The 56,133-nt window shown below is 72.9% G+C and carries 48 protein-coding genes, 2 tRNA genes and 1 pseudogene (2 of these 51 running past the window's edge); 26 read left to right on the top strand and 25 right to left on the bottom strand.

The window, feature by feature from the left end:
• Together manB and ACZ6EM_RS06230 are read right to left on the bottom strand one after the other, a co-directional pair.
• Nucleotides 1-1,056, bottom strand: a pseudogene (manB, locus tag ACZ6EM_RS06235) (mannose-1-phosphate guanylyltransferase) (its annotated part extends 9 nt beyond the left edge of the window); the annotation flags it as partial.
• Between the two features lie 340 nt (nt 1,057-1,396).
• Nucleotides 1,397-3,622 carry a (Fe-S)-binding protein gene (locus tag ACZ6EM_RS06230; protein WP_401048558.1) on the bottom strand — a complete coding sequence of 742 codons (2,226 nt, stop codon included), beginning with the start codon at nt 3,620-3,622 and terminating at the stop codon, nt 1,397-1,399.
• Between the two features lie 323 nt (nt 3,623-3,945).
• On the opposite strand from ACZ6EM_RS06230, the gene dnaK reads away from it, so the two are divergent.
• From dnaK to ACZ6EM_RS06205, 5 genes are all read left to right on the top strand, one after another.
• Nucleotides 3,946-5,787: a molecular chaperone DnaK gene (gene dnaK / locus ACZ6EM_RS06225; RefSeq protein WP_359897741.1), complete on the top strand. Its 1,842-nt coding sequence runs from the start codon at nt 3,946-3,948 to the stop codon at nt 5,785-5,787.
• On the top strand, nt 5,784-6,404 hold the full coding sequence (grpE, locus tag ACZ6EM_RS06220; RefSeq protein ID WP_359897740.1) for a nucleotide exchange factor GrpE: 621 nt from the start codon (nt 5,784-5,786) through the stop codon (nt 6,402-6,404). Before dnaK ends, grpE begins: the two co-directional genes overlap by 4 nt.
• Before the next feature lie 146 nt (nt 6,405-6,550).
• A complete protein-coding gene (dnaJ, locus tag ACZ6EM_RS06215) occupies nt 6,551-7,717 on the top strand; it encodes a molecular chaperone DnaJ (protein ID WP_401048555.1) in 1,167 nt (388 codons plus the stop codon).
• A 16-nt stretch (nt 7,718-7,733) separates the two neighbouring features.
• Nucleotides 7,734-8,264, top strand: a complete 531-nt coding sequence (locus ACZ6EM_RS06210; protein ID WP_465771924.1) for a heat shock protein transcriptional repressor HspR — start codon at nt 7,734-7,736, stop codon at nt 8,262-8,264.
• Between the two features lie 177 nt (nt 8,265-8,441).
• The gene (locus ACZ6EM_RS06205) at nt 8,442-9,431 is read left to right on the top strand and encodes a hypothetical protein (RefSeq protein WP_401052664.1); all 990 of its coding nucleotides are present in this window, start codon (nt 8,442-8,444) and stop codon (nt 9,429-9,431) included.
• An 84-nt stretch (nt 9,432-9,515) separates the two neighbouring features.
• Here the strand turns inward: ACZ6EM_RS06205 and ACZ6EM_RS06200 are convergent, their stop codons facing one another.
• A complete protein-coding gene (locus ACZ6EM_RS06200; protein ID WP_465771817.1) occupies nt 9,516-9,701 on the bottom strand; it encodes a hypothetical protein in 186 nt (61 codons plus the stop codon).
• A 307-nt stretch (nt 9,702-10,008) separates the two neighbouring features.
• On the opposite strand from ACZ6EM_RS06200, the gene ACZ6EM_RS06195 reads away from it, so the two are divergent.
• Nucleotides 10,009-10,626, top strand: a complete 618-nt coding sequence (locus ACZ6EM_RS06195; RefSeq protein ID WP_143204511.1) for a TIR domain-containing protein — start codon at nt 10,009-10,011, stop codon at nt 10,624-10,626.
• A 7-nt stretch (nt 10,627-10,633) separates the two neighbouring features.
• Here ACZ6EM_RS06195 and ACZ6EM_RS06190 read toward each other — a convergent pair whose 3' ends face one another.
• From ACZ6EM_RS06190 to ACZ6EM_RS06175, 4 genes are all read right to left on the bottom strand, one after another.
• Nucleotides 10,634-11,260, bottom strand: a complete 627-nt coding sequence (locus tag ACZ6EM_RS06190; RefSeq protein ID WP_465771816.1) for a hypothetical protein — start codon at nt 11,258-11,260, stop codon at nt 10,634-10,636.
• Nucleotides 11,253-12,248 (bottom strand): LuxR C-terminal-related transcriptional regulator, encoded by a 996-nt coding sequence (locus ACZ6EM_RS06185; protein ID WP_465771815.1) that lies wholly within the window; start codon nt 12,246-12,248, stop codon nt 11,253-11,255. Before ACZ6EM_RS06185 ends, ACZ6EM_RS06190 begins: the two co-directional genes overlap by 8 nt.
• The gene (locus tag ACZ6EM_RS06180; protein WP_465771814.1) at nt 12,238-13,227 is read right to left on the bottom strand and encodes a helix-turn-helix domain-containing protein; all 990 of its coding nucleotides are present in this window, start codon (nt 13,225-13,227) and stop codon (nt 12,238-12,240) included. Before ACZ6EM_RS06180 ends, ACZ6EM_RS06185 begins: the two co-directional genes overlap by 11 nt.
• A gap of 650 nt (nt 13,228-13,877) precedes the next feature.
• Nucleotides 13,878-14,987 carry a TDT family transporter gene (locus ACZ6EM_RS06175; RefSeq protein ID WP_401056117.1) on the bottom strand — a complete coding sequence of 370 codons (1,110 nt, stop codon included), beginning with the start codon at nt 14,985-14,987 and terminating at the stop codon, nt 13,878-13,880.
• 71 nt (nt 14,988-15,058) lie between these two features.
• Between ACZ6EM_RS06175 and ACZ6EM_RS06170 the strand changes: the two genes are divergently transcribed.
• Together ACZ6EM_RS06170 and clpB are read left to right on the top strand one after the other, a co-directional pair.
• On the top strand, nt 15,059-15,985 hold the full coding sequence (locus ACZ6EM_RS06170) for a LysR family transcriptional regulator (RefSeq protein WP_452178178.1): 927 nt from the start codon (nt 15,059-15,061) through the stop codon (nt 15,983-15,985).
• A 98-nt stretch (nt 15,986-16,083) separates the two neighbouring features.
• The gene (gene clpB, locus ACZ6EM_RS06165; RefSeq protein ID WP_401054330.1) at nt 16,084-18,690 is read left to right on the top strand and encodes an ATP-dependent chaperone ClpB; all 2,607 of its coding nucleotides are present in this window, start codon (nt 16,084-16,086) and stop codon (nt 18,688-18,690) included.
• 61 nt (nt 18,691-18,751) lie between these two features.
• Here the strand turns inward: clpB and ACZ6EM_RS06160 are convergent, their stop codons facing one another.
• On the bottom strand, nt 18,752-19,036 hold the full coding sequence (locus ACZ6EM_RS06160; protein WP_359897729.1) for a helix-turn-helix domain-containing protein: 285 nt from the start codon (nt 19,034-19,036) through the stop codon (nt 18,752-18,754).
• Nucleotides 19,037-19,440: 404 nt separating this feature from the next.
• Here ACZ6EM_RS06160 and ACZ6EM_RS06155 point away from each other — a divergent pair, with 404 nt between their 5' ends.
• From ACZ6EM_RS06155 to pyrE, 6 genes are all read left to right on the top strand, one after another.
• The gene (locus ACZ6EM_RS06155) at nt 19,441-19,998 is read left to right on the top strand and encodes a type III secretion system chaperone family protein (protein ID WP_452178179.1); all 558 of its coding nucleotides are present in this window, start codon (nt 19,441-19,443) and stop codon (nt 19,996-19,998) included.
• A 120-nt stretch (nt 19,999-20,118) separates the two neighbouring features.
• Nucleotides 20,119-21,279: a pyridoxal phosphate-dependent aminotransferase gene (locus tag ACZ6EM_RS06150; RefSeq protein WP_465771813.1), complete on the top strand. Its 1,161-nt coding sequence runs from the start codon at nt 20,119-20,121 to the stop codon at nt 21,277-21,279.
• Between the two features lie 501 nt (nt 21,280-21,780).
• Nucleotides 21,781-22,320, top strand: a complete 540-nt coding sequence (locus ACZ6EM_RS06145) for a DUF2617 family protein (protein ID WP_380541384.1) — start codon at nt 21,781-21,783, stop codon at nt 22,318-22,320.
• 154 nt (nt 22,321-22,474) lie between these two features.
• Nucleotides 22,475-24,121, top strand: coding sequence for a polyamine aminopropyltransferase (locus ACZ6EM_RS06140; RefSeq protein WP_452178180.1), 1,647 nt, complete (start codon nt 22,475-22,477; stop codon nt 24,119-24,121).
• Nucleotides 24,122-24,321: 200 nt separating this feature from the next.
• The gene (locus tag ACZ6EM_RS06135) at nt 24,322-25,350 is read left to right on the top strand and encodes an SRPBCC family protein (protein WP_465771812.1); all 1,029 of its coding nucleotides are present in this window, start codon (nt 24,322-24,324) and stop codon (nt 25,348-25,350) included.
• Nucleotides 25,351-25,394: 44 nt separating this feature from the next.
• Nucleotides 25,395-25,931, top strand: a complete 537-nt coding sequence (gene pyrE / locus ACZ6EM_RS06130) for an orotate phosphoribosyltransferase (protein WP_359897723.1) — start codon at nt 25,395-25,397, stop codon at nt 25,929-25,931.
• Nucleotides 25,932-26,018: 87 nt separating this feature from the next.
• On the opposite strand, the gene ACZ6EM_RS06125 is transcribed toward pyrE, so the two are convergent.
• On the bottom strand, nt 26,019-26,741 hold the full coding sequence (locus tag ACZ6EM_RS06125) for a DedA family protein (protein WP_359897722.1): 723 nt from the start codon (nt 26,739-26,741) through the stop codon (nt 26,019-26,021).
• Nucleotides 26,742-27,125: 384 nt separating this feature from the next.
• On the opposite strand from ACZ6EM_RS06125, the gene fbaA reads away from it, so the two are divergent.
• Nucleotides 27,126-28,148: a class II fructose-bisphosphate aldolase gene (fbaA, locus tag ACZ6EM_RS06120; RefSeq protein ID WP_401047082.1), complete on the top strand. Its 1,023-nt coding sequence runs from the start codon at nt 27,126-27,128 to the stop codon at nt 28,146-28,148.
• Nucleotides 28,149-28,263: 115 nt separating this feature from the next.
• Here the strand turns inward: fbaA and ACZ6EM_RS06115 are convergent, their stop codons facing one another.
• Nucleotides 28,264-28,683, bottom strand: a complete 420-nt coding sequence (locus tag ACZ6EM_RS06115; RefSeq protein ID WP_359897720.1) for a DUF3151 domain-containing protein — start codon at nt 28,681-28,683, stop codon at nt 28,264-28,266.
• Between the two features lie 219 nt (nt 28,684-28,902).
• Here ACZ6EM_RS06115 and ACZ6EM_RS06110 point away from each other — a divergent pair, with 219 nt between their 5' ends.
• Nucleotides 28,903-29,688 carry a DUF3152 domain-containing protein gene (locus tag ACZ6EM_RS06110; protein WP_401047079.1) on the top strand — a complete coding sequence of 262 codons (786 nt, stop codon included), beginning with the start codon at nt 28,903-28,905 and terminating at the stop codon, nt 29,686-29,688.
• Nucleotides 29,689-29,724: 36 nt separating this feature from the next.
• Here the strand turns inward: ACZ6EM_RS06110 and ACZ6EM_RS06105 are convergent, their stop codons facing one another.
• The 4 genes from ACZ6EM_RS06105 to purS form a co-directional block, all read right to left on the bottom strand.
• On the bottom strand, nt 29,725-30,540 hold the full coding sequence (locus tag ACZ6EM_RS06105) for a maleylpyruvate isomerase family mycothiol-dependent enzyme (RefSeq protein WP_401047078.1): 816 nt from the start codon (nt 30,538-30,540) through the stop codon (nt 29,725-29,727).
• A 67-nt stretch (nt 30,541-30,607) separates the two neighbouring features.
• A complete protein-coding gene (gene purL, locus ACZ6EM_RS06100; RefSeq protein ID WP_465771811.1) occupies nt 30,608-32,863 on the bottom strand; it encodes a phosphoribosylformylglycinamidine synthase subunit PurL in 2,256 nt (751 codons plus the stop codon).
• Nucleotides 32,863-33,540, bottom strand: a complete 678-nt coding sequence (purQ, locus tag ACZ6EM_RS06095; protein ID WP_359897716.1) for a phosphoribosylformylglycinamidine synthase subunit PurQ — start codon at nt 33,538-33,540, stop codon at nt 32,863-32,865. Before purQ ends, purL begins: the two co-directional genes overlap by 1 nt.
• Nucleotides 33,537-33,791: a phosphoribosylformylglycinamidine synthase subunit PurS gene (gene purS, locus ACZ6EM_RS06090; RefSeq protein ID WP_049654013.1), complete on the bottom strand. Its 255-nt coding sequence runs from the start codon at nt 33,789-33,791 to the stop codon at nt 33,537-33,539. The genes purQ and purS overlap by 4 nt, the downstream gene beginning before the upstream one ends.
• Nucleotides 33,792-34,256: 465 nt before the next feature.
• Here purS and ACZ6EM_RS06085 point away from each other — a divergent pair, with 465 nt between their 5' ends.
• The 7 genes from ACZ6EM_RS06085 to ACZ6EM_RS06055 all read left to right on the top strand — a co-directional run bounded on the left by ACZ6EM_RS06085 (nt 34,257) and on the right by ACZ6EM_RS06055 (nt 38,892).
• Nucleotides 34,257-34,574, top strand: a complete 318-nt coding sequence (locus tag ACZ6EM_RS06085) for a histone-like nucleoid-structuring protein Lsr2 (protein ID WP_359897715.1) — start codon at nt 34,257-34,259, stop codon at nt 34,572-34,574.
• Between the two features lie 143 nt (nt 34,575-34,717).
• Nucleotides 34,718-34,790 (top strand) — tRNA-Gly (locus ACZ6EM_RS06080).
• A gap of 39 nt (nt 34,791-34,829) precedes the next feature.
• Nucleotides 34,830-34,902: transfer RNA gene (locus tag ACZ6EM_RS06075), tRNA-Gly, on the top strand.
• Between the two features lie 187 nt (nt 34,903-35,089).
• Nucleotides 35,090-36,097: an ABC transporter ATP-binding protein gene (locus ACZ6EM_RS06070; protein ID WP_452178181.1), complete on the top strand. Its 1,008-nt coding sequence runs from the start codon at nt 35,090-35,092 to the stop codon at nt 36,095-36,097.
• A complete protein-coding gene (locus tag ACZ6EM_RS06065; RefSeq protein ID WP_465771810.1) occupies nt 36,094-36,924 on the top strand; it encodes an ABC transporter permease in 831 nt (276 codons plus the stop codon). Before ACZ6EM_RS06070 ends, ACZ6EM_RS06065 begins: the two co-directional genes overlap by 4 nt.
• Before the next feature lie 97 nt (nt 36,925-37,021).
• Entirely contained in the window at nt 37,022-38,251 is a 1,230-nt protein-coding gene (locus tag ACZ6EM_RS06060) for a sensor histidine kinase (protein WP_401052048.1), read from the top strand.
• A 17-nt stretch (nt 38,252-38,268) separates the two neighbouring features.
• Nucleotides 38,269-38,892, top strand: a complete 624-nt coding sequence (locus tag ACZ6EM_RS06055) for a response regulator (protein WP_401052050.1) — start codon at nt 38,269-38,271, stop codon at nt 38,890-38,892.
• A gap of 27 nt (nt 38,893-38,919) precedes the next feature.
• Here the strand turns inward: ACZ6EM_RS06055 and ACZ6EM_RS06050 are convergent, their stop codons facing one another.
• From ACZ6EM_RS06050 to purD, 4 genes are all read right to left on the bottom strand, one after another.
• Nucleotides 38,920-39,819 (bottom strand): phosphoribosylaminoimidazolesuccinocarboxamide synthase, encoded by a 900-nt coding sequence (locus ACZ6EM_RS06050; protein ID WP_401052053.1) that lies wholly within the window; start codon nt 39,817-39,819, stop codon nt 38,920-38,922.
• Nucleotides 39,820-39,971: 152 nt separating this feature from the next.
• On the bottom strand, nt 39,972-41,519 hold the full coding sequence (locus ACZ6EM_RS06045; protein WP_401052056.1) for a N,N-dimethylformamidase beta subunit family domain-containing protein: 1,548 nt from the start codon (nt 41,517-41,519) through the stop codon (nt 39,972-39,974).
• Between the two features lie 228 nt (nt 41,520-41,747).
• Nucleotides 41,748-43,331, bottom strand: a complete 1,584-nt coding sequence (locus tag ACZ6EM_RS06040) for a hypothetical protein (protein ID WP_401055255.1) — start codon at nt 43,329-43,331, stop codon at nt 41,748-41,750.
• 663 nt (nt 43,332-43,994) lie between these two features.
• On the bottom strand, nt 43,995-45,242 hold the full coding sequence (purD, locus tag ACZ6EM_RS06035; RefSeq protein ID WP_401054662.1) for a phosphoribosylamine--glycine ligase: 1,248 nt from the start codon (nt 45,240-45,242) through the stop codon (nt 43,995-43,997).
• Nucleotides 45,243-45,609: 367 nt separating this feature from the next.
• Here purD and ACZ6EM_RS06030 point away from each other — a divergent pair, with 367 nt between their 5' ends.
• Entirely contained in the window at nt 45,610-46,395 is a 786-nt protein-coding gene (locus ACZ6EM_RS06030; protein ID WP_359897705.1) for an SLATT domain-containing protein, read from the top strand.
• 17 nt (nt 46,396-46,412) lie between these two features.
• Here the strand turns inward: ACZ6EM_RS06030 and ACZ6EM_RS06025 are convergent, their stop codons facing one another.
• The 3 genes from ACZ6EM_RS06025 to ACZ6EM_RS06015 form a co-directional block, all read right to left on the bottom strand.
• On the bottom strand, nt 46,413-47,060 hold the full coding sequence (locus ACZ6EM_RS06025; RefSeq protein ID WP_359897704.1) for a hypothetical protein: 648 nt from the start codon (nt 47,058-47,060) through the stop codon (nt 46,413-46,415).
• Nucleotides 47,061-47,175: 115 nt separating this feature from the next.
• On the bottom strand, nt 47,176-48,195 hold the full coding sequence (locus ACZ6EM_RS06020) for a GntR family transcriptional regulator (protein ID WP_380541346.1): 1,020 nt from the start codon (nt 48,193-48,195) through the stop codon (nt 47,176-47,178).
• Between the two features lie 146 nt (nt 48,196-48,341).
• Nucleotides 48,342-49,139: a carbon-nitrogen family hydrolase gene (locus tag ACZ6EM_RS06015; protein ID WP_380541343.1), complete on the bottom strand. Its 798-nt coding sequence runs from the start codon at nt 49,137-49,139 to the stop codon at nt 48,342-48,344.
• Between the two features lie 174 nt (nt 49,140-49,313).
• Here ACZ6EM_RS06015 and ACZ6EM_RS06010 point away from each other — a divergent pair, with 174 nt between their 5' ends.
• A complete protein-coding gene (locus ACZ6EM_RS06010) occupies nt 49,314-50,135 on the top strand; it encodes a maleylpyruvate isomerase family mycothiol-dependent enzyme (RefSeq protein WP_359897700.1) in 822 nt (273 codons plus the stop codon).
• A gap of 48 nt (nt 50,136-50,183) precedes the next feature.
• Here the strand turns inward: ACZ6EM_RS06010 and ACZ6EM_RS06005 are convergent, their stop codons facing one another.
• Both ACZ6EM_RS06005 and ACZ6EM_RS06000 read right to left on the bottom strand, forming a co-directional pair.
• Nucleotides 50,184-51,476 (bottom strand): MFS transporter, encoded by a 1,293-nt coding sequence (locus ACZ6EM_RS06005; RefSeq protein WP_465771808.1) that lies wholly within the window; start codon nt 51,474-51,476, stop codon nt 50,184-50,186.
• 179 nt (nt 51,477-51,655) lie between these two features.
• Complete coding sequence (locus ACZ6EM_RS06000) at nt 51,656-52,888, bottom strand: M64 family metallopeptidase (RefSeq protein ID WP_465771807.1); 1,233 nt, start codon at nt 52,886-52,888, stop codon at nt 51,656-51,658.
• Nucleotides 52,889-53,252: 364 nt separating this feature from the next.
• Here ACZ6EM_RS06000 and ACZ6EM_RS05995 point away from each other — a divergent pair, with 364 nt between their 5' ends.
• Entirely contained in the window at nt 53,253-54,188 is a 936-nt protein-coding gene (locus ACZ6EM_RS05995) for an LPXTG cell wall anchor domain-containing protein (protein ID WP_452178186.1), read from the top strand.
• 107 nt (nt 54,189-54,295) lie between these two features.
• Here ACZ6EM_RS05995 and ACZ6EM_RS05990 read toward each other — a convergent pair whose 3' ends face one another.
• Together ACZ6EM_RS05990 and ACZ6EM_RS05985 are read right to left on the bottom strand one after the other, a co-directional pair.
• Nucleotides 54,296-55,741 (bottom strand): dihydrolipoamide acetyltransferase family protein, encoded by a 1,446-nt coding sequence (locus ACZ6EM_RS05990; protein WP_401053118.1) that lies wholly within the window; start codon nt 55,739-55,741, stop codon nt 54,296-54,298.
• A gap of 14 nt (nt 55,742-55,755) precedes the next feature.
• Nucleotides 55,756-56,133, bottom strand: the 3' end of a protein-coding gene (locus ACZ6EM_RS05985) for an alpha-ketoacid dehydrogenase subunit beta (protein WP_396300480.1). The gene runs 597 nt beyond the window's last position; 378 of the gene's 975 nt are visible here — the last part of the coding sequence; its start codon lies off the right edge, out of view — the gene reads right to left on this strand; it ends in the stop codon at nt 55,756-55,758.

Raw genomic sequence — 56,133 nt, 5'->3', positions numbered from 1 at the left:
GCCGACCGGCAGCAGGGTGCCGCAGGCGATCCGGATGCCGTTGGGCAGCTCGTTGTCCGACTCCACGATCGCGCCGTCGCCGATCACCGCGCCGTCCAGCGCCGAGCGGTCGCCGACGGTGGCGAAGGCGCCCACGATCGAGTCCTTGACCAGGGTGTCCGGGCCGATCACCGCGCCCGGCAGGATCACGCTGCCCTCGACGATCGCGCCGGCCTCGACCACCGCGTCCTCGGAGACCACGGTGCCGCCGCTGAGCACCGCGCCCGGGTGGACGGTGGCGCCGGGCAGCAGCAGGGCGTCGCCGGTCGGGCCGGGGACGGCCGGGGAGTCGACCTTGCCGAGCACCAGGTCGGCCGAGCCGCGGACGAAGGCCGCCGGGGTGCCCAGGTCCAGCCAGTACGAGGTGTCGACGACGCCGCGCAGCAGTGCGCCGGTGGCCAGCAGCTCGGGGAAGGTCTCGCGCTCGACGGACACCTCGCGGCCGGCCGGGATGCGGTCGATCACGGACCGGGTGAAGACGTAGCAGCCGGCGTTGATCTGGTCGGTGACGATCTGCTCGGGGGTCTCCGGCTTCTCCAGGAACTCCAGCACCCGCCCGTCCTCGTCGGTCGGGACGAGGCCGAAGGCGCGCGGGTCCTCGACCCGGGTCAGGTGCAGGGTGACGTCGGCCCCGGCGGCCACGTGGCCGTCGCGCAGGGCGGCGATGTCGACACCGGAGAGGATGTCGCCGTTGAAGACCAGGACCGGTTCGTCCGGGCCGCAGGTCAGCCCGGACGCGGCGTTGCGGATGGCCCCGCCGGTGCCCAGCGGCTCGCGCTCGGTCAGGTAGACCAGCTCGATGCCGTACGGGGTGCCGTCCTGGAAGTGGTCCTCGAACACCTCGGCCAGGTACGACGTGGCCAGCACGACGCGGGTGACGCCGGCGGCGGCCGCGCGGGCCAACTGGTGCGCGATGAACGGGACGCCTGCCACCGGCAGCATCGGCTTGGGGGTGTGGGTGGTCAGCGGACGCAGTCGCGTGCCCTTACCACCGACCAGCATGATCGCCTCGGTCATGGTCTGCGCTGTTCCCCTTGTGTCTCTGCGGCCCGGCCCGGCGGGCCGACACCTCGTCGTCGGTCTGGACCCGGCCGTCCGGCCGGCGCGGGTCGCCACCCGTCCGGGGCTTCCGTCCGGAACGGGTCGACCGGAACGAAGCCGGTCCGGGCCTACTGTATTTGCTTCCGACCGAATGCCCGTCCGGCGCCTGTGCGATTGCCGTCACTCCCCGTACGCCCGCCGTACCGGCGCGCGCCGTCGGGCCGCCCAAAAGCCCGGCCCGGCGGGCGCGTTCGAAGCGTCCACCGGGCCGGGCGGTTGTAGCAGAACTGTCGAACAGCGGGCTCTGCGACGGGCGTTACGCGTCCACCGTCGCGGGCTGCTCCTCGCTCCCGGCCGGCGGGAGGGCCTTCACCGAGTCGAGCAGCAGCTGGGCCACGTCGACCACCTTCAGGTGCTCCTTGGCCGCGCCCTCGTTCTTCTTGCCGTTGACCGAGTCGGAGAGCATCACCAGGCAGAACGGGCAGGCGGTGGAGACGATGTCGGGGTTGAGCGACAGCGCCTCGTCCACGCGCTCGGTGTTGATCCGCTTGCCGATGCGCTCCTCCATCCACATCCGGGCACCGCCGGCGCCGCAGCAGAAGCCGCGCTCCTTGTGCCGGTGCATCTCCTGCTGGCGCAGGCCGGGGACCTTGTCCATGATCTCGCGCGGCGGGCTGTAGACCTTGTTGTGGCGGCCCAGGTAGCAGGGGTCGTGGTAGGTGATCAGGCCCTCGACCGGGTTGACCGGGATCAGCTTGCCCTCGTCGATGAGGTGCTGGAGCAGCTGGGTGTGGTGGATGACCTCGAAGTGGCCGCCCAGCTGCGGGTACTCGTTGGCGATGGTGTTGAAGCAGTGCGGGCAGGTGGCGACGATCCGCTTGACCGGGGCGTCCTCCAGGGCCGCGTTCAGCGTCTCCACGTTCTGCGCGCCGAGCATCTGGAACAGGAACTCGTTGCCCAGGCGGCGGGCGGAGTCACCGGTGCAGGACTCCTCCTTGCCGAGGATCGCGAACTTCACGCCCGCGGTGTGCAGCAGCTCCGCGAAGGCCTTGGTGGTCTTCTTGGCGCGGTCCTCCAGGGCGCCGGCGCAGCCGACCCAGTAGAGGTACTCGACCTCGGCGGGGTCGATGTCCTCACCGATCACCGGCACCTCGATGCCGGTCTCCTTCTTGAGCTCCTTGACCCAGTCCAGGCGGGCCTTGGTGGCCATGCCCCACGGGTTGCCCTTGTTCTCCAGGTTCTTGAGCATCGTCCCGGCCTCGGTCGGGAACGAGGACTCGATCATCACCTGGTAGCGGCGCATGTCGACGATGTGGTCGATGTGCTCGATGTCCACCGGGCACTGCTCGACGCAGGCGCCGCAGGTGGTGCAGGACCACAGCACGTCCGGGTCGATGACGCCGTTCTCCTCGGCGGTGCCGATCAGCGGGCGCCCGGCCTCGGCCAGGGCGGCCGCCGGGACGTCCTTGAGCTGCTCGGAGGTGGCCTTCTCCTCGCCCTCCATGTCCTTGCCGCCGCCGGCCAGCAGGTACGGCGCCTTGCCGTAGGCGTGCTCGCGCAGGCTCATGATCAGCAACTTCGGCGAGAGCGGCTTGCCGGTGTTCCAGGCCGGGCACTGCGACTGGCAGCGGCCGCACTCGGTGCAGGTGGAGAAGTCGAGGATGCCCTTCCAGGAGAAGTGCTCGACCTGGGAGACGCCGAAGACGGCGTCCTCGGCCGGGTCCTCGAAGTCGATCGGCTGACCGTCGCTGGTCATCGGACGGAGGGCGCCGAGCGCGGTGCCGCCGTCCTCCTCGCGCTTGAAGTAGATGTTGAAGAAGCCGAGGAAGCGGTGCCAGGCCACGCCCATCGAGGGGTTGAGGCCGATGGTGGTCGCCCACGCGAACGAGATGGAGATCTTCAGCATCGCGAACAGGTAGATCAGGTTCTCCAGCGTGCCGTGCGACAGGCCGCTCAGCGCGGAGACCAGCGGGTACGAGACCAGGTGCTCCGGCCCGTACGAGTCGACGCCGTTGAGGGCGCCCTCCAGGCCGCGCAGCATCAGGATGCACAGGCCGATGCCGAGGATCGTGTACTCGACGTAGAAGGCCTGCCAGGCGATCGAGCCGGCGAACCGGGACTTGCGGCCCGACCGGGACGGCAGGCTCATCAGCCGGATCACGATCAGGACCAGGATGCCCAGGGTGGTCAGGGTGCCGACCAGCTCGACGAAGAGCTGCCAGATCATCCAGTGGCCGATGATCGGCAGCGCGAAGTCGGCGTCGAAGAGCTGGCCGAAGGCGTTGACGATGGTCAGCACCAGGCTGAAGAAGCCCACCGCGACGAACCAGTGGGCGATCCCGACGATCCCCCAGCGGTTCATCCTGGTGTGGCCGACGAACTCGGTCGCGACGGTCTTCACCCGCTGGGCGGGCTGCCCGAAGCGGGTGGGGTCCGGCGCGCCGGTGCGGACCACCTTGTAGATGTACAACGCCGCACGGGCGGCGAGCGCGGTGCCGATCACGAATGTGACCAGCGAGATGACGATCGCTGCTAGCTGCATCGGCTCTCCGTCTCCTGCGGCTTTGCGGTTGAGCAGGCTCTGCGGTTCCACGTTCTTCGGGAACCGAGTGTACTGGTCGGTAACTTGCCGGGCCGACGGCCCGGACATTACCGGTGGACAACGGTTCTCCAGAAGATTCCCAAGCTATGGCGGCAGTCACGTGGGCGCACCCCCGCCACGGCGCGGCGGGACACTCCGGCGGCGGGCGCCCACCGATCCGCTCAGCAAAGTTGAGCGAGCCGCACTCATACCTGTTGACGCCGCCCACCGAGTCATGCATCCTTGAGCCCGTAAAGCTCAACTCTTCCGTGGAGGTATCTACGATGGCACGCGCGGTCGGCATCGACCTCGGTACGACGAACTCGGTCGTCAGCGTTCTGGAGGGTGGCGAGCCCACCGTCATCACCAACGCCGAGGGTGCGCGGACCACGCCGTCCGTCGTCGCCTTCGCCAAGAACGGCGAGGTTCTGGTCGGCGAGGTGGCCAAGCGCCAGGCGGTCACCAACGTCGACCGCACCATCCGCTCGGTCAAGCGCCACATGGGCACCGGGTGGAAGATCAACATCGATGGCAAGGACTTCAACCCCCAGCAGATCTCGGCCTTCGTGCTGCAGAAGCTGAAGCGGGACGCCGAGGCGTACCTGGGCGAGACCGTCACCGACGCCGTCATCACCGTCCCGGCGTACTTCAACGACTCCGAGCGCCAGGCCACCAAGGAGGCCGGTGAGATCGCGGGCCTCAACGTCCTGCGCATCGTCAACGAGCCGACCGCGGCCGCCCTCGCGTACGGCCTGGACAAGGACGACCAGACCATCCTGGTCTTCGACCTCGGCGGCGGCACCTTCGACGTCTCCCTCCTGGAGATCGGCGACGGGGTCGTCGAGGTGAAGGCCACCAACGGTGACAACCACCTCGGTGGTGACGACTGGGACCAGCGCGTCGTCGACCACCTGGTCAAGGTCTTCCAGGCCGGCCACGGCGTCGACCTGTCCAAGGACAAGATGGCCCTGCAGCGTCTGCGCGAGGCCTCCGAGAAGGCGAAGATCGAGCTGTCCTCGTCCTCCGAGACCTCGATCAACCTGCCGTACATCACGGCCTCCGCCGAGGGCCCGCTGCACCTGGACGAGAAGCTCACCCGCGCCCAGTTCCAGCAGCTGACCGCGGACCTGCTGGAGCGCTGCAAGGTCCCGTTCCACAACGTCATCAAGGACGCCGGCATCTCGCTCTCCGAGATCGACCACGTCGTCCTCGTCGGCGGCTCGACCCGCATGCCGGCCGTCGCCGAGCTCGTCAAGGAGCTGACCGGCGGCCAGGACGCCAACAAGGGCGTCAACCCGGACGAGGTCGTCGCCATCGGCGCCGCGCTCCAGGCCGGTGTCCTCAAGGGCGAGGTCAAGGACGTCCTGCTGCTCGACGTCACCCCGCTGTCCCTCGGCATCGAGACCAAGGGCGGCATCATGACCAAGCTGATCGAGCGCAACACCACGATCCCGACCAAGCGCTCCGAGATCTTCACCACGGCCGAGGACAACCAGCCGTCCGTGCAGATCCAGGTCTACCAGGGCGAGCGCGAGATCGCCGCGTACAACAAGAAGCTCGGCATGTTCGAGCTGACCGGCCTGCCGCCGGCGCCGCGCGGCCTGCCGCAGATCGAGGTCACCTTCGACATCGACGCCAACGGCATCATGCACGTCGGCGCCAAGGACCTCGGCACCGGCAAGGAGCAGAAGATGACCGTCACCGGCGGCTCCTCGCTGCCGAAGGACGAGGTCGACCGCATGCGCCGCGAGGCCGAGCAGTACGCCGAGGACGACCACAAGCGCCGCGAGGCCGTGGAGACCCGCAACTCCGCCGAGCAGCTCGTCTACTCGACCGAGAAGTTCATCGCCGACAACGCCGACAAGCTGCCGGGCGACGTCAAGACCGAGGTCGAGACCGCCATCGGCGAGCTCAAGGAGGCCCTGAAGGGCGAGGACATCGCGAAGATCCGCGAGGCCTCGGAGAAGGTCTCCACCACCGCGCAGAAGCTCGGCCAGGCGCTGTACGCCAACGCCGACGCCGCTGCCGGTGCCGCCCCCTCCGGTGACTCCGCCCAGGCCAAGGACGACGACGTCGTCGACGCCGAGATCGTGGACGACGAGAAGCCCAAGGGCGGTGCGGCATGACGGACAAGCCGCAGGGCGGTAAGCCCGGCGACGACTCCGCCGCCGAAGAGGCCGTGATCAAGGCTGCCGAGGAGGCCGCCGCGGCCGGCACCGGGGAATCCGGGTCGGACGACCTCGCCACCGCCAAGCGCGAGCTCGCCGAGCGCACCGGTGACCTCCAGCGCCTCCAGGCCGAGTACCAGAACTACCGCAAGCGCGTCGAGCGCGACCGGCTGACCGTCCGCGAGATCGCCGTCTCCAACATCCTGGAGTCGCTGATCCCGGTCCTGGACGACATCGGCCGCGCCCGCGAGCACGGCGAGGTCACGGGCGGCTTCAAGTCCGTCGCCGAGTCGCTGGAGACGGTCGTCGCCAAGCTGGGCCTGCAGCAGTTCGGCAAGGAGGGCGAGCCCTTCGACCCGACCATGCACGAGGCGCTGATGCACAGCTACTCCTCGGACGTCACCGAGGACACCTGCGTGCAGATCCTCCAGCCCGGCTACCGCATCGGCGAGCGGATCATCCGCCCGGCGATGGTGGCCGTCGCGGAGCCCCAGCCCGGCAGCCAGGCGTCCTCCCCGGACGCCGAGCCGAAGTCCGCCGACGCGGACAAGTCCGACGGTGGCTCGGACAGCTGACAACCTGTGACAGCTGACAACCAGTGCGCTGCGGAGTCGTACGCCGGCCAGTACGGCGGCCGGCTCCGCAGCGCTCTGTCAGCAGCCGTTTGCTCACCGGCTGTTGACAGCACAGTGACGATGGACATCGGGAGGTGGCGGAAGCCATGAGTGGCAAGGACTTTGTCGAGAAGGACTACTACAAGGTCCTCGGCGTGCCCAAGGACGCCACCGCCACCGAGATCAAGAAGACCTACCGCAAGCTCGCGCGCGAGTTCCACCCCGACGCCAACAAGGGTGACTCCAAGGCCGAGGAGCGGTTCAAGGACATCTCCGAGGCGTACGACGTCCTCTCCGACGAGAAGCGCCGCAAGGAGTACGACGAGGCCCGCAGCCTCTTCGCCAACGGCGGCTTCCGGGCCGGCGGCGGCCCCGGCGGCAACGGCAGCTACAGCTTCGACTTCGGCGACCTCTTCAGCGGCAGCCAGGGCGGCGCCGGCCAGGCCGGCGGCGGCCTCGGCGACGTGTTCGGCGGCCTCTTCAACCGCGGCGGCACCCGGCAGGCCCAGCCCCGGCGCGGCGCCGACGTCGAGACCGAGGTGACGCTCTCCTTCGAGGAGGCGGTGGACGGCGCGACCGTCCCGCTGCGGATGACCAGCCAGGCCCCCTGCCGAGGGTGCAACGGCACCGGCGCCAAGTCCGGCACCACCCCGCGGGTCTGTCCGACCTGCGTCGGCGCGGGCACCGTCAGCCGCGGCCAGGGCGCCTTCGCCCTCTCCGAGCCGTGCAAGGACTGCCGCGGCCGGGGCATGATCGTCGACGACCCGTGCCCCGACTGCCACGGCAGCGGCCGGGCCAGCTCGGCCCGCACCATGCAGGTCCGGATCCCGGCCGGCGTCCAGGCCGACCAGCGCATCCGGCTCAAGGGCAAGGGCGCCCAGGGCGAGCGCGGCGGGCAGCCCGGCGACCTCTACGTGACCGTGCACGTCGACCCCCACCCGGTCTTCGGCCGCAAGGGCGACAACCTCACCGTCACCGTCCCGGTGGCCTTCCCCGAAGCCGCGCTCGGCGCCACCATCGAGGTGCCCACGCTGAACGGCCCGACCGTGAAGCTCAAGCTGCCCCCGGGCAGCGCCAACGGCCTCACCATGCGCGCCCGCGGCAAGGGCGCCACCCGCAAGGACGGCACCCGCGGCGACCTCCTCGTCACCGTCGAGGTCGTGGTGCCCCAGCACGTCACCGGCGACGCGCTGAACGCCCTTGAGCAGTACCGCGAGGCCACCGCCTCCGACGATCCGCGCGCCGCCCTGTTCCGGGCGGCGAAGGGAGCGTGACGACCAGATGTCCCCGATGTCCCCGATGAACCCGATCGACCCCGACACCCCGATCGGCCCCGGCCTCGGCGGGGGCCTGCCCGGTGCCGGCCCCCGCCGCACCCGCCGCGCCGCCGCGGCCCCGCCGACGTACGTCCTCACCGAGGACACTCCGGTGTACGTCATCTCCGTGGCCGCCGAACTGTCCGGTCTGCACCCGCAGACCCTGCGTCAGTACGACCGCCTCGGCCTGGTCTGCCCCGACCGCACCGCCGGCCGCGGCCGCCGCTACTCCGCGCGCGACATCCAGCAGCTGCGCGAGGTCCAGCGGCTCTCCCAGGACGAGGGCATCAACCTGGCGGGCATCAAGCGGATCATCGAGCTGGAGAACCAGGTCACCGCCCTGCGGTCCCGGGTCGCGGAACTGGTCGACTCCCTGGAGGGCGCCGCCACCGCCCTCCAGCAGCGCGAGGCCGCCGTCCACGCGTCCTACCGGCGCGACCTCGTCCCGTACCAGCCCCCCACCCCGCAGTCCAGCGCCCTCGTCGTCTGGCGCCCCAAGCGCTGACCGAAGCACCCACCGGCCGCCGGCCCCTCCTCTCGGGGGGTGCCGGCGGCTGCCGTGCGGTGAGAGAGTGCGGTCGTATTCCCTCTCCGGGGGACTCACCAGATCTGGCATGCTAAAACTCGTTCAGCACCAGCGCTGATGGGACGCAGGTAGCACGGTAACGGCAAGGAGTCGCGAATGAGTGGACGAGAGCAACCCCTTGCCGCCAGCTTGACCATCCTCTCGCCAGAAGCACGAGAGCTATATCTCGCCGTCATCCGAGGAGACGGCAAACTGCCGTTGGACTCCGATGTCGACCAGGATGATCCCGCGCGGGACGAGCTGGTGAGGATCGGCCTTCTCATACCCGACAGTGATGATCCGAATGTTTTCGTGGCCGCCGACCCCGCGCAGCTCTCGACAAGCCTCAGCCATTCGTGGCAACGTCAGGCACTGGAACTCCTGTCACGCGCCGTATCGCTCCCCTCCGAACTGCAGGATCTGGCCCGGGAATTCCACACCCCGAAGCGGTCCGGAGGATCCATAGAGCATGTACGGGGGAAGGCGCTCATTCGGCAGCGGCTGGAGCAGTTCAGGGGTTCCGGGTTCGAGGAGGCCCTGGCGCTCCAACCTGGCGGCCCCCGGCAGCCGGATCTTCTCGCCGGAATGATCGCATACGATCTTGAGACGCTCCGCAGTGGGACGAAGATGCGGACGATCTACCACGCCAGTACCCGATACCACCAGCCGACCAGGGATTACGTCGCCACACTCGCCCAAGCCGGCGGCCAGTACCGCACTCTTGACGAGCCCTATACGCGGCTCATAGTGATGGACCGGCGCGTGGCGGTGATCCCGATCGACGATGACATGAGCCTCGCGGCCTTCATCTACGACCCGGCCGTCGTCGACTATCTTGCCAATGAGGTCTTCGAGCAGTACTGGAGCCGGGCCCTGGAATTCGAGGGCGACCGCACAGTGCCGCAGCAGGTCGTGTCACGCCTGCGTCAGACGATCATTGACCAGATGCTCGAAGGAACCAATCACCGAGTTATCGCGCGACGCCTTGGAATTAGCGAGCGGACACTGGCCAGACATATAGCCGAAATGCGAGACGACTACAAGGTCGACTCGCTATTCCAACTCGGATATGTCCTCGGCCGAAAGGCGCAGGAGACTTCCGACTGACTCGCCCAGCCGGCTTCAGGCGGGTCCGTTAATACTCTGGCACGCGGCCGTGCAGTTACCCGGCCGTGCAGTTACCGGCCGTGCTCACTGCCAGGAGATGTCGTCTGCGACGCTCACGGCGGCATTGACGGCAATCGCGTCGTGCGAGTCGGCAGCGCTCACGAGAGAGCCGGCACCGAGCACGGCGGCGACGGCAACCAATGAAAGCACAACCACGCGGACAAATTGGTGCATATCAGTCACGCCCTCACTTTTCTGGAGAATCGCCACTAGAAGCGTCAAGCAGGATAACGGTCCACATGGTGCCACGCCAGGGGGAGGCTGTCACCTGCTTCCGCATGCGGGGGTGTGCGTCATCTCTCTGCCAGTCATCCAGATGACACAGGCCAACCCTGGACGCGACACGGAGATGCGATGGACGATCAGTTCGCCCTCAATGGTCTCGGCAGGGCGCCACACCTTGCCAATGTACCGTCAAATACTAAACCGTTCAGCAGCGGCATCAGTCCACCGAGCAGACCACATCCAACGCATCGCCGACACTCACTCCCCCGGTCGGCCTTTCCCCGGAGTCGACATGACCGAGCCCTACCTGCGTCACCACGACAGCCAGGCCCCTGAGGGTCGGCGTGCACGTGTGTTCCTGGCCGCCCCGCTGATGCGACTGACCGGGCCGGCCGACAGCGTGGTGACCCTCGCCAGCCGGACGCGGCTGACGACGCTCCGCACCACCCTCCTGCGCAGCGGTGCCGCCGTGTACAGCGCGCACCACAGCGACGCCTGGACCATCTCCGGCCGCGCGCCGGAGCCCCGCGTCCCCTCCGACTTCCGCGCCCTCCAGTCCGCCGACCTCGTGTTCGCCTACGTCGGTGCCCCCCTCTCGGCCGGCGTGAGCCTGGAGCTCGGCTGGGCGTCGGCGCTGCGCAAGCCGATCGTCCTCCTGGTCGACGAGGCCATCACCCACAACCCGCTGATCGCCACCATCGAGCAGGTCGCCCCCGTCCTGCCGCTGGTCTTCGACGACACCTGGTCGCAGGAGGCCCTCAACCACACGGTCGAGACCGCGCTCGACTGGGCGGGCATGGCGCTCTCCCTGCGCGAGGGCTTCTGGACCGCCCCCGGCGAGCAGTTCAACGTCCCCCGGCAGCAGCCCGCCGTCCCCGGCTACTGGCCGACCGGCGCCGCCACCGGCTGAGCGGCGGCTACCCACCGGACTCCCCCGTCCGGGATCCCCGCATCCGCCGGCCCGACCGGAACAGCGCCTCCGCGTCGTACAGCTCACGCAGCCGGGCGATGTGACCGGCCACCGTGCGCTCGCTCAGCCCCGTCCGGTCGGCTGCTCGCCCGCTGCGTGAGGCCGCGGGCGAGCAGCCGACCGACCTGCTCGTGGGCGGCGGGCTCCATCGAAGTGGCCGCCGGGGCAACCCGATCCACGACCTGCGCCTGCTGCCACTGTTGTTCGAAGACCCCGACCGGGTAGGCCGGCATCGCGGGGCTTCGACGAGAGCGACGACCGTGTTGTCGGGAGCCGCCGGGATCACGGCCACGGTGGGGTCGAAGACCAGGAAACGGGTGAAGGGACGGTCCAGTACCCGGATCGCGCAGCCGAGTCCGGTGGCTCCTGCCGCGCAGTCGACCGCCCGGGGATCCATCGCGCTGTACGAACCGTCCACCAACTGCGGTACCGGCAGCCCGAGTTCCACCAGCCGTTGGAGCGCCGACCCGTCCTCCGCGCCGACTTCGGCCGCCCGCACCCGACCGCCCTCGCGCAGGACGGCGGGGTGGAGGGCGCGGGCGGCGGTGAACGGGGTGGCGGGCGTGTCAGTCATGGTGCTCGCCCCGCAGCCGCCAGCCGAGGTGGAAGAGGGTGTGGGCGCCGTAGCGGTCGCGCAGCCGGGAGATGTGGGCGGCGACGGTGCGTTCGCTCACGCCCAGCCGGGTGGCGACGGCCCGTTGGGTGAGGCCGCGGGCGAGCAGCCGGCCGATCCGCACGGTGGTGACGGACGGCGGGTCGAGGTGGCGGCCGGCGGGGGTGGCGCGGGCCCAGTCGCGTTCGAACCGGGCGGCGAGGTAGGCGACGGTGGTGGGGTCGGTGAGGAAGGCGGCCCGGCTGAGGTCCTCGGCGGCGGGGATGACGGCCACCGCGCGGTCGAAGACCAGCAGCCGCTCGTAGGGCTCGGCGAGGACCCTCACCTGGGCGCCCTGCCCGGTGCGCAGGACGACCTGGCTCCGCACGGCGGCGTCGGCGAGGGTGACCGGCTGGTAGAGGGTGCGCAGCGAGCAGCCGCGGCGGAGCAGCGAGAGGTCCTGGGCGAGGGCCATCCGGAGTCCTTCGAGCGGCCGCGGTCCGGGCTGGGCGGCCAGGACCTCCTCCCGGCACTCCGAGACGAGTTCGCTGACCCGCCCGCGGACCTCGGCGGCGCCGAGGACGGTGCCGCCGAGGGCGACGGCCGGGGAGCCTGTGGCCGGGGAGCCCACAGAACCAACGGCCCGGGAACCGACCGCCGGCGGCCCCCCGACCGGGCTGCGCGCCTCGTCGTAGGCGCGGGACAGCGGCCCGAGGGTGCCCGGGAGCCGCTCGGCGTGCCGCAGCAGGCGGACGGCGCGGGTGCGCAGTTCGAGGCCGATCCGGTCGCCGAGGGCGCGCGGGCTGGCGGCGGTCCAGCCGGTGGCGGTGGGGGTGAGCAGGCCGCGGGCGACGAGGGCGGCCAGGGTGGGTCGGTCGGCGGGGGCGAGGTCCTCGGGGCGCAGCCGGCCGCCGCCCCGGACGGCGGCGAGGTAGAGGGCCCGCTCGGCCGGGCCCGGCTCATCGGTCATCGCGGGCGCCTCGCATCAGCCAGCCGAGCTGGAAGAGGGTCTGCGCGCCGTAGCGGTCGCGCAGCCGGGAGATGTGGGCGGCGACGGTGCGTTCGCTCACGCCCAGCCGGGTGGCGACGGCGCGCTGGGTGAGGCCGCGGGCGAGCAGCCTTCCGACCCGGTCGGGGATGGTGCGGGCGGTTGCCTGGCCGAGGGCGGCGGCCTCGGCGGTGTCGGCGCGCGCCCAGTCGCGTTCGAAGGTGCCGACCAGGTAGGTGATGGTGGCCGGGTCGGTGATGAAGGCGGCGGTGCTGTTGTCGTCGTTGGCGGAGATCACGGCGACGGAGCGGTCGAAGACGATCAGCCGCTGGAAGGGCTCGTCGAGCACCCGGATGAGCGAGCCGTGCCGGATGACCTCCTCGGCGTAGGCGAGGGCGGGCGGGTCGGCGAGCGCGACCGGCTGGTAGATGGTGCGCAGCGAGCAGCCGCGCTGGAGCAGTTGGACGTCCTGGAGGAGGGCGACCTGGAGGGTGTCGGCGGGCCGGTGGCCGGGCTGGGCGGTGAGGACCTCGGAGCGGCAGTCGGAGACCAGTTGGGAGATCCGCTGGCGGATGTGGACGTGCCCCTCGACGTGGACGGCGCCGCCGGCCCGGTCGGTCGGGCGGGGCATCGCGTCGTAGGCCCGGGTGAGGCCGTCCAGGGCGCCCGGGAGGTTCTCCGCGCGGACCAGCAGCCGGGTGGCCTCGCTGCGCAGTTCGGCGCCGAGGCGGTCGCTGACCGAGCGCGGGCTGACCGCGGTGTAGCAGCGGTCCATCCGGTTGACCATCAACAGGCCGATGTCGATGAGTTGTTGGAGCGCTCCCCGGTCGACGTCGGCGACCTCGCCGGTGGGGACGCGGCCGCCCTCGGCGATGATGGCCAGGTAGAGCTGCCGGGCGGCCTCGTCGGGCTCCTCGCCCACGGGCCCGTGGTGCGGTGTGACCGCCGGTTCCGCCGTCACGTCGCACTCTCCCTGCCGGACGCCTCTCCCCTGGTCTGCCCGTGCTCCCCGCCGCACGAGCCGTGGCACCGGTGGGCCCGGCGGGCTCACGGTGCCGGTGGGCCGGTACGGCGTGATCATGGATCAGGCGGTCACGGTACCGGGTGGGACGGCGGACCCCGGGCCCGGGTGCCGTCGCACGCCGGGTCGTCCGGGGGCCGCCATCGGTACGCCAGTCAAGGCGCTCCCGTCGAGGCGGAGCAGCAACGCCTCGACGGGTCCGGTCCGGGGGCCATCACCACACATGGGCCCCGGCCCGGCGCTCTTCCCCCCCATTCCACCGGCGCGGGATGTCGCACCTGCGGTCAGCATCGAAGAGCGAGTCGCCACCATCGGGCTGCGGTTGCCCGGACGACTTGGCGTGTCTCCACCCTCACAGCGTGACGGCCGGTGAACAAGTGCCGCCCGAGTGCATGTTCGCGCAATTGCAGCTACCTGCATCCGGCCGCGGGCGCGACGGTCCGGACGGCGGGGTGGATTCCGGTGGAACCGGGGCGGGCCGGGGGCGTCGGCACCACCCGGCAGCGCCGTTGCCCGGCCGTGCGCGTTCCTGCACCGGCCGCATGCTCCTGAGCTGCGCGTTCACGCAGGCCCGGGGGTCCGGCGCCGCCTCAGCGGGCCAGCAGCCGGCCCCGTGCCAGCCCGGCGGCGGTGCCGCCCGCGGCGAGCACCCAGGCGAGCGCCAGCAGCAGGTACAGGCCGACGGCCAGGCCGCTGAAGCCCCCGAAGCCGGTGTGCCGGGCGAGCGCGGAGGCTCCGGTGACGCAGGTGCCGACCGGGAAGGTGTACGCCCACCAGGTCATCGCGAACGGCATCCCGGCCCGCCGGGCCCGCAGGTTGGCGGTGAGCGCGACGGCCAGCCAGAGCATGGCGACGCCGATCACCGCCACGCCGTACAGCTCGGCGAGGTCGGCCATGGCGGGCGCCAGCGCGGGCAGCACCGGGCGGGCGGCGTCGGCGAGCTGGTGGACCGCGGTGACGGACTGGCCGAGCGGGCCGAGCACCAGGAACAGCGAGGGGGTGAGCGCCAGGGCGGGCAGCTTGCTGTGGAGCAGCCCGGTGAACACCACCGGCAGCAGCACCAGGGTGGCCAGCAGGCCGACCCCGAACAGCGCCCAGCAGCCGTACAGCATGGCCTGCTGGGCCGTCCCGGCCGGCAGGTGGGGGACGAGCGCGGGGCCGCAGGCGGAGGCGACCAGCGGGGCGACCACGGGCAGCAGCCAGGTCGGGTTGGCCTCCAGGGCGGAGAGCCGGTGCCGGGTGATCATCAGGTACGGGATGCCGCCGGCCACGGCCAGCGCGTACAGGGTGCCGAGGCTCCACAGCACCGCGTCCAGGGCGACCGCCGGGCCGGTGCCGATGACCCGGGAGCCGAGCAGTAGGGTGCCCAGCCCGACCGCCAGCAGCGCCATCGGCGGGCAGCCGTAGAAGACCGCGGTGGCCGGGTTGTCCAGCAGCTGGGCGCGGGCCGCCTCGCGGTGCCGGGTCAGGTGGACCAGCCGGGCTCCGGCCAGCACCAGCAGGGCGGCCAGCGCGAGCGCCCACATCGCCTCGCCGAAGGCGGTCAGCCCGGGCGGCCGCACCGGCAGCACGGCGGCGCCGTTCGCCAGGATCGCGGTGCCCATCACGGCGGCGTACCAGTTGGGGCCGAGTTGGGCGAGGTCGGGCCGGCGGCGGACGGCGGGGCGGGCGAGGGGGCGGATACCGGCCAAAGTGGACATGTCCCCACCGTCGCCCGGAAGGCCGGGCGGCCGGTAGCGCCGGGGCTTCTATGGGGGCATAGCCTGAACCTATGGCCCTCTCCCCGCACGTCCCCGAACTCGGCGCCCTGGAACTGCTGCTCGCGGTGGCCCGGCTGGGCAGTGTCGGACGGGCGGCGGCCGAGCTGGGCGTCACCCAGCCGACCGCCAGTGCCCGGATCAAGGGCATGGAGCGGCAGGTCGGCGTCCCGCTGCTGGACCGCTCGCCCCGGGGCAGCCGGCCGACCGAGGCGGGCCGGCTGGTGGTCGAGTGGGCCCGGCAGGTGGTGGAGGCGGCGCAGGCGCTGGACGCCGGGATCGACGCGCTGCGCGAGCGGCGGGACGCCAAGCTGCGGGTGGTGGCCAGTCTGACGGTCGCCGAGTACCTGATGCCCGGCTGGCTGCTGGGCCTGTCCGAGGCCAGCCCGGGGACGGCGGTGACGCTGCGGACGGCGAACTCGGCGGAGGTCGCCGGGCACGTCCTGGACGGGGACGCCGATCTCGGCTTCGTCGAGGGCCCCACCACCCCGCCCGGGCTGGCCGGCGTGGTGGTGGCCGCCGACCGGCTGGTGGTCGTGGTGGCGCCCGGGCACCCGTGGGCGCGCCGCCGCGCCCCGCTGACCGGGGCCGAGCTGGCGGCCACCCCGCTGGCGCTGCGCGAGCCCGGCTCGGGCACCCGGGAGGTGCTGGAGATGGCCCTGCGGCCGTACGGGGGCGTGGCGCGGCCCCGGATGGAGCTGGCCTCGTCCACCGCGCTGAAGGCGGCGGCGATGACCGGGGCGGGGCCGGTCTGCCTGAGCGAGCTGGCGGTGACGGAGGAGCTGGCCACCCGGCGGCTGGTCGAGGTGCCGCTGGTGGCGGAGCTGGACCTGCGGCGGCCGCTGCGCGCGGTCTGGCCGGCCGGGCAGCGGCCGGGCGGGCCGGCCCGGGAGCTGCTGGGGCTGACCCGGCGGTCGGTCACACGTTCGCCGAGAAGTTGAGACGGAAGCGGGAAACAGAAAGTTGAGCGGAATAGACTCAAGTTAGTGCATGCTGTACGCAGCAGTAGTGAAGGACGACGAGGGAGGACCCCCCAGCAGTGGACGCCAGCAAGTTCACCACCAAGACGCAGGACGCCCTGTCCGCCGCGATCCGGCAGGCGGGCACGGCCGGCAACCCGGACGTCAGGCCGGTGCACATCCTGATCGCCCTGCTGGAGCAGCCCGAGGGCATCGCCCGGCCCCTGCTGGAGGCGGTCGGGGCCGACGTCGCCCGGGTCGACGCCGAGGCCCGCCGCCAGGCGGCCGCGCTGCCCAGCGCGATGGGCTCGACGGTCGCCGCGCCCCAGCTCGCCCGGGACACCGTCGCGGTGCTCACCGAGGCCGGCAGGCGCGCGAACGACCTGGACGACCAGTACGTCTCCACCGAGCACCTGATGGTCGGCCTGGCCGCCGAGGGCGGCCAGGTGGCCGAACTGCTGGCGCACCAGGGTGCCGCGCCGAAGGCGCTGCTCGCCGCGTTCAAGGACGTCCGCGGCAGCGGCCGGGTCACCTCACCGGACCCGGAGGGCACCTACAAGGCGCTGGAGAAGTACGGCACCGACCTCACCCAGGCCGCCCGGGACGGCAAGCTCGACCCGGTGATCGGCCGCGACCACGAGATCCGCCGGGTGGTCCAGGTGCTCTCCCGCCGGACGAAGAACAACCCGGTGCTGATCGGCGAGCCGGGCGTCGGCAAGACCGCCGTGGTCGAGGGCCTGGCCCAGCGCATCGTGGCCGGCGACGTGCCGGAGTCGCTGCGCGGCAAGCGGCTGGTCGCGCTGGACCTCAGCGCGATGGTCGCGGGCGCCAAGTTCCGCGGCGAGTTCGAGGAGCGGCTGAAGGCCGTCCTGAACGACATCAAGGCCTCCGACGGCCAGGTCGTCACCTTCATCGACGAGCTGCACACCATGGTCGGCGCGGGCGCCGGCGGCGACTCCGCGATGGACGCGGGCAACATGCTCAAGCCGATGCTGGCCCGCGGCGAGCTGCGGATGGTCGGCGCCACCACGCTGGACGAGTACCGCGAGCGGATCGAGAAGGACCCGGCCCTGGAGCGCCGCTTCCAGCAGGTGCTGGTCGGCGAGCCCAGCGTGGAGGACTCGATCGCCATCCTGCGCGGCCTCAAGGGCCGGTACGAGGCGCACCACAAGGTGCAGATCTCGGACGCCGCCCTGGTCGCCGCGGCCACCCTGTCCAACCGCTACATCACCTCCCGCTTCCTGCCCGACAAGGCGATCGACCTGGTCGACGAGGCGGCCTCCCGGCTGCGGATGGAGATCGACTCCTCCCCGGTCGAGATCGACGAACTCCAGCGCTCCGTGGACCGGTTGCGGATGGAGGAACTGGCCCTGGAGAAGGAGTCGGACCCGGCCTCGGTGGACCGTCTGGCCCGGCTGCGGCGCGATCTCGCCGACCGGAACGAGCAGTTGAGCGTGCTGACGGCGCGCTGGGAGCAGGAGAAGAAGAGCCTCAACCGGGTCGGCGAGCTCAAGGAGCGGCTGGACGACCTCCAGGGCGCGCTCGAACGCGCCCAGCGCGACGGGGACTTCGAGCGGGCGTCCAAGCTGATGTACGCCGAGATCCCGGCCGCCGAGGCGGAGCTCGCCGAGGCACAGGAGCGCGCCGCAGGCCAGGACACCTCCGCCTCGATGGTCAAGGAGGAGGTCGGCCCGGACGACGTGGCCGACGTGGTCTCCTCCTGGACGGGCATCCCGGCCGGCCGGCTGCTGGAGGGCGAGAGCGCCAAACTCCTGCGCATGGAGGAGGAGTTGGGCCGACGCCTGATCGGCCAGCAGGAGGCCGTGCAGGCCGTCTCGGACGCGGTGCGGCGCACCCGCTCCGGCGTCGCCGACCCGGACCGCCCGACCGGCTCCTTCCTGTTCCTCGGCCCGACCGGTGTCGGCAAGACCGAACTCGCCAAGGCCCTGGCCGACTTCCTGTTCGACGACGAGCGGGCGATGGTCCGGATCGACATGAGCGAGTACGGCGAGAAGCACACGGTCTCCCGCCTGGTCGGCGCCCCGCCCGGGTACGTCGGCTACGAGGAGGGCGGCCAGCTCACCGAGGCCGTCCGCCGCCGCCCGTACAGCGTGGTGCTGCTGGACGAGGTGGAGAAGGCGCACCCGGAGGTCTTCGACGTCCTGCTCCAGGTGCTGGACGACGGGCGGCTCACCGACGGGCAGGGCCGCACGGTGGACTTCCGCAACGCCATCCTGATCCTCACCTCCAACCTGGGCAGCCAGTACCTGGTGGACCCGGCCACCCCGGAGGAACGCAAGCGGGAGCTGGTGCTGGGCGCCGTCCGGTCCGCGTTCAAGCCGGAGTTCCTCAACCGGCTGGACGACATCGTGGTCTTCGAGCCGCTGGGCACCGGCGAGCTGAGCCGGATCGTCGACCTCCAGGTGGCCCGCCTGGGCGAGCGGCTGCGGGAGCGGCGGCTCACCCTGGAGGTCTCCGCGGCCGCCCGCGACTGGCTGGCGCTCACCGGCTACGACCCGGCGTACGGCGCCCGCCCGCTGCGCCGGCTGGTGCAGTCCGCGATCGGCGACCAGCTGGCCCGGGCGATCCTGTCCGGCGCGGTGCACGACGGGGACACCGTCCTGGTCGAGCGGGACGAGGCGGGCGACCGCCTGACCGTCCGCGGCCGGGGGCCGCTGGAGAAGTAGCACCGCCGGGCGTCCGGCACCCGGGCCGCCCCCTCCGCTCCGGCGGCGGGGGCGGCCGCCGTCACTCCGCCGCCGCCCGTCGCAGCAGCCGCCGCGTCCGGTCCCGTCGGCTGCGCGCCAGCCGGTGCAGCTCGGCCACCTGGACGTCCGGCAGGCTCCAGGCCTGGGTCAGCAGTCTGAGCGTGGAAACCCGCGGACAGGACACCCCCCGCTCCAGGTCCCGGATCGACCGCACGCTCAGCCCGGTCGCCTCGCCCAGTTGCTCCTGCGTCATGCCCCGGTCCAGCCGGATGCTCCGCAGCAGCGCCCCGAGCGTCGCGCCGTCCCCCGTCGCCGCTCCACCCACTCCTGTTCCCCCCTCAATTTCGGACAGTCCACCTCAGGACAGCTCAACTCCCCCGGCCTGGCCGGGATTTGATCGAATCGAGTTCCGTCGCACGCTAACCGCATCCGGCCGGGACGGCAGCCGAACCAGCGCGCCGGGCGCGTGACGTGGCTCACGCGCGCCCCTCCGGGGGCCCACACCCCACCGGGGTTCCCACCCCCGGCCCGAGCCCCGCACACCCTCGGTGACCGACACCCGTCCCACCGCCGCCGGAACCGCCGGACGACGGCGGGAGGAGCGCCGGACGAAGATCGACGCGCCCCTCGGCCACCCCTGTGAGCGGAGCCCCGGATGAGGCAGGATGGGAGGTGAAAAGGGCGGCCTCTCATTGCCGGCCACCACGTGCACTGAGGAAGAGGACCCCCATGAGCATCGACCCGTCGTCCATCCCGTCCTTCGGCGTTCCCCAGGGCGGCCAGCCCGGCGGCCAGGGCGGGCGGCCGGCCGGCCCGCCGCCGATCATCGTCCCGGACCAGGCCCTGGTCACCCAGCTGCTGGACCAGATGCAGCTCAAGCACGTCGTGGACGAGGAGGGCGACCTCACCGCCCCCTGGGAGGGCTTCCGCGTCTACTACATGTTCCGCGGCGAGCAGAAGGAGCTCTTCGCGGTGCGCGCCTTCTACGACCGCGCCTACCCGCTGGAGAAGAAGGGCGAGATCCTCGACCTGATCGACGAGTGGAACCGCGAGACCCTCTGGCCCAAGGTCTACACCCACACCCACGAGGACGGCGTGGTCCGCCTGATCGGCGAGGCCCAGATGATCGTCGGCACCGGCGTCAACCTGGACTACTTCGTCACCACCACCGCCAACTGGACCCAGGCCGCGGTCGGCTTCGAGCAGTGGATCGTCGAGCGCCTCGGCCTCCAGAACGAGATCGAGGGCGAGGACGGCGAGGACGGCGAGGGCACCGACGAGGCCTGATCCCGTCCCGGTACTCCGGTCCGGCCCGCCACCGCCCTCCGCGCCGGTGGTGGGCCGTTCTTGTCCCCGGCCCCCGGCTGACCCAGGATGGCCCTGACGACGAGCCGTGAGGAGCCACCGATGGGTACCAGGCCGCTGCTGAACCGCCGACTGACCGGGATGGGCACGACGATCTTCGCCGAGATGTCGGCCCTGGCCACGGCCACCGGATCGATCAACCTCGGCCAGGGATTCCCCGACACCGACGGGCCCGAGGAGGTCCGCGAGGCGGCCGTACGGGCCCTGCGCGAGGGCCGGGGCAACCAGTACCCGCCCGGCCCCGGCGTCCCCGAGCTGCGCACCGCGATCGCCGAGCACCAGCAGCGCTTCCACGGCCTCGCGTACGACCCGGACACCGAGGTGCTGGTCACCGCCGGCGCCACCGAGGCCATCGCCGCCACCCTGCTGGCCCTGCTGGAGCCCGGCGACGAGGTGATCGCCCTCGAACCCTTCTACGACTCCTACGCCGCCTGCATCGCGATGGCCGGCGCCACCCGGGTGCCGCTCACCCTGCGCGCCCCGGCCTTCCGTCCCGACCTGGACGAGCTGCGCGCCCTGATCACCCCGCGCACCCGGCTGCTGCTGATCAACACCCCGCACAACCCCACCGGCACCGTCCTCACCGCCGAGGAGCTCGCCGCCGTCGCCGCGCTCGCCGTCGAGCACGACCTGCTGGTCGTCACCGACGAGGTCTACGAGCACCTGGTCTTCGGCGCCGTCCACCACCCCCTCGCGGCCCTGCCCGGCATGCGCGAACGCACCGTCACCATCTCCTCCGCCGGCAAGACCTTCTCCTTCACCGGCTGGAAGGTCGGCTGGGTCACCGCGAGCCCGGACCTGGTCGCGGCCGTGCGCACCGCGAAGCAGTACCTCACCTACGTCAGCGCCGGCCCCTTCCAGTACGCCGTCGCCGAGGCCCTGCGGTTGCCCGACACGTACTTCGACACCCTCCGCGCCGACCTGCTGGGCAAGCGCGACCTGCTGCTCGGCGGCCTCACCGCGGCCGGCTTCCGGGCCTTCACCCCCGAGGGCACCTACTTCGTCACCACCGACATCACGCCGCTCGGCGAGAAGGACGGCATCGACTTCTGCCGTTCCCTGCCCGGCCGTTGCGGCGTCGTCGCCATCCCGAACGCGGTGTTCTACGACGACGTGGAGGCCGGCCGTAGCCTGGTCCGCTTCACTTTCTGCAAAAAGGACGAGGTCCTCCAGGAGGCCGTCACCCGCCTGCGGCGCCTGTGAGGGACCGCACGCCCCCTTTCACGCCCTTCGAACAGGGATGTCCGTGATCCGACATCAGTACTGATGGCTCATCAACTTCCTTGATCAGCTTGCTTGTTTGCCACCATTGCGGCAATCCTTCCGAGCATCCGGGCACTCCCCCGCCGCCCTCCACGCCCCGCGCCTGGAGGGCGGCGGTGTGTGATGCGCCCGGGCAGCGCACACCCGGCGCGCACGGCGCACGATCCGGTGACAGGGGCGCGCGCTGTGCAGACTCGTACACGGGCTCGATCAGAGCCGGGAAGCAGGTGTGCTCGAAACGGTGAATGCTTGACAAAGTTGGGTAAATCACCGGCGGACCCGGCGTATTCGTGCTTCTCTGCTGCTGAATCTCCAGCCGGAATCCTTCCTTCCACGGTCGGCCGCGCCCAGGGCCGCACAGCCACGAACAGCCTCGCCATCGCCTAGGCCTACTCGCTGCTGCTCGGCGGGCGCGCACGGAGCTGAAACGCGGAGCCGAGCATGCTCACCACACTGCAGACCTCCTACACGGACACCCGGGCGGGTGACCTCGCCTGGTGCCTCGGCGGCGACCCGCTGCCCGCTCTCGCCGTCCGCGACCTGAGACTCGACGGGGGCGGCCACCCGGGCACGCCCGGCACCCTCCAGCTGCGCCTGCTGGGCGCCTCCCACCAGGTGGTGATCGACGCGGGCCCCGGCCAGTGCCTGGAGACCGTCGCCTGCCTGCCCGGCCGCCGCACCCCGCTGCCGGCCCGGGTGGCCAAGCAGGTCGGCGGCTGGGAGTACGAGTTCGCTGCCCGGATCGAGGCGCTGCCGCCGCACGACTTCGCGGCCCGCGCCCAGGAGCTGCTGGCCCTCGTCGAGGGGCACCCGCGGGGCCTCGCCGGGGTCTTCCCGGGCGACCCGAGCGCCTTCACCGCGCTGGTCACCCAGGGCGGCGCGGACCGGCTGCTCTGGCGCACCTGGCACGCCTACCCGCAGGAGGGGCAGCTGGTGTGCACCCGCTCCTCGCTGGTGGTGACCGGGGTGGCCGGGGCATGACCGCCGGAAGTCCGGACCGGAACACCGATCCGGCCGTAGGCCGCCCGGCCCAGGCCTACGAATCGTACGCAGGAACGGTTCGTCAATCCGATGTCGCCCACTGTCCGTCGGATGGGCGCATCCATCCGTCCCGCACGTCCCCTAGCGTTTGTTCGTGATCAACCATCCGACCGGTCCGCCCGCACGCCCGCGCGTGGACCTCGACGACGGCGCCCCACCCCGGCCCGGGCGAGGCCTCGCCCCACTCCCGCCCGCCCGCCGTCGGTCCCGGCTGCGCTCCAGCCCCCGGCTCGCCCGCCTGACCGTCCTGCTGGCCGCGTTCGTCTGCGCGGCCTGCGGACTCGTCTACGAGCTCGAACTCGTGGCGCTCGGCGACTACCTGCTCGGGGACACGGTCACCCAAACCTCCGTCGTGCTCTCCGTCATGGTGTTCGCGATGGGCCTCGGCTCACTGCTCGCCAAACGGTTCACCAGCCGGCCCGCCACCGCCTTCGCCCTCGTCGAGTGCGCGCTCGCGCTCACCGGCGGACTCTCCGTCCTCGCGCTCTACTCCTGCTGGGCCTGGATCGGCCGCTACCAGGCCGCCATGGTCGGCCTCACCTGCCTGATCGGCGTCCTGATCGGCGCCGAGATCCCCCTGCTGATGACCCTCATCCAACGGATCCGGCGCGAGGACGCCGGACGCGCCGTCGCCGACCTGTTCGCCGCCGACTACGTGGGCGCGCTGATCGGCGGCCTCGCCTTCCCGTTCCTGATCCTGCCCGCCCTCGGACCGGGCGACGGCGCCCTGCTCACCGGCGCCGTCAACGCCGTCGCCGGGGCGGCCGTGGTGCTCTGGCTGTTCCGCGAGGAACCCGCCCCCCGGATCCGACGGCTGCTCTGGGGCGGCTGTCTGCTGGTCCTCGCCCTGCTCGCGACGGCCGCGGCCGGCTCCGACGCCGTCGAGCGCGCCGCCCGGCACGCCCTGTACGGCGACCAGGTCCGCTACGCCACCCGCAGCCGGTCCCAGGAGATCGTGCTCACCGGCCCCGCCGAGGGCCCCCTGCGGCTCTACCTGGACGGCCGGCTCGCGGTCTGCGGACCGGACGAGTACCGGAGCAGCGAGGGCCTGGTCCACCCCGCCATGGCGGCCGGCCCGGACGCCCGCGTCCTGCTGCTCGGCGGCGGCGACGGGCTCGCCCTGCGGGAGGTGCTGCGGCACCGGGGCGTGCGCACCGTCCGGCTGGTCGACGCCGACCCCGCCCTGCCCCGGCTCGCCCGCACCGACCCCGGGCTCGCCGCCCTCGGCGGCCGCTCGCTGGACGACCCCCGGGTCCGCACCACCGCGGCCGACCCGCTGGCCTGGCTGCGCGGCGCCGGCGCCCCCGGCGGGGACGGACCGTACGACGTGGTGCTCGCCGACCTCCCGGCACCGGCCGACGGCGGGCCGGTCAAGTTCCACTCCCAGGAGTTCTACGGCCTCGCCGCACGGCTGCTCTCCCCCGGCGGCCGGATCGCCGTCCGCGCCGGGAACGACCTGGACGGCCTCTGGCAGATCGAGTCCGGTCTGCGGACGACGGGCCTGCAGACCGCCCCGTACGCCGTCCCGGGCAGCGCCACCGCCGCCTGCCGCCCCGGCCCGCCGGACGACCCCCAGAACTTCCTCCTCGCCGCCGCCACCCGGCCCCCGCTCACCCTCGCCCCCGACGCCCCGTCGCCCCGCGCCCTCACCCCCGACACCCTCCACGCCACCACCGCCCGCCTCACCGCCCTCCGCCCGGCCCACCCCCCGGCGGCCCTCACCCTCCTCGGTCCCCGCTGAGGCCGCCCGGCCCCCGCCGAGGCCAACCCCGGGGAACCGTCTTCTCGGAAGCCCCGCCCCGCGCCCGTGGCGGGCCGGGGCGGGGTGCCCGTGCGGGCGGCCGCGGCGATGGTGCGACGGCCAAGGGAACAGGTGGGGCGGGGAAAATCCGGTGGTGGTGGGTAGGGACCGGGCGCGGCCCAGTCGGTAGGCTCCGTGACATGGAGCATGAGGTTCTCGTCCCGTTGTCCGCCGAGCCGGTCCGGCAGGCCTTGCAGGATCCGGCGCTGCTGGCGCGGAGTGTGCCGGGGCTGAGCACCGAGCCGGCCGCGGTCGGCGCCGGTGCGGCCGAGGAGATCGGCGGCCGGCTGAAGCTGCGGATCGGCGGCTCCACGATCACGTACAAGGGCGTGCTGTCGCTGATCGGGGGCCGGGAGGGCGTGCTGACCGTGTTCGCCGAGGGCGAGGAGGCCCGGGGCACCGGTGAGGTGACCGCCACCGTCCGGGTCAGCGTCGCGGACGGCGCCGAGGACGGCACCGCGGTGATCCGCTTCACCGGCGACCTGAGCGCCACCGGCCGGCTGACCGAGTTCGACGAGGAGACCCTCGACGCCACCGGCCGCCGTCTGCTGGACCGGTTCGCCGCCGCGCTGGTCGCCCCGGAGGGTGAGCAGCCGCAGGACCAGGACCAGGACCAGGAGGAGGACGCCGGGCAGGACGGGTCCGGGAACGCCGGGGCCGACGCCGGTGTGGTCTTCATCGAGGACCGCCAGGACCAGCCCGGCGACGACCTGGAGGACGACCTCTCCGACCTGATCGCCTTCTCCGACGCCGATGCCGAGCGCTTCGGCCTGCCCACCGGCTCCGCCGCCGACGACGAGGACGAGGAGGACGACGTCGAGGACGGGGCCCCGGACGGCTCCGCCGAGCAGGACGGCGTCGCCGAGGAGCTCCCCGCCGAGCCGCTCTTCGCGTACGAGGAGGAGCCGGTGCTCAGCGGCCCGGTGCGCCGCAGCATCGTCGGCCGGTCCGCCGAGGAGGTGGACCACGCCCCGCCGCGCGGCCCGTACGCCCCGGCGCTGCCCGCCCGCAGCGCGCGGGCCCGGGCGGCGTCCCGCTGGGGCGGCGAGGCCGGCGGGATCGTGGTGCCGGGCACCGGCGGCCGCAGCGCGGTGCCGTGGGTGATCGGCGGCTCGGTGGCCCTGCTGGGTGGTGCCGTGGTGCTGGTCAGGGCGCTGCGCCGACGCTGAGCCCGGAGCGCCGCGGGAACCGTCAGGGCCTAGACTGAACGCTCATGAGCAACGACCGCGACGCCCTGCTGGCACAGATCAAGGACAAGGCCGTCGTGCACGGCAAGGTCACCCTCTCCTCCGGCAAGGAGGCCGACTACTACGTCGACCTGCGCCGGATCACGCTGGACGGCGTGGCCGCCCCGCTGGTCGGCCGGGTGATGCTGGACGCGACCTCGCACCTGGACTACGACGCCGTCGGCGGCCTGACCCTGGGTGCCGACCCGGTGGCCGCCTCGATGCTGCACGCCGCCGCCGCGCGCGGGCAGCAGCTGGACGCCTTCGTGGTCCGCAAGACGGGCAAGGCGCACGGCCTCCAGCGCCGGATCGAGGGCCCGGAGGTCAAGGGCCGCCGGGTGCTGGCCGTCGAGGACACCTCCACCACCGGCGGCTCGGTGCTGACCGCCGTGGAGGCGCTGCGCGAGGCGGGCGCCGAGGTGGTCGGCGTCGCGGTGATCGTGGAGCGCGGCGGCGCGGCCGCCGTGGAGGCCCAGGGCCTGGAGTACGTGACCGCCTACACCCTGGACGACCTGGGTCTCTGATCCCGTCCGGTACGACGAACGACTGAGGGCCGGTGCTGTTTCACGTGAAACAGCACCGGCCCTCGCCGTGTCCGGAGCGCCGGGAGCTCAGCCCCGCCGGTGCCGGCCGCCGCCGGCCTGGACCTGGCTCTCCTCGTCGACCTCGGCGCCGATGCCGGCCCGCTTCTTCTTCCGCTCGCGCATGATCTCGACCAGGATCGGCGAGATCGACAGCAGGACGATCAGCAGCACCGCCGGGATCAGGTACTTGTCGATCACCGGGGCGAGCGCGTCGCCGAAGAAGTAGCCGATCAGCAGCATGGACTCGGTCCACAGCACGCCGCCGATCACGTTCCAGAGGAAGAAGGTCCGGGCGGGCATCTCCAGGGTGCCGGCGACCGGGTTCAGGAAGGTGCGGATGATCGGCATGAAGCGGGCCAGCACCACGGCCTTGCCGGAGCCGAACTTGTTGAAGTACTCCTCCGCCTTCACCACGTAGTCGCGTCGGAAGATCTTCGAATCGGGCTTGTCGAACATCTTCGGCCCGACCTTGGCGCCGATCAGGTGCCCGAGCTGGGCGCCGGCGATCGCCGCGATCGGGCAGCCGATCAGCAGGACGGCGATCGGCAGCTTGGCACCGTCACCGAGCACCGAGGAGGCCGCGTTCGAGGCGGCGACACCCGCGAGGATCAGCAGCGAGTCGCCCGGGAAGAAGAAGCCGACCAGCAGGCCGGTCTCCGCGAAGATGATCGCGATCAGCCCGATGGCGCCGAGGGACGAGATCAGGGATTTGGCGTCAAGCAGGTTGACGGCCAGCTGGTTGTAGTCCACGGGCGCAGGATAGCGGGCGCACCGTGCCGACCACGCGGGCGCACCGTGCCCACGACCCGGGCGCACCGTGCCGACGGCGCCCGGCGGGGGACGCCCCCCGGCCGCCCGCCGGAGCCGCCCGCGGCCGCCGTGCGCCCGTGCCGTGCGACGTTCCGCATGGCGGGCTCCTGCTGACCCGCGGGCACGAGTCTGGGAAGATGGCACAGGCGTCCGGTCCGCGGTGGCACACCACCCTCATGGCCGTACCGCGCAGGTCGCCGCGAACGTGCCGGAGAGCCACACCGCAACGCCGCGCGTCGGCGGGCCGGCACGGAGTCGTCACGAAGGCGTACACAGCGTCGGACAGCACCGTCCGTACGCCGCAACCCGACAGGAGCGGATCGCATGCCCATCGCAACTCCCGAGGTCTACAACGAGATGCTGGACCGGGCCAAGGCGGGCAAGTTCGCCTACCCGGCCATCAACGTCACGTCTTCGCAGACGCTGCACGCCGCACTGCGTGGTTTCGCCGAGGCCGAGAGCGACGGCATCATCCAGATCTCGACCGGTGGCGCGGAGTTCCTGGGCGGCCAGCACAACAAGGACATGGTGACCGGCGCCGTCGCGCTCGCCGAGTTCGCCCACATCGTCGCCGCCAAGTACGACGTCACCGTCGCGCTGCACACCGACCACTGCCCGAAGGACAAGCTGGACGGCTACGTCCGCCCGCTGCTGGCGGTCTCCGCCGAGCGCGTGGCCCGGGGCGAGAACCCGCTGTTCCAGTCGCACATGTGGGACGGCTCGGCCGAGACCCTCTCCGACAACCTGGGCATCGCCCAGGAGCTGCTGGCCCAGGCCGCCGCCGCCAAGATCATCCTTGAGGTCGAGATCACCCCGACCGGCGGCGAGGAGGACGGCGTCACCCACGAGATCAACGACGAGCTGTACACCACCGTCAACGACGCCGTGCGCACCGCCGAGGCGCTGGGCCTGGGCGAGAAGGGCCGCTACCTGCTGGCCGCCTCCTTCGGCAACGTGCACGGCGTGTACAAGCCGGGCAACGTCGTGCTGAAGCCGGAGCTCCTGCGCGAGCTCCAGGACGCGATCGGCAAGCAGTACGGCAGGACCGACCCGTTCGACTTCGTCTTCCACGGCGGCTCGGGCTCCAGCGCCGAGGAGATCGCCACCGCGCTGGAGAACGGCGTCGTGAAGATGAACCTGGACACCGACACCCAGTACGCCTTCACCCGCCCGGTGGCCGGCCACATGTTCGCCAACTACGACGGCGTGCTGAAGGTCGACGGCGAGGTCGGCAAGAAGAACACCTACGACCCGCGCACCTGGGGCAAGCTGGCCGAGGCCGGCATGGCCGCCCGCGTGGTCGAGGCCGCCGAGCAGCTGCGTTCGGCGGGCAAGCGCCTGAAGTGAGTCCCGCGCCCGACGCGGGGCCCACGGGCCGCGTGAGCCCCGCGCCCCGGGCGTGACGTGACGGACGGGTGCCCCCGGCGGAGACCGCCGGGGGCACCCGTCTGTCCGGGGGTGTCTACTGCTTGAGCTCCGCGTACGCCTCCGCGCTGCTGTCCTTCAGGAACTGCCAGCAGCGGGTCTCCTCCTCGGTCTCCTTGATCGCGCCGGCCGCCCGGGCGAGCGCCGCCAGGCAGCGCAGGAAGCCGCGGTTGCCGCGGTGCTCCCACGGCACCGGGCCGTGGCCCTTCCATCCGTTGCGCCGCAGCGCGTCCAGCCCGCGGTGGTAGCCGGTACGGGCGTAGGCGTACGACTCGACGTACCGGCCGGCCGCGTAGGCGTCGTCGGCGAGCATGGCCCAGGCCAGGCAGAAGACCGGGAACTCGGCCGCCACCTGGGTGGGGGAGGCCGACTCCTCCGCCAGCATCCGGTAGGGCCGCTCCTCCTCCGGGAGGAGAGTGGGTTCGGGACCATCGAGAAGGTTCCTGTGAATCGCCATGCCCTGAAGTCTGCCACCCGAGACGCAGGGGTCAACCGCCGTCCCCGGCGGGCGCCCGTCCCGCGACGCCGAAGTCACATACGAGGCGTGTGGACATTCACCCGTTCGCCTGCCACTGTGAAGATCATGTCCGCAGCCCGATCCGTCGGCCGGCGCACCGCACCGCCCCGGAAGGGCGGTCGCCGACGCCGCAGGCCGCGACGCGGACCCGGTCCTGGCATGCTCACGGCACTCGTGCTCTCCGCCGTGGTACTGGGGGCCGCGGCGATCATGCTGTACCGCCCAGCGGGAACCCCGGCCGCCGCCCCGACCGCCCAGGCGAGGGTCGCCCCGCCGGGCGAGCAGGCCACCACGGCGGCACCGACGGCGGAGCAGGCGCCGCCCCCGGCTCCCGCCCCGGCCGACACCCCGCCGCCCGCCCCCGCCGCGCCGGACCCCGGCCCCACCAAGGGCGCGGGCACCTTCACCGTCGCCCCGGCCACCGCCAAGCCGGTCGGACGCGGCAACGTACGCCGCTACCGGATCGAGGTCGAGGACGGCATCGGCATCGACGCCCCGACCGCCGCCACGCAGATCCACGCCATCCTCGGCGACAGACGAGGCTGGACCAACGACCGCAAGAACGGCTTCCAGCTGGTCGCCGACGGCCCGTACGACTTCGCCGTGAAGATCGCCTCGCCGGCCACCGTGGACCGGATCTGCGGCGCCTCCGGGCTGGACACCCACGGCGAGGTCAACTGCAACGTCGGCAACCAGGTGCTCGTCAACTCCAAGCGCTGGAACACCGGTTCACCGCAGTTCAGCGGACCGCTGGAGGAGTACCGGGCGCTGATCGTCAACCACGAGGTGGGCCACCGGATCGGCCACGGGCACGAGGGCTGCCCGGGCGAGGGCAAGCCCGCCCCCGCGATGATGCAGCAGATCTACGGCCTCAAGGGCTGCACGCCCAACGCCTGGCCGTACTCGGCACAGGGCACGTACGTGGGCGGGCCGTCCGTCCCGTAGAACCGCGGCGGCGGGGGCGGGTCCTGGGCAGCCGCCCTAACAGAGCACCGGCAGGTACTCCCGCAGGTCGCTGCGCTCCCCCGAGGCGGACACCTCGGCCGCCTCCACCGCCGCCGCCCAGTCGGCCCGGCCGGTGGCCAGCCGGATCCAGGTCAGCGGATCGGTCTCCACCACGTTGGGCGGGGTGCCCCGGGTGTGCTTCGGCCCCGGCACCGCCTGGACGACCGCGAACGGCGGGACGCGCAGCTCGACGGCGCCGCCGGGCACCTGCCCGGCGAGGGCGTCGGCCAGCATCCGGGAGACGGTGGCGAGGGCCTCGCGGTCGTGCGGGAAGGCGTCCAGGCCGAGCGCGTCGGCCAGGTCGTCGGCGTGCACCACGGCCTCGATCAGCCGGGTCACCAGGTAGTCGCTCAGGAGCATCGGATGGCCGCTCAGGAAGGTCACCCGCCGCTCCGGTTCCGCCGCGGCCCGGCTGTCGAGCACGGCCAGCACGGCGTCGAGCGACCGGTCGAACTCGGCGACCACCTCCTTGGGCGGGCCGGCGAACCCGGCCGCCGTGTGCTCCGTGGTCGCGGCGTCGACGAAGCCGGCCATCGTTCCGGCCAGCGTCGCGTAGTCGGCCAGCGGGAGCACCGGCCCGTCCACCTCCGGCAGGTCCAGCACGGCGGACAGCTGGCTCAGCGCCAGGCTCAGGTGGGTCACCAGCTCCCGCACCCTCCAGGAGCCGAGCCGGGTCGGCCGTTCCAGATCGGACTCCGTCAGCTGGTGCACGACCACGCGCACCGCCTCGCTCTGCGCCGTCAACGCGGCGCTCACCTTCTGCGGCTGATACGTACGGGACTTGGCAGGCATGGGCGTCAACATACGCCGAGGGGCGGGTGGTTCACCAGAGAACCACCCGCCCCTCGTCGACCGTGCGTCAGGCCAGCAGGGCCTCGATGACACCGGTGCGGGCGTCCTTCAGCTCGGCCAGCGAGACGCTGAACTGGCCCTGGACGTCCAGGCTTTCGCCGTCCACGACACCGATCCGGGTGGCCGGCAGGCCGCGCGCGGTGCACATGTCGTTGAACCGGAGCTCCTCGCTGCGCGGCACCGCCACGACGGCGCGGCCGGCCGACTCCGAGAACAGCAGGACGAACGGGTCCTGGCCCTCGGGCAGAACGATCCGCGCACCGTGGCCGCCCTTGAGGCAGCTCTCCACCAGCGCCTGACCGAGACCGCCGTCGGACAGGTCGTGCGCGGCGTCGATCATGCCGTCGCGCGAGGCGGCGATCAGGATCTCGCCGAGCAGCCGCTCGCGCTCCAGGTCCACCGCCGGCGGCAGGCCGCCGAGGTGGTCGTGGACGGCCAGCGTCCAGGCCGAGCCGCCGAGCTCGTCCGCCGTGTCGCCGAGCAGGTAGAGCAGCTGCCCCTCCTCGGCGAAGGCCAGCGGGGTGCGCCGGGTGACGTCGTCGATGACGCCGAGCACCGCGACCACCGGGGTCGGGTGGATGGCGACCTCGCCGGTCTGGTTGTACAGCGAGACGTTTCCGCCGGTGACCGGGGTGCCGAGCACCAGGCAGGCGTCGGCCAGGCCGCGGGTGGCCTCGGCGAACTGCCACATCACGTCCGGGTCCTCGGGGGAGCCGAAGTTGAGGCAGTCGGAGACGGCGAGCGGCTTGGCACCGCCGGCCGCGACGTTGCGGTACGCCTCGGCCAGGGCCAGCTGGGCGCCGGTGTACGGGTCCAGCTTGGCGAAGCGGCCGTTGCCGTCGGTGGCGACCGAGACGCCGAGGTTGGTCTCGTCGTCGATCCGGATCATGCCCGAGTCCTCGCCGTGCGAGAGCACGGTGTTGCCGAGCACGTAGCGGTCGTACTGGTCGGTGATCCAGGACTTGGAGGCCTGGTTCGGGTGGCTCGCGACCTTCAGCAGGTCGGCCTTGAGGCCCTCGCCGGTGGTCGGGCGGGCCAGCCGCTCGGCGGTCGGGGCGTCGGCCTGCAGCGCGTCCTGCCAGCTCGGGCGGGCGTACGGGCGCTCGTAGGTCGGGCCCTCGTGGGCGACGGTGCGCGGCGGGACGTCCACCACGAGCTCGCCGTGCCAGAAGATCTCCAGGCGCTCGCCGTCGGTCACCTCACCGATGACGTTGGCGATGACGTCCCACTTCTCGCAGATCTCCAGGAAGCGGTCGACCTTGTCGGGCTCCACGATCGCGCACATGCGCTCCTGCGACTCGCTCATGAGGATCTCCTCCGGCGAGAGCGTGTGGTCGCGCAGGTGCACGGTGTCGAGCTCGATCCGCATGCCGCCGGAGCCGGCCGAGGCCAGCTCGCTGGTGGCGCAGGACAGACCGGCGCCACCGAGGTCCTGGATGCCCTTGACGAGCTTCTCCCGGAAGATCTCCAGGGTGCACTCGATCAGGAGCTTCTCCTGGAACGGGTCGCCGACCTGGACGGCCGGGCGCTTGGCCGGCTTGCTGTCGTCGAAGGTCTCGGAGGCGAGCACCGAGACGCCGCCGATGCCGTCGCCGCCGGTGCGGGCGCCGTACAGGATGACCTTGTTGCCGGCGCCGGAGGCCTGCGCGAGGTGGATGTCCTCGTGCTTCATGACGCCCACGCACAGCGCGTTGACCAGCGGGTTGCCCTGGTAGCAGGAGTCGAAGACGACCTCGCCGCCGATGTTCGGCAGGCCCAGGCAGTTGCCGTAGCCGCCGATGCCCGCGACGATCCCGGGCAGCACGCGCCGGGTGTCCGGGTGGTCGGCCGCACCGAAGCGCAGCGGGTCCATCACGGCGACCGGGCGAGCGCCCATCGCCAGGATGTCGCGCACGATGCCGCCGATGCCGGTGGCCGCGCCCTGGTAGGGCTCGATGTACGACGGGTGGTTGTGCGACTCGACCTTGAAGGTGACCGCGTACCCCTGGCCGACGTCGACGACGCCGGCGTTCTCGCCGATGCCGACGAGCATCGCGTCCGAATCCGGCTTCTTCTCGCCGAACTGCTTCAGGTGGACCTTGCTGCTCTTGTACGAACAGTGCTCCGACCACATGACCGAGTACATGGCGAGTTCGGCGCCGGTCGGGCGGCGGCCGAGGATCTCCCGGATGCGCGCGTACTCGTCCTCCTTGAGGCCGAGCTCGGCCCAGGGCTGGGCGGCGTCCGGGGTCTGCTCGGCGTTCTTGACGGTGTCGAGGCTCATCAGGCGTTCACCAGCTGCTTCAGGACGGAAGTGAAGAAGCCCAGGCCCTCGGTGGTCGGGCCGGTGAGCGGCTCCACGGCGTGCTCCGGGTGCGGCATCAGGCCGACGACATTGCCGGCGGCGTTGGTGATGCCGGCGATGTCGCGGTACGAACCGTTCGGGTTGACGTCCAGGTAACGGGCGACGACCCGGCCCTCCGCCTCCAGTTCGTCCAGCACCCGCTCCTCGGCGACGAAGCGGCCCTCGCCGTTCTTCAGCGGGACGACGATTTCCTGGCCGACCGAGTAATCCCGGGTCCAGGCGGTGCCGGCGTTCTCGATGCTCAGCTTCTGGTCGCGGCAGATGAAGTGCAGCGAGTCGTTCCGGGTGAGCGCCCCGGGCAGCAGGTGCGATTCGCAGAGCACCTGGAAGCCGTTGCAGATACCGAGCACCGGCATTCCGAGCTTCGCCTGCTCGATGACGGTCTCCATCACCGGCGAGAAGCGGGAGATCGCACCGCAGCGCAGATAGTCGCCGTAACTGAATCCGCCGGGCAGGACGACGGCGTCGACCTGGTGGAGATCCTTGTCACGGTGCCACAGCGCGACCGGCTCGGCGCCGGCGAGGCGGACCGCCCGCTGGGCGTCGCGGTCGTCGAGGGAGCCGGGGAAAGTGACGACGCCGACGCGGGTGGTCACTTGCCCTCCTCCTCGACCCGGACGGTGAAGTCCTCGATCACGGTGTTGGCGAGAAAGGTCTCGGCGGCTTCGCGGATACGGGCGAGCGCCGCGTCGTCGACCGGGCCCTCCACATCCAGCTCGAAACGCTTGCCCTGGCGGACGTCGGCGATCCCGGTGAATCCGAGGCGGGGCAGTGCACGCTGCACCGCCTGTCCCTGGGGGTCGAGGATCTCCGGCTTGAGCATGACGTCGACTACGACGCGTGCCACTGGCACTCCCGGTGGTGTCTTCGGTGAGGCGGGGGAACTCCAGACTACCGGTGGTTTCGGGCAGGATTGCTGGCCGGGGATAGCGACGCGCGTAGACCCGAGACCCTTACGCCACAAGGGATCCGGACCCCTCACCCGCCGCCCGGGCCGACCGGTTTCCGTGGATTCGGCACTCGGAACGGCCCCGTCCGGAGAACACCCGAATACGGCACTTGGGGACAGAACCGCCCGTCCCGCACATCGGTATCCAGGAGTCCCGCGAAGAGACGTGAATATCCGGAAAAGAATGCCGGACTCTTCGATTTCTGCCCCCTTCGGGTGCAGAATAGGGCCACCTGTCGCGGCAAGTGCTGCGTATCAGGCGAGCCACCCGGCGCGCCCGTACGCGCTTGCGCGAGTTGGTGCACATCAGGCCCCGGTACCCCCTCGGACCGGCGGCCGAATTGCCCGAGAGGATTGACACCCATGGCACAGCGTGTAGTTGTCACGCTCTCCGACGACCTGGACGGCGGCTCCGCCGCGGAAACCGTCCACTTCGGCGTCGACGGAAAGTCGTACGAGATCGACCTGTCCGTGGACAACGCGGAAAAGCTGCGGGAGGCCCTCGCTCCGTTCGTCGCCGCCGGCCGCCGCCAGAGCCGCACCGGAAAGTCCTTCCGCCGCACCGCCCTCACCCCGGACCCGGCCGCCGTCCGCGCCTGGGCCCTGTCCCGCGGGATGGAACTGCCGGCCCGTGGCCGCATCCCCAAGCACGTGTACGAGGCGTTCGCCGAGGCGAACTGAGCCTCGCGGGAGTCCGCTCCCCGGTCGCCCCGCCCGCCCTGACCGAAAGGGTGGGGCGACCACCCCGAACGATGCTGTAGAGTATTCCTCGTCGCCGCAACGGAGAGATCCGAAGAGGCGGCGGGTGCCCCACCAGGCACCATGCGGACGTGGCTCAGTTGGTAGAGCATCACCTTGCCAAGGTGAGGGTCGCGAGTTCGAATCTCGTCGTCCGCTCGCAGTGCGCGAGCACAGCACAACTCAATAGTTTGACCTGCGGACGTGGCTCAGTTGGTAGAGCATCACCTTGCCAAGGTGAGGGTCGCGAGTTCGAATCTCGTCGTCCGCTCCGATCCGAAGGGCCCCCTCGTGCGAGGGGGCCCTTCGGCATTCCTCCCCGCACTCCTGGCACGGCGGTGCCCCGGGCGCCGGCGATATCGGCCATGACATTTGTCATCGCCGACCCGTGGATCCCCACCGCGATGTCATGACGGCCCGCACTGCCCGCGCGGCCCGGTCGGCGGAAGGCTTGGGGCATGGAGACGAGCCGGGCCCCCCGCCCCAGCGAAGACGTGATCGAGGTCACCGACCTGCACCGCCACTACGGCGGCGGCACCAACGGGTACCACGCCGTGCGCGGCGTCGACCTGACCGTCCGCCGCGGCGAGCTGTTCGCCCTGCTCGGCACCAACGGGGCCGGCAAGACCTCCACCATGGAGGTCATCGAGGGCCTGGCCGCGCCCACCGGCGGCACCGTCCGGGTGCTCGGCCTGGACCCCCACAAGGAGCGCGCCGCCGTCCGCCCGCGGATCGGCATCATGCTCCAGGAGGGCGGCTTCCCCGGCGAGCTCACCGCCGCCGAGACCGGCCGCGTCTGGGCCGGGATGACCAGCGGCGCCCGCCCGGTGGCGGAGGCGCTGGAGCTGGTCGGCCTCGGCCACCGCGCGAACGTCCGGGTCAAGCAGCTGTCCGGCGGCGAGAAGCGCCGGCTGGACCTCGCGATGGCCCTGCTCGGCCGCCCCGAGGTGCTCTTCCTGGACGAGCCCAGCACCGGTCTCGACCCCGAGGCGCGCGCCGCCGTCTGGCAGCTGGTCCGCGAGCTGCGCGCCCAGGGCACCACGGTGCTGCTCACCACCCACTACCTGGAGGAGGCCGAGGAGCTCGCCGACCGGCTGGCCATCATGCACGGCGGCCGGGTCGTCACCTCGGGCACCGTCGCCGAGGTGATCGCCGACCGGCCCGCCCGGATCGGCTTCGAGCTTCCCGAGTTCACCGGCGCCGCACTGCCCGTCCTGGCCGGGGCCGAACTCGCGCTCGACGGCCGCAAGGTCACCGTGCAGACCCTCGCGCTCCAGGACACCCTCACCGACCTGCTCGGCTGGGCCCGGCACCACGGGATCGCGCTCGGCGCCCTGGACGCCCGCAGCGCCTCGCTGGAGGAGGCCTTCCTCGCGATCGCCTCCGAGGCCGCCCACCAGAACCCCCCGCAGGCGCCCGCCGCCGACCGCCCCGCCCGCCGCCGCCTGATCGGATCCGCCCGATGACCACCACCGTCGCCACCGCCGCCACCGGTCCGCAGAGCACCGCCGCCCGTCGGCTGCTCGCCCTCGGCCGGGCCGAGGCCACCCTGCTGCTGCGCAACCGCACGGCGCTGTTCACCGCCCTGGCGCTGCCGCTGTTCCTGGTCTTCACCCTGAAGGGCGCGCTCTCCCAGCAGGCCGAGTCCAACCCCGGACTGGACGTCGACTCGCTGCTGGTCTACGGCTCGGTCGGGATGATCCTGGCCTTCGTCGTGTACTACAACCTGACCGCCGCGTATGTCGGGCGGCGCGGCGAGCTGGTCCTCAAGCGGCTGCGCACCGGCGAGGCCCGGGACATCGAGATCCTGCTCGGCACGGCCGTCCCCTCGGTCGCGCTCGGCCTGATGATGGCCGCCCTGATCGGGATCGGCGGCAGCCTCGGCCTCCACCTGGCCGTGCCGGTCAACCCGGTGCTGATACTGGTCGGCCTGCTGCTGGCGCTGGCCACCATGATCGCCCTGGCCGCGCTGTCCAGCGCCTTCACCAGGACCGTGGAGAGCGCGGGCATCACCACCCTGCCGATCATGCTGGTGATGCAGCTCGGCTCCGGGCTGTTCATCCCGCTGGAGGTCATGCCCAAGCAGCTCGCCGACATCTGCCGCCTGCTGCCGACCACCCCGGCCTTCCAGCTGATCCGCGTCGGCTGGTTCGGCACCGACGGCTCGGCCGCCGCGACCGGCTTCGCCGGCTCCTGGGGCGCCGCCGGCTCGCACCTGGTCACCGGGGCGATCTGGCTGGGCCTGGCGGTCTGGGGCGCGGTGCGCTACTTCCGCTGGGAACCGCGCCGCTGAGCATCGAGCAGTAATCCGAAGGAACGCCCCCGGTACGGCCTCTGATATGAAGGCAGCAAGCAGGATCGTGGTCGAACTGGGGGCGGAAGAAGTGAGAATGCGGTCGCCGCATCGGCACTGGACCAGCCTGAGCAAACCCCAGCGCACCGAGCTGTACCTGCGCTGGTCGCTCTACCTGATGGCGATGTTCGTCCTACCCGGCGTCCTGCTCGGCGCCGGGAGCGCCGTCGGCCAGGCCGGGAACATCCCGGTGATCCGGATCTCCGTACTGATCGGGCTCGCCACCACCCTGGTCCTGCTGCGGACCTACCGCGTCGCGATGGACCACTACCTCGGCCGCCCCACCGACCCCCGGCTCTGGCTCGCCCTCTCGGTCGGCCTCGCGGTGGCGGGCTCCTGGACCGTCCTGCTGTTCGGCCCCGCCGACGGCGGACCGGAAAGCCCCGGCGGCCTCCCCTTCACCCTGTTCGTCACCAGCAGCCTGTTGCTGTTCGCCCACGGCCCGGTGTGCGTGGCGCTGGCTCCCCGCCGGGCCGCCGTCGTCGGATTGGGCATGCTGCTGGCCGTCTTCCCGGCCGCGGTACTCGCCGGGATCGACCCCGCCGGCACCGCCGGCTACCTGGCCGGACTCACCCTCGGGATGGCCTTCCTCGGCCCCAGCTGCCGCAGCTTCGCCTGGCTCACCTCGATCGTCTGGGAGCTGGACGCCGCCCGCGAGGCCCAGTCCCGGCTGGCCGTCGCCGAGGAGCGGCTGCGCTTCTCCCGCGACCTCCACGACGTGATGGGCCGCAACCTCACCACCATCGCGCTGAAGAGCGAGCTCGCCGTCCAGCTCGCCCGCCGGGGGCGCGAGGAGGCCGCCGACCAGATGGCCGAGGTGCAGAAGATCGCCCAGGAGTCGCAGCGCGAGGTCCGGGACGTCATCCGCGGCTACCGCACCGCCGACCTGCACGCCGAGGCGATCGGCGCCCGGGCGGTGCTGCGTTCGGCCGACGTCTCCTGCGAGATCGACCTCGGCGAGCACGCCGACCGGCTGCCGGGCCCGGTCCAGTCGGTGTTCGGCTGGGTGATCCGCGAGGCCACCACCAACGTGCTGCGGCACAGCGAGGCCGGCCGCTGCCTGATCCGGCTGCGGACCGAGGACGGACGGGCCGTACTGGAGCTGGAGAATGACGGGGTGCCCGACATCCCGTTCCCCTCCCAGGGCAGCGGCACCGGGCTGCGCGGACTGCGCGAGCGGCTCGCCGCCCACGACGGCGAACTGACCGTGTCGACCGCCGAGGCGGGCGTCTTCCGGATGCTCGCCACCGTCCCGCTCCCCCGCTGAGGAAGAAAGACCGCCCGATGACCGAGAACGCCGCGCCCGTCCGCGTCCTGCTCGCCGACGACGAGCACCTGATCCGGGGCGCGCTGGCCGCGCTGCTCTCGCTGGAGGACGACATCGAGGTGGTCGCCCAGGCCGGCTCCGGCACCGAGGCACTGGCGATGGCGCTGGCCCACCGCCCGGACGTCGCGGTGCTGGACCTCCAGATGCCGGGCAAGGACGGCATCGAGGTGGCCACCCAGCTGCGGCTGGCGCTGCCGGACTGCCGCTGCATGATCGTCACCGGCCACGGCCGCCCCGGCTACCTGAAGCGGGCGCTGGAGGTCGGGGTGCGCGGCTTCCTGCCGAAGACCGTCTCGGCGGCGGACCTGGCCGGCATCATCCGCACCGTGCGCTCCGGCGGCCGGTACGTGGACCCCGAGCTGGCGGCGGACGCGATCAGCGCCGGCGAGACCCCGCTGACCCCGCGCGAGACGGACGTCCTGGAGCTGGCCGCCGACGGCACCCCGATCGCCGAGATCGCCGAACGGGCTTCGCTCTCCCAGGGCACCGTGCGCAACTACCTGTCCTCGGCGGCCACCAAGCTGGGCGCGGAGAACCGCCACGCGGCGGTGCGGATCGCCCGCGAGCACGGCTGGATCTGAGGCCGTGCCCGCGGGCGGTCGAGCGGGTCAGGCCCAGGTGGTCCCGGTCAGCCGCTCGTACACGTCGATGTACTTGGCGCGGGTCAGCTCGACGATCTCGGCCGGCAGCGCCGGCGGCGGCTGCTCGCTGTAGCGGTCCCAGCCGGAGTCCGGGGAGACCAGCCAGTCGCGGATCAGCTGCTTGTCGAAGGACGACTGCGAGCGGCCCGCCTCGTACTCGTCGGCCGGCCAGTAGCGGGAGGAGTCCGGGGTGAGCACCTCGTCGCCGATCACCAGCTCGCCGTCCAGCAGGCCGAACTCGAACTTGGTGTCGGCCAGGATGATGCCGCGCGCGCGGGCGATGTCCCGGGCCCGGGCGTAGACGTCCAGGGTGGTGCGGCGCAACTGCGAGGCGAGTTCGGCGCCGATCCGGCGGGCGGTCTCCTCGTAGGAGACGTTCTCGTCGTGCTCGCCGACCTCGGCCTTGAGCGCGGGGGTGTAGATCGGGGCGGGCAGCTCGGAGCTGTTCTCCAGGCCCTCCGGCAGCGCGATGCCGCAGACCGTGCGGCTCTCCTGGTACTCGGCCAGGCCGGAGCCGGCCAGGTAGCCGCGGGCGACCGCCTCGACCGGGATCATCTCCAGGCTGCGGCAGACCAGCGTGCGGCCCTTCCAGTCGGCCGGGGCGCCGGCCGGGACCTCGGTGGAGATCACGTGGTTGGGAACGATGTCGGCGATCCGCTCGAACCACCACAGCGACAGCTGGGTGAGGATGCGGCCCTTGTCCGGGATCTCGTTCGGCAGCACCCAGTCGTGGGCGGACGTCCGGTCGCTGGCCACCATGACCAGCTCGCCCGAACCGGTGCGGTAGAGGTCGCGCACCTTGCCGGTGTGCAGGTGGACCAGGCCGGGTACCTGGACCGGCTCGGGCTTGGTGACAAATCCGCTCAAGGTGTTCAGTCCTCAGGGGTCGTTCACGGGCGGGGGCACCGCGAAAGGGGAGGTCACTGCCCCCGCAGTCTTTCACGCCCGCCGGAACGCCGGTTCTCCGGCCACCGCGCGCCGGTTCCCGGCCACCGCGCGCCGGTTCCCGGCCACCGTGGTCAGTGCAGCTGGTTCTTGCAGAGCCGGTCCAGCAGGTTGGCGGTGGCCCGCTGGATGCGCTCGTCGGTCAGCCCCGGGCGCCCCAGCGCGGGCGACCAGGCGAAGGTGCCGGCCGCGAAGACGTACGCGCCGCTGGGCGCGCGGTACAGCGAGGTCTCCTGGTAGCGGGTGCGGCCGGCCGGGTCCTGGTACGGCGAGTGCGCCAGCAGCACCCGCTCGACGTGCTCGGGCAGCGCCACCTTGGGGTAGTAGCGGTCGGCCTCGCCGGCGACCAGCCCGGGCAGCTCGTCGCCCTCCTGGAGGCCGGTGCCGTCCCAGAGCCAGTGCGCAGTGTGCCGGGCGACCAGCGGGACGGGCGCGGCGACCCGCCCCGAGTACTGCACCCCGAGCAGGTGCTGCTCGGGCTCCCCGGCGTCCCGCCACAGCGCGCTGGCCGCGCCGGGCGCCCCGGCGGCCGGGCTGCCGGCGCCGACCTTCTGCCGCTTGCGGCAGTTGAGCAGCCGGTTGGGCTCGCCGGAGGCGGCGGCGGTCAGCTCGACCCGCCAGTACATGGTGTTGGCGGAGAGGAACACCAGCGAGGTGCCGCCGTCCCTGGCCCGCTCGGCGGCCCGGCGCATCGGCTCGGACCAGTACTCGTCGTGGCCGGGGAAGACCAGCGCCCGGTGCCGGGACGGGTCCACCAGGCCGGCGTGCAGGTCGGTGGCGGTGGCGTAGGAGAGGTCGTAGCCGAAGCGCTCGGCCCAGCGGATGAAGTCGTACGCGTGGCCGACGTGCAGCGGCAGTCCGGCGGTGGCGTGCGGGCGGTCGAAGGAGACGGTGACGGCCGCCTCCGGCTCGCCGACCAGGCCGCCCCGGCCGTCCCAGGCGTGGTAGAGGCTGGCGCCGGTGCGGCCGTCCTCGGGGAACAGGTTGTACGCCTGCCAGGTCACGTCCGGGAGCACCAGGAGCAGTTCGGCGGTGCCCGCCCGGTCCTCGAAGTCCCGGACGGTGAAGGGGATGTGGCTGCGGTGCAGCATGTCCGCGGTGGTCAGCACGGCGACGTAGGCGCCGGGCTTCCAGTGCGCCGGGATCTGTTGCCGCCAGGAGTGCCACCAGTGGTGGCAGGAGACCGTCCGGTCGACCACCAGCGGGGCGGGCTGGGCGAGGCCGGCGATCGACGGGCTGGAGGTCATGTGGCGGGCGCCGTCACCGCCGTAGTGGCCGATCCGGAAGATGTTCACGGTGAACTCGCGGGGCGGGTTGACGGTGACCCGGAAGTCCACCGAGCCGCCGGGGCGGACCACCCCGGCCGAGGCGAAGCCCTTGATCTGCTGGTCCACGTCGTTGGCGCCCTGCGGGGTTCCGACGGACGGCTTCCTGCGGACTCCGGCCGTCAGCGACTGCTGGCCCGGCGCGCCCACCGAGACGTACCAGGGCACGGCGCCCTCCGCCCCGGCCAGGTACTGGTCCGGGCTGCGCAGCCAGGGCAGCGGGCCCTGGCCGAAGGGGTCGGACACGCTGTAGGCGTGCGTCCCCGACTCCCAGCGGCGGTTGAGTTCGGTCCCCACGCGCCCCTCCCAGGTGCACTTCCGCCCGGTTGGCACGTGCCCCCCGGATGTGCGTGCGGTCTAATACACCACAGACTGCTGTCGCAGCGTCACCCTCCGGTAGCGATTGGTGCGGGGAATCTCGCGCGCCTCCCGGGAGGGGCCTCCGGCCTGCGAAGACGCCCCGCGGCCGACCCTTTTGGGGGCGCGTGCGGCGGTACCGAGCGCCCTCCTGTGACACCCGGGACGTCAGAGGCGCACGGGTTTCTCAAGACGGACGTCGGCGGCGTCCAGCCAGGCGCGCAGCGGACCGTCCTGGCCCTGCTCGACGGCCTGGGCGACCGGACCGGCCAGGTCGGTGCGGCGCACCCCGCCGAGCAGCAGCACCGGGCCGTCCAGCCAGTCCAGGCCGGGGGCGCCGCCGGCGGTGTCCACGGCGGCGCAGCAGACCATCGCGGTGACGTGCTCGACCAGCAGGTCGCGGCCGCTGCGGTCGGGTTCGAGCAGCGGGGCCGGGGCGGTGGTGCGGGCCAGCTGGGCGGCGAGCGCGGCGGCCAGCAGCTCTCCGTCGCCCTCGGCGAGCCGGCCCAGCAGCCGGGTGAGGGTCGGGGCGCCGGGGCGGGACTGCGGGGCGAGCCGGTCCAGGGCGGTCTGCAGGGTGGCGGCGCCCGCCCGCCAGCCGGCGTCCACCACCTCGGCCGGGTAGTCGGCCCACTCCAGCTCGCGCCAGGCGCCGGCCGCCGGGCGGCCGAAGAACAGGTCGGCGGCGAGCCGGGAGACCGCCCGGTCGACGGTGCCTGGCTCCTCCAGCAGGTCGCAGGCGGGGCGGTCGCCGAGCCGGCTGCCGTAGCCGTCGGCCAGCCGGTCGCGGCGGGACAGCTCGGTGAGCGCGGCGACCACGCCGGCGTTGAGGTGGGCCGGGTGGCGGCCGAGCCGCCAGGCGGGCAGCGCGACCCTGGTGAGCAGCCGGTCCCAGCCCGCGTAGGCCAGGCCGACCTGCTCCTGGGCGGCGATCCGCAGTCCGTAGTCGACCGTCCTGGCCTGCTCGGAGGCCCAGCTCGCGACCGAGCGCTCCAGCTCGGCGGAGTGGCCCCGGCAGGCGCCGAGCAGGCGGCGCACGACCCTGCGGACGATCCGGTCGGCGAGCGCCGCCGGACCGCGCCGGGGCGGCCGGGGCGGGGCGGCCAGGGTGGCGCCGCCGAGACCGGGGGCCGCGCCGGCGCCGGAGTCCAGACAGGCGTCCAGGCTGCGCAGGAAGCGCCGGGCGGCGGCGATCTCCGGGTCGGCGGAGGCGGCGGTGCCGGCCACCACGGGGGCGAGCAGGGCGCGCAGTTCACCGGACCGCATCCACCACAGGAAGGGCGAGCCGATCACCAGGACGGGGGCGGGCGCCCCGGGGTCCGGCCGCGGCGGAGCCGTCCGCCGGCTCGGCGGGACGTCCTCCAGCCAGCTGTCGCAGTCCGGGGTGAGGGCCACGGCCGAGGGCGCGGGCACCTCCAGCCGATCCGCCAGCTCGCCGATCAGCCGGTACAGCTCGGGGGCCTCGGCGCGCTCCAGCGGGACGGCCGGGGTGCGCGGCGGGACGGTCCGGTGCAGGGCCCGGGCGGTCAGCCCGGCCACCGCGAGGGTCAGCGCGGCGACCGCGCAGACCGCCCAGCGGGCGGCGTCCCAGCCCGCGGCGTCGGCGGCCCCGGGCGCGCCGATCCGGCCGGTGAACCGGCCGGCGAGCAGGACCACCGCCACGGCGGCGGGCAGGGCGGCGGCGGCCCGGGCGAGGCCTCGGATCCGCAGCACCACCTGGGCGTGAGCGCGCGCGATGTCGATTGCGGCCATACGGTGCGGCACCCCCTTCGGAGCCCTCGGGCGCCCGGCTTCGGGCCCTGAGCCGACTCGAAACGATCAGTTCCGACCGGGAAGCGGAGGTGTCCGATCCCGGTAGTGCATGCTGCGTGGCGCTACTGACATTTTCGACGCCCCGGTCCGGGTGGGCGTTCCGGATCACCCCGGTTTCCACTCGTCCCGGTGACACCGCCCGGTTGTTCCGGTGACGCCGCCCGGGTGTTCCGGTGACACCGCCCGGACGCCGGCGACCGGTCCGGTGCGAAGCACCCCGACGACCGACCGGCCGGACGCCGTCCAGCATCCCCCCGTGGGAGCACCGCTACCCGGCGGCGACCCCGGCGCACGGGCCCCGCGCACCGCGATCCAGCGCACCATAAGGCCGCGCGGCCGGTTGCGTCAGCCGGATGCGGGTGCTGTCACCCGATGGGCTGGAATCCGTCGGCCGAACGGTGCGTCGGCCCCCGTGGCCGCTCCGGCCCCGAAACGCCGGGAACGCTGCGCCCATGGGGTTGACCGGTGGGCGCGGATGTTCGAATCCCGCTCACCCCTGCTGGTAGGGGCGGCTGCGGGCCGCCGCCCCTACCTCGGTGGCACGCACCGCGGCCCCCGTGCGAGCGGTTCGCACGGGGGCCGCGGGCGGAGCGGGCGGGGGGCTCAGGCGGTGGCCGCCTTCAGCGCGATGTCGGTGCGGTGCTGGCCGCCCTTGAGGGAGATCCGGTCCACCGCGGCGTACGCGCGCTCGCGCGCCTCGGCCAGGTCGGTGCCGGTCGCGGTGACCGACAGGACGCGGCCGCCGGCGCTCAGCACCCGGCCGTCCTCGTCCGCCTTCGTCCCGGCGTGCAGCACGAACGCGGTGCCGTCCGCCTCCGCCTCGGCCAGGCCCTCGATCGGGTCGCCGGTGCGCGGGGCGTCCGGGTAGCCCTCGGAGGCGACGACCACGGTGACGGCCGCGCCCTCGTCCCAGCGCAGCGGCTCCAGCTGGTCCAGGCTTCCGGTGGCGGAGGCGAGCAGCACGCCCGCCAGCGGGGTGCGCAGCCGGGCCAGCACGACCTGGGTCTCCGGGTCGCCGAAGCGGGCGTTGAACTCGATCACCCGGGTGCCGCGCGAGGTGAGCGCCAGGCCCGCGTACAGCAGGCCGGAGAACTCGGTGCCGCGGCGGCGCAGCTCGTCCACGGTCGGCTGGAGGACGGTCTCCAGGACCTCCTCGACCAGCCCGGCGGGCGCCCACGGCAGCGGGGAGTAGGCGCCCATGCCGCCGGTGTTCGGGCCCTCGTCGCCGTCCAGCGCGCGCTTGAAGTCCTGGGCGGGCTGGAGCGGGACGACGGTGGTGCCGTCGGTGATCGCGAACAGCGAGACCTCGGGGCCGTCCAGGTACTCCTCGATGACCACGCGCTCGCAGCCGGCGGCGTGCGCCAGCGCGGCCTCGCGGTCGGAGGTGACCACGACGCCCTTGCCGGCGGCCAGGCCGTCGTCCTTGACCACGTACGGGGCGCCGAAGGCGTCCAGCGCCTCGGCGGCCTCGGCCGCGGTGGTGCAGACGTAGGACCGGGCGGTGGGGACGCCGGCCGCGGCCATCACATCCTTGGCGAAGGCCTTCGAGCCCTCCAGTTCGGCGGCCGCGGCGGACGGACCGAACACCGGGACGCCGGCCGCGCGCACGGCGTCCGCGACGCCGGCCACCAGCGGGGCCTCCGGGCCGACCACCACCAGGGCGGCACCGAGCCGGCCGGCCAGCGCGGCGACCTGCGCGCCGTCCAGCTGGTCGACCGGGTGGACCGTCGCGACCTGCGCGATCCCGGCGTTGCCCGGGGCACAGTGCAGTTCGGTCACTGCGGGATCTTGGGACAGGGAGCGGCACAGGGCGTGTTCGCGGGCGCCGCCGCCGATGACGAGGACCTTCACGCCTGGCAGCGTAGTCGGTGGCCTGTTCCGGCCGCTCCCCGGTCCCGTCGGATCCTCCAGCGGAGGAGCTCCGTACGCCGAGGATGTCGGAGGATCCTCCAAGCCCGACGGGGCCGGTTCGGCGGTGGGTGGTCGGGTCACGACGTCGGGTCACCGGGCCCTCGCTCGGACGGGTGAAATCTCGCCGCCTCCCGCAACCCGCCCACCTCGGGTTCCGTTGGCCGAAACCGGTAACGATCAGCGGAGAAGCGCCCCCACGGTCAGCCATTTGGCGGTAAGAAGTGCTGTTGGAGAACCACCGGCGGACACCACGTCAGCCGTTGCGCCGACAGAGCCAGCAGTCCGCCCGCCACAGGGAGCCCCACAGGTGAGCCAGCCGGAAATGCAGCCCGAGGAGAGTGCCTGGGGCAAGGAGATCGGTGAGGAGGACCCGCCCGCCGCCGCCGTCGTCCGACGGGCCTCCACCCGCCAGCGGGCCGATCTGAGCACCCGCCAGTTCCCGCTGGGGGACTGGGGCGAGCCCGCCGAACGGCTGGAGGAGCTCTACCGCTGGTCCGAGGAGCGGGCGGTCGAGGCGATCGAGTGGTACCGCCGGGACCGCGTCTGGAAGCGCCGCTGGGCCCGCGTGCTGCGGTTCGGCGCGGCCGGCTTCGCGGTGGGCGGGGTGACCGCCCCGCTGGTCGACCTGGCCGGCGCCTTCGCGCACGGCACCGGCTGGGGCTACGTCGGCTTCGCGCTCTCCGCCGCCTGCCTGGCCACCGACCGGGTCTTCGGTCTCACCTCCGGCTGGATGCGGGACGTCTCCACCGGCCAGGCCCTGCAACGCCGCCTGGAGGCCTTCCAGTTCGACTGGGCGTCGGAGTGCGTGCGCGAGGTGCTCGGCCCGACCGAGGGCACTGCGGGCGAGGCCGCCGAGCGCTGCCTGGGCGTGCTGCGACGGTTCTGCGAGGACGTCTCGGACATGGTCCGCTCCGAGACCTCGGAGTGGATGCTGGAGTTCCGCGCCTCGATGACCCAGCTGCCCACCCAGTCCGGCGGGGCCTGGGGCGGGCGCAGCGAGCCCGGGGTGGGCGCCCAGGTGCGGGTGCTGCCGCCGCCGGGCACCCGGCCCACCATGCCGCGCCAGCGGCCGCCGGAGGGGCCGCTGCGCTAGAACCTGTCCGCCCGGGGTCAGGCGAAGACGATCATCGAACCCTGGGTGACGCTCCTGGTCGCCGCCGCGTACAGGCCCGACCAGGCGTGCCGCTCCCGGGCGAAGGGGTGGACGTCGTCGATCGGCGGCCCGAACGGCTGCTCCAGGCCGGTCGGGCCGAGCGGCCGGGTCGGGTCCGGCGGGTTGAGCGGGTCGATGCCCAGCGCCGGTGCGACGGCCTGGAGTTCGCGCAGCAGCCCGTGGCTGGAGCCGAGCGGGCCGCCGGCGGCGAGCAGCGTATCGTCCACCAGCGGCACCGCGAACTCGACCGGCACGTACGCGCCGGCGTGGTCGAAGTGCCAGACCAGGTGCGACTGTTCGGCGCTGCTCTCGAACATCTCCAGCAACTGCTCGTAGTCGCCGCCGAGCGCGTCGACCGGGGTGATGTCCAGGCCGGTGAGGCCCAACAGGTAGGCGCGGCGCAGGAAGTGCAGCGAGTCGTAGTCGAAGGCGGCTATCGGCTCGACCGCGCCGCTGATGCCCGGGACGAACCGGTAGACCGGCACCTCGGGCAGCCCGCGCGAGGCCAGCACCGAGTTGTAGAGCGCGAGGTCGTCCCGGAAGGGGTTGTCGGGGCTGTGGCTCAGCGCGTCCACCAGCGGGACGAGCCAGAGGTCGCAGGCCATGGCCGGCAGTTCCTCTCCGGAGGCGGGGATCGCCCGCGCGGGCGGGGCGACGACGGGGGTCGGGTCGGTACCCGGACGGCCTTTCAGGAGGCGCCCGGTCCGATGACCGCCCACCCTACCGGCCCGGCGCGGCGTGCGGGTCGGGCCGTCCCCGAGGGGCCTCCGGGGGCGGTTCGGACAGCCGTCGGCCGAACCGGCCGTACGGCACCGTGCGCGGCTGCGGCACCAGCCCGAGGCCCAGTCCCAGCTCACGGCCGAGCTCCCGGCCCACCTCGGCGCTGCGGGTCCGCCCGGTGCGGGCCGCACCGGGCCCGGCACCGGGCTCGGGCTCGTCGCCCGGCTCCGGCGGGGCCGCCGGCGCGGGCGGCGGTTCGACCGGCACCGGCGCCGGCTCCTCCCCGACGAACTCGGTGAGCAGGTCCAGGACGGTCACCGACTCCAGCGGCTGCCCGGCCAGCCCGGCCAGCAGCCGGACGGTGTACAGGTTGTACTCGCAGATGATCCGGTGCGCGCCGATCGCGTCGCGGGCCTCGATCGCCGCGACCAGGTCCGGGTGGCGCTCCCAGCAGATCCCGCCCAGCGCGGGCAGCTCCCGCAGGTAGGGCGCGGCGAACATCCAGGACTGCACCCGCAGCCAGTCCAGGTAGTCGGCGATCCGGCGGTTGCCGAGCAGCGCGCCGACCTCCTGCCAGAACCGGCGGTCGCAGCCCACCATGACGTCCAGGTTCCCGGCCCGGGCCGCCCGCACCGCCGCGTCGGCCCGCCGGTGCAGCGAGGGCAGCCGGCCGAGGTCGGGCAGTGCCCGGCGGGTGGCGTACTGGCGGTGGAAGCTGTCGGTGATCAGCACCCGGGACTCGAAGATCTCCAGGAAGTCGTCCCACCCCAGCTCGGGCACGGTGAAGCCGCGGTGGTGCTCGGCCCGCAGCAGGCCCTGCGCGCCGAGGTCGACCAGGGCCTCGCGGGCCGGGGTCGCGGAGACGCCGTACAGCTCGGCGATCTCCTTGACGGTGAAGTTGCGGCCGGCCGCGAGCCGGCCGGCCATCATCTCCTCGCGCAGCGCGCCGGCGATCTGCTCGCGCAGGCTGTTGCGGTGGATGACGGGGCGGGGGGTGTCGCCTGCGCCGTTGTCAGGCATGGGGCGACCTCCTCGGGCGGCCTACCGTGCCGGCCCTCGTCCGGGCCGGCGGGGAACACGACGAGTGCTCATCTTCTCAAACCCGACCGACCCAGGTACGAACCAACCCTCCGGAACCCCGTCCCCGGCGCCCCGCCCACCCCCGCTCAGCGCTGGACCGGCGCCGGAATCCCCAGCAGACGGTCCCGCAGCACCGGGAACTCCGCGCGCGCCTTCGCCACCTCGGCCGGATCGAACTCGACCGTCAGGACCTCCTCGCCCGCCCCCGCCTCGGCCAGCACCCGGCCCCACGGGTCCACCACGATGCTGTGCCCGGCCTGCTCGACCCCGGCGTGCGTCCCGGCGGTGTTGCAGGCCAGCACGAAGGCCTGCTCCTCCACCGCCCGGGCCCGGGCCAGCAGCGTCCAGTGCTCGCGCCGCCGGGCGGGCCAGGCCGCCGGCACCACCAGCAGCTGCGCCCCGGCGTCCAGCAGCGCCCGGAACAGCTCCGGGAAGCGCAGGTCGTAGCAGGTGGCCAGGCCCAGCGTGGCGAAGTCGGTGGGCGCGGTGACGATCTCCTGCCCGGCGCCCATCACCACCGCCTCGCCGCTGTCGAAGCCGAAGCGGTGGATCTTGCGGTACGTGTGCACCAGCTCGCCGTCCGGGGAGAACAGCAGCGAGGTGTTGTAGATCGGCCCGTCCGGATCGCGTTCGACGACCGAACCGGCGTGCAGCCAGACCCCGGCGGCCCGCGCGGCGGCCGACATCACGTCCGAGGTGGGCCCGTCCAGCGTCTCCGCGCCGTCCGACCAGAGGTCGTAGGCGAAGCCGCCGAGCGGCCACAGCTCCGGGAGCACCACCAGGTCGGCGCCCTGCTGTGCCCGTACCAGGGCCGCCGCCCGAGCCCTCCGCTCGGCGGGCGGCTCCTCGTCGGAGACCGCGAGTTGGATCAATGAAGCGCGCACAGTACCACCGTCCACGGCAAGAGACCTACGATCGTCACCCGAAAGCGCTGCCCAGCTGTCTCCCGGCAGCGTAACGTGCGGTTAGCGTGCGCGCCCGGAAAGCCGGACCATCCCGGTCGGCCGTGACGGCGGGGCGCAGGCGGCAAGGAAGCTGACGGAGGGCCGGAGATTCCCGTGACGGACAACCAGACCGTGCAGGCTTACACCGAGGCGTGGACCCAGACCATCGAGTCCATATCGGAGCTGGTCGCCCCCCTTCCCGAGGGCTCCTGGAACCGGGCCACCGAGTGCCCCGGCTGGTCCGTCCGCGACGTCGTCTCGCACGTGATCGCGGTCGAGTCCGACCTGCTCGGCGACCCGCGCCCGATCCACTCGCTGCCGCGTGACCTCCGTCACGTCACCACCGAGTTCGCCCGCTACGTCGAGCTGCCGGTCGACAAGCGCCGCTGCCACACCGCCCTGGAGATGACCGGCGAGCTGGAGTACACGATCATCCGCCGCTCCCGGGCGCTGCGGAACGCCAAGCAGACGCCCGAGGAGCCGGTGCGCTGGCCGGCCGGGCCGCTGGCCAGGGACGTCCCGTACCACGAGCTGCTGCGGATGCGGGCCTTCGACGTCTGGGTGCACGAGCAGGACCTGCGCCGGGCCCTGGAGACCCCGGGCAACCTGGACGCCCCGGCCGCCCTGATCACCCGGGACCTGCTGCTGGAGCTGCTGCCCAAGGCCGTCGCCAACAAGGCCGGGGCCCCGGCCGGGACGGCCCTGGTGCTGGACGTCACCGGCCCGGTGGAGTTCCTGCGCACCGTCCGGGTGGACGCCACCGGCCACTGCACCGTGGACGAGTCGATCAGCCTGGCCCCCGACGTCCAGCTCACCATGGACTGGGAGACCTACCTGCGGCTCGCCTGCGGCCGCGGCCGGCCCGGCCCGGTCTCCGTCGAGGGCGACCGGGAGCTGGCCGAGCGGGTGCTGGCCAACTTCTCGGTCACCATCTGAGGCCCGGGGCCGTACGGGCCGTCGCCCGGGGCCCGTCCGGCCCCGGGCTCAGCCCGCCTGCGCCGCGACCTTCCGGCGCAGCCGCAGGATCATCGCCGTGCCCACCGCCAGCGGGACGTACTGCCAGCAGAACGCCCAGCGGAAGGCGGTGGCCGAGTACGACCCGGCGCCGTCCGGGGAGAGCGCGTCCAGCAGCACGCCGATGCCGAACAGGGTGATCATCGTGCCGATGAAGCCGCCCATGTTGACGATCCCCGACGCGGTGCCGAGCCGCTCCGCGGGGTTGCGGGCGCGCGCGTAGTCCAGGCCGACCAGCGAGGCCGGGCCGTTGCTGCCCATCACCAGGATGATTCCGACCAGCAGCCAGGCCGGCGGGTGGCCGCCGGGCCAGGCCAGCACCAGCGCCCAGCCGAGCGCGGTGGTCGCGACGACGGTCAGCACGATCGGCATCCGGGCCCGCGCCGAGACGGAGAGCAGCCGGCCGAAGACGAAGCCGAAGGTCATGTTGCTGAGCACCAGCAGGGTCAGCAGCCCGCCGGCCCCGGCCCGGGACATCCCCTGGGCCTGCACCAGGTAGGGCAGGCCCCAGAGCAGGCCGAAGGCGTTGCCGGGGAACTGGGTGGTGAAGTGGATCCAGAGCCCGAGCCGGGTGCCCGGCTCCCGCCAGCAGGCGAGGACCTGCCGGCCGACCTTCGGCCGCGCCGCGGCCGCCCCGGGCCGGACGACGGCCTCCTGGTGGGGCGCGTCCCGCAGGAGGAACGCGACCGGCGCGAACACCACCGAGCCCAGCAGCGCGATCGCGGTGAAGGTGGGCGTCCAGCCCTCGCTGTGCAGCGCCCTGGCGAGCACCACGGTGGTGACCAGGTTGCCGCCCATCCCGGCCAGGCCGGTCAGCTGGGCCACGAACGGGTTCCGGGCCGCCGGGAACCACCGGGCGGCGATCCGCAGCACGCTGATGAAGGTCATCGCGTCGCCGCAGCCGAGCACCGCGCGGGAGGCCAGCGCGGGGCCGAAGTCGGAGCTGAACGCGAAGGCCAGCTGGCCGGCGCTCAGCAGCACGACGCCGGACAGCAGCACCCGGCGCGGCCCGTACCGGTCGACCAGCAGGCCGACCGGGATCTGCATGGCCGCGTAGACCAGCACCTGGAGGATCGAGAAGGTGGAGAGCGCCGAGGCGCCGATGCCGAAGCGGTCGGCGGCGTCCAGTCCGGCCACCCCGAGGCTGGTGCGGTGGATGACGGCCAGGATGTAGACACTGACCCCGATGGACCAGGCGAGCCAGGCCGCCCGGCCGCCGGGCGGCGCGGACGCGCGCACGGACACCGGCGCGGAAACGGACACGGGCGCGGGTACGGGCGCGGCCGGGGGGTCGGCGATGAGCCGGGGAGCGGGGACGGACGGGGACGGGGCTGGGCGAGCGGGCTCCACGGTCATAGTCCGACCAGATTAGTCATCCCATGATGGGACGCTCTGACCCGGGGGCGCGGGACCGGGCCTCAGCCGGTCAGCCGGTCAGCCGGTCAGCCGGTCAGCGTCCAGGACACCGAGCGGGTCATGGAGCGCTCCCGGAAGGCCTCGTCCCGCACCCAGTCGGTGGTGTCCCGGACGGTCGCCGTCACGGTGGCCGTCCGGCCCGGGGCCAGCTCCAGCCGGGCGGTGTCCAGCCAGGAGCCGTCGGCGGACTGCGGGGCCACCGGCACGCCGTCCACCTTCCATTCCACCTTCAGCTGCCGCGGGCCGGTCAGCGGCAGCGGCCGGACGTCGAGCCGGGGCCGCCCGGACACCTCGCCGGGAGTCGGCACCGGGGCGTCGGTCGGCCGGACCCTGCGGTACAGCTCCTCGATGATCGCCTCGCGCGAGGGGAGGTTGTACGCGCTGCCCAGGGTGCGCATCACCGAGTCCGGGGTGGGCCGGTAGAGGCCGTTGGCGCTGCGGTACGCCCCGATCACGCCGGCCCCGTCCGGGGACTCGGCGCCCAGCCAGCGCCACCACTTGGTCTGCTTCCTGCGCATGTCGTCGGCGTTGAGGGTGGCGAGGTTCGGGTAGTCGGCGTCGTCCGGGGCGCTGTCGTACTCGTCTCCGAGGTCCCCCACGGTGTGCCCGATCTCGTGCTGGATGATCCGCCCGGCGTCCGGGCTGCCGCCCGCCAGGGTGGTCACCCCGGTGCCGCCGGCGCCGCCGTACTCGGTGGAGTTGGCCAGCGCTATCAGGTACTGCGGCCCGGCGCCGTTGCCCGCGTAGCGAGCGGTGGCGGACTCGTCGGCGCAGAGCAGCCGGGCGGTGCCCTCGCACCAGAAGTGCATGCCGAGCGGGGTGGCGGTCCTGCGGCCGCGGCTCTCGGACTCGGCGATCCCGGAGACCGGGGAGACCACCTCGACCCGCCTGATGTTGAAGAAGCCCTGGTAGGTGCGGAAGGGCTCGATGTCCATCAACGCGTGCCAGGCCTTGTCGGCCTGCTGCCGGAAGAGCTCCTGCTCGTCGGCCGTGTAGCCGTCGCCGAGCAGCACCAGGGTGATCCGGTTGGCCGGGTCCCCGGTGCGGCGTATGTCGACCGTCGGGGCGGCCGCGGATATCCGCTGGTCGGCCTGGAGGGCCGTGTGCGGCGGCACCGCGCGGTCGGCCGGGGCCCCCGGACCGATCACTCCGAACGGCGGGGGGCCGGTCAGTTCCAGGGCGGCCGGGAGGGCGGCGGCGGACACCAGCATGAGTGCGGCCAGACTCCGGACGAGACGGCCAGGGTTGCCAGGCGGCATGCGGGTGCGTCCTCCGGGAGCCGGTCACCCGGTGTCGCCCGGGTGATGGAGCGGAGACGTACCCGGGCGGCCGGGACTCCCCTATCCGGCCGCGAAAAAGTCACCGACCTGGCCGAACGATCCGCACATTTCGGATCATCCAGGTCATACCAACCATTCCTCGGGCCGTCGTCGGGACCCGCCGGAGAAGCCCGAAAAAATTTCGGAACCCGTCTGCAACCCCCCGCGGGGATGCGCGTCTATACGGATGAAGGCACGGAGAGCGAGACCGGCGGAGCCGGGGGGCGCTTCCGCTCACGAGGAGCGGAGCCGGTCGTCTTCACCCACTCACACCATCAGCACGTCGACCCTGGGGACTCACGTCATGCGCATGCCCGTTATCACCCGTTTTGCGAAGAACGACCGCGCGCTCTCCGGCCGCCGCCGCATCGCCACCGTCGCCGCCACCGTCGTCCTCGCCGGCGGCGTCCAGTTCCTCGCCACCGACACCGCCTGGGCCTGCGGCGACCACCGGCTCGGCGGCGCGTACGAGGCCCCGACCAACGTTCCCGGGCTCTCCCCCGACACCGCCATCACCTCGGCCAAGTCCTCGGTGGTCGCGGACGGCAGCTGGAACGAGGTCTCCCTCAAGGTCACCAACAAGGCCGCCGAGGACGCCCACGGCATGGAGCCCTTCCTCGGCCTCGTCACCCCGGGCCCGGGCGCCGCGGCCCGCCTCAAGGACGTCAGGATCCAGTACCTGGACTACACCGGCGCCTGGAAGAACCTCCAGCTGCAGGACGGCTGCATGCGCTCCGTCGAGGTCACCGGCTCCCAGCGCCAGCGCATGGCCGCCAACAGCTCCGACACCTTCAAGTTCCGCTACTCGCTGGCCGCCGCCACCCCCGCCGGCGTGACCACGATCAACCTGTTCGCCTCGGCGGAGATGGCCGGCTCCCAGGGCCCCGGCAGCTCGGACTTCAAGACGGTCAAGGTGACCCACCCCCAGGGCACCGCCACTGCCAAGCCGACCACCACTGCCAAGCCGACCACCCCGGCCAAGCCCAAGCCCGCGCCCACCAAGGCCGCCGAGCCCGCCGAGCCCGCCGTCGACCGGACCGGGGACACCGCTCCGGCCGCCCCCGCCACCCAGGCCCCGAAGGCGTCGGCCCCGGCCACCACCGCCCCCGCGGGCACCCCCGAGCTGGCCCGGACCGGCTCCTCCTCCGCCAACACCTTCCTCGCCCTCGGCTCCGCCCTCTTCCTCGCCCTCGGAGCGGGCGTCCTGGTCGCCGTCCGTCGACTCCGTCCCCAGCGCTAGTCGACGGGCGGTACACCGAAGGGGCCCTCCTCCGCACGGCGGTGCGGAGGAGGGCCCCTTCGTCGGTTTCTTCGGTCCCGCCGGTTCCTTCGGTCCCGTCGGTTCCGTCAGCCCCAGGTGATCAGGCGCTTCGGGCGCTCCAGCAGCCCGGCCACGTCGGCCAGCACCTTGGAGCCCAGCTCCCCGTCCACCAGGCGGTGGTCGAAGGAGAGCGCCAGCGTGGTCACCTGACGCGGGACCACCTTGCCCTTGTGCACCCACGGCAGTTCCCGGACCGCCCCGAAGGCCAGGATGGCGGCCTCGCCCGGGTTGAGGATCGGGGTGCCGGTGTCGACGCCGAAGACGCCGACGTTGGTGATGGTGACCGTCCCGCCCTGCATGTCGGCCGGCGAGGTCTTGCCCTGACGGGCGGTCTCGACCAGCTCGCCGAGCGAAGCGGCCAGCCCGGCGAGGGTCCTGGACCCGGCGTCCTTGATGTTCGGGACGATCAGGCCGCGCGGGGTGGCCGCGGCGATGCCCAGGTTCACCTGGCCCTTGAGGACGATCTCCTGGGCCGCCTCGTCCCACTGCGCGTTGATCCCGGGGTGCCGCTTGATCGCGGTGAGCAGCGCCTTCGCGACGATCAGCAGCGGGCTGACCCGGACGTCCCGGCCCAGCTCCCCGCTCTCCTTGAGCCGGCGGACGAACTTCATCGTGCGGGTCACGTCGACCTGCACGAACTCGGTGACGTGCGGGGCGGTGAAGGCCGAGGCCACCATCGCCTGCGCGGTCGCCTTGCGGACGCCCTTGATCGGCACCCGGACGTCGCCCGCGGCGGGCACCAGCACCTGCGGCGCGGCCGGCTCGGCCACGGCCGTTCCGGCCACCTCCGCCACCGCGGCGGCCGGAGCCGCCGGAGCGGCCTGAGCGGCGGCGTGGGCGTGCACGTCCTCGCGGGTGATCACGCCGTCCCGGCCGGTCGGGGTGACCGCGCGCAGGTCGACGCCGAGGTCCTTGGCCAGCTTGCGCACCGGCGGCTTGGCCAACGGCCGCTCCCCGCCGGGCACTTCGGCGACCGGCGCGGGCGCCGCGGGAGCCGGGGCGGCGACCGGGGCCGGAGCGGCCGCCGGAGCCGGCGTGGTCGCGGCGACCCTGGTGGTGGTCGTCCGCCGCGCCCGGCGCTGGGCGGTGCCGGTGCGCGGGCCGTACCCGACCAGCACCTCGCGCCGCTCGGGCTCGGCCTCCTCGGCCGGAGCCGGAGCCGGAGCCTGCGCCGGAGCCGCGGCGGGGGCGGCCGGAGCCGCGGCCCCCGCCTCCCCGGCGACCGCGATCGAGATGATCACGGTGCCGACGTCGACCGTCGCGCCCTCGGGGAAGTGCAGCTTCTCGACCACCCCGTTGAACGGGATGGGCAGTTCCACGGCCGCCTTGGCGGTCTCCACCTCGCAGACGACCTGCCCGTCGGTGACGGTGTCACCGGGCTTGACGTACCAGCTGAGGATCTCGGCCTCGGTGAGGCCCTCGCCCACGTCGGGCATCTTGAACTCGCGGAGCGAGCGAACTTCGGTGGTCATCTTCGCTCCCCGGTTCAGTACGCGAGCGCGCGGTCGACGGCGTCGAGCACGCGGTCCAGGTCGGGCAGGAAGGCCTCCTCGACCCGGGACGGCGGGTACGGCGCGTGGTAGCCGCCGACCCGCAGGACCGGTGCCTCCAGGTGGTAGAAGCACTTCTCGGTCAGCCGGGCGGCCAGCTCGGCGCCCATGCCCAGGAAGACCGGTGCCTCGTGCACCACGACGGCCCGACCGGTGCGCTTGACCGACTCCTCCAGGGCGGCGAAGTCCACCGGGGAGAGCGAGCGCAGGTCGACGACCTCCAGCCGGCGGCCGTCCTCCTCGGCGGCCGCGGCGGCCTCCAGGCAGACCTTGACCATCGGGCCGTACGCGATCAGCGTCGCGTCGGTGCCGGG

This window comes from Kitasatospora sp. NPDC041917, assembly GCF_055589745.1.
The sequence above is the reverse complement of the archived record's forward strand: the minus strand, read 5'-3'. Positions and strand labels throughout refer to the sequence as shown.

Excerpts from the sequence above, each read along its gene's own strand:
- ACZ6EM_RS06230 (WP_401048558.1), bottom strand. The coding sequence starts at position 3,622 with ATGCAGCTAGCAGCGATCGTCATCTCGCTGGTCACATTCGTGATCGGC.
- dnaK (WP_359897741.1), top strand. The coding sequence starts at position 3,946 with ATGGCACGCGCGGTCGGCATCGACCTCGGTACGACGAACTCGGTCGTC.
- grpE (WP_359897740.1), top strand. The coding sequence starts at position 5,784 with ATGACGGACAAGCCGCAGGGCGGTAAGCCCGGCGACGACTCCGCCGCC.
- dnaJ (WP_401048555.1), top strand. The coding sequence starts at position 6,551 with ATGAGTGGCAAGGACTTTGTCGAGAAGGACTACTACAAGGTCCTCGGC.
- ACZ6EM_RS06210 (WP_465771924.1), top strand. The coding sequence starts at position 7,734 with ATGTCCCCGATGAACCCGATCGACCCCGACACCCCGATCGGCCCCGGC.
- ACZ6EM_RS06205 (WP_401052664.1), top strand. The coding sequence starts at position 8,442 with ATGAGTGGACGAGAGCAACCCCTTGCCGCCAGCTTGACCATCCTCTCG.
- ACZ6EM_RS06195 (WP_143204511.1), top strand. The coding sequence starts at position 10,009 with ATGACCGAGCCCTACCTGCGTCACCACGACAGCCAGGCCCCTGAGGGT.
- ACZ6EM_RS06190 (WP_465771816.1), bottom strand. The coding sequence starts at position 11,260 with ATGACTGACACGCCCGCCACCCCGTTCACCGCCGCCCGCGCCCTCCAC.
- ACZ6EM_RS06185 (WP_465771815.1), bottom strand. The coding sequence starts at position 12,248 with ATGACCGATGAGCCGGGCCCGGCCGAGCGGGCCCTCTACCTCGCCGCC.
- ACZ6EM_RS06175 (WP_401056117.1), bottom strand. The coding sequence starts at position 14,987 with ATGTCCACTTTGGCCGGTATCCGCCCCCTCGCCCGCCCCGCCGTCCGC.
- ACZ6EM_RS06170 (WP_452178178.1), top strand. The coding sequence starts at position 15,059 with ATGGCCCTCTCCCCGCACGTCCCCGAACTCGGCGCCCTGGAACTGCTG.
- ACZ6EM_RS06155 (WP_452178179.1), top strand. The coding sequence starts at position 19,441 with ATGAGCATCGACCCGTCGTCCATCCCGTCCTTCGGCGTTCCCCAGGGC.
- ACZ6EM_RS06150 (WP_465771813.1), top strand. The coding sequence starts at position 20,119 with ATGGGTACCAGGCCGCTGCTGAACCGCCGACTGACCGGGATGGGCACG.
- ACZ6EM_RS06145 (WP_380541384.1), top strand. The coding sequence starts at position 21,781 with ATGCTCACCACACTGCAGACCTCCTACACGGACACCCGGGCGGGTGAC.
- ACZ6EM_RS06135 (WP_465771812.1), top strand. The coding sequence starts at position 24,322 with ATGGAGCATGAGGTTCTCGTCCCGTTGTCCGCCGAGCCGGTCCGGCAG.
- pyrE (WP_359897723.1), top strand. The coding sequence starts at position 25,395 with ATGAGCAACGACCGCGACGCCCTGCTGGCACAGATCAAGGACAAGGCC.
- fbaA (WP_401047082.1), top strand. The coding sequence starts at position 27,126 with ATGCCCATCGCAACTCCCGAGGTCTACAACGAGATGCTGGACCGGGCC.
- ACZ6EM_RS06115 (WP_359897720.1), bottom strand. The coding sequence starts at position 28,683 with ATGGCGATTCACAGGAACCTTCTCGATGGTCCCGAACCCACTCTCCTC.
- ACZ6EM_RS06110 (WP_401047079.1), top strand. The coding sequence starts at position 28,903 with ATGCTCACGGCACTCGTGCTCTCCGCCGTGGTACTGGGGGCCGCGGCG.
- ACZ6EM_RS06105 (WP_401047078.1), bottom strand. The coding sequence starts at position 30,540 with ATGCCTGCCAAGTCCCGTACGTATCAGCCGCAGAAGGTGAGCGCCGCG.
- purL (WP_465771811.1), bottom strand. The coding sequence starts at position 32,863 with ATGAGCCTCGACACCGTCAAGAACGCCGAGCAGACCCCGGACGCCGCC.
- ACZ6EM_RS06085 (WP_359897715.1), top strand. The coding sequence starts at position 34,257 with ATGGCACAGCGTGTAGTTGTCACGCTCTCCGACGACCTGGACGGCGGC.
- ACZ6EM_RS06070 (WP_452178181.1), top strand. The coding sequence starts at position 35,090 with ATGGAGACGAGCCGGGCCCCCCGCCCCAGCGAAGACGTGATCGAGGTC.
- ACZ6EM_RS06065 (WP_465771810.1), top strand. The coding sequence starts at position 36,094 with ATGACCACCACCGTCGCCACCGCCGCCACCGGTCCGCAGAGCACCGCC.
- ACZ6EM_RS06060 (WP_401052048.1), top strand. The coding sequence starts at position 37,022 with ATGCGGTCGCCGCATCGGCACTGGACCAGCCTGAGCAAACCCCAGCGC.
- ACZ6EM_RS06055 (WP_401052050.1), top strand. The coding sequence starts at position 38,269 with ATGACCGAGAACGCCGCGCCCGTCCGCGTCCTGCTCGCCGACGACGAG.
- ACZ6EM_RS06040 (WP_401055255.1), bottom strand. The coding sequence starts at position 43,331 with ATGGCCGCAATCGACATCGCGCGCGCTCACGCCCAGGTGGTGCTGCGG.
- ACZ6EM_RS06025 (WP_359897704.1), bottom strand. The coding sequence starts at position 47,060 with ATGGCCTGCGACCTCTGGCTCGTCCCGCTGGTGGACGCGCTGAGCCAC.
- ACZ6EM_RS06020 (WP_380541346.1), bottom strand. The coding sequence starts at position 48,195 with ATGCCTGACAACGGCGCAGGCGACACCCCCCGCCCCGTCATCCACCGC.
- ACZ6EM_RS06000 (WP_465771807.1), bottom strand. The coding sequence starts at position 52,888 with ATGCCGCCTGGCAACCCTGGCCGTCTCGTCCGGAGTCTGGCCGCACTC.
- ACZ6EM_RS05995 (WP_452178186.1), top strand. The coding sequence starts at position 53,253 with ATGCGCATGCCCGTTATCACCCGTTTTGCGAAGAACGACCGCGCGCTC.
- ACZ6EM_RS05990 (WP_401053118.1), bottom strand. The coding sequence starts at position 55,741 with ATGACCACCGAAGTTCGCTCGCTCCGCGAGTTCAAGATGCCCGACGTG.